The organism is Streptomyces sp. NPDC001787 (assembly GCF_040297465.1).
In the GTDB taxonomy this organism is placed as follows: domain Bacteria; phylum Actinomycetota; class Actinomycetes; order Streptomycetales; family Streptomycetaceae; genus Streptomyces.
Genome location: NZ_JBEOZE010000008.1, coordinates 55,201 through 109,943, shown reverse-complemented (window position 1 = coordinate 109,943; position 54,743 = coordinate 55,201). Strand labels below are relative to the sequence as shown.

The following is a 54,743-nucleotide window of genomic DNA, read 5'->3' as shown; positions in this document are numbered from 1 at the left end:
CGGGTCGAAGGTGATGTAGGTGTAGCGGGTGGGCACGTTCAGCGCGGACAGGGTGCGGATCGCGACCGCGTTCTGCTCGGCGGTGTTCTCCTTGTTGAACCGGTCCAGGATGGAGTCCACGCCCGACTCCACGCCGAAGAGCATCCGGCGCAGCCCCAGGTCCATCAGGGTGCGCCACATGGCGACCCGCTCGATGTGCCAGGTCTCGTCCATGTCGGGGTGGGTGACCTGGTCGATGCGGCAGCTCGACTCCCAGCGGAAGCCTGCCCGGTGGAACGCGGCGGCCAGGGCCAGGATGCGGGGCACGACCTGTTCGCCGCGGCCGATGATCTCCTCGTCGACCAGGTATGCGGTCCGCGAGACCTGGGGGAACTCGTCGAAGACGCGGCGGATCCAGGCCAGGATCCAGCAGCCGGCCAGCGGGTCGGGGCCGTTCCAGATGCCCTTGTGCCCCCGCGGGCAGAAGGAGCAGGTGTTGGTGCAGCCCCGGCTCATCTCCAGCTGGGCCACCCCGTGCATCTGGAGGGTGAGGCGGAGGAGGTCGAGCTCGGGAAGGATGTCGGCGGCGGCGACGGCGGCGCGGAGCTTGGCCGTCCGGCGGGCGGCGATGCCGATTCCGCCTCCGCGGGGGGCGCCGTTGTAGCCGAGCCCGGGTATGTCGGTGAGGGCGATCTCGCCGTGCCAGTAGGCCAGGAGGCCCTGCATGGTGGGCTCGCCGGCCGACCGGGCGATGAGGAGCTTGGGGTACTTCGCCAGGAGCAGGCCCTCGTTGCGGGCCACCAGACTGCCCCCGGCGATCACCAGAGGCGGCTCGGGTAACGCGTAGGCCGCGTCGAGGACTTCTTCGAGGAGGTCGTGCTGGCCGAAGGTGGCGCTGATGCCGAGGATGTCCGGGGGCGCGGTGGTGACCTGCTTGAGGAGGTCCTCCAGGGTGGTGCCCAGCTGCATGTCGAGCAGGGTGACGGTGCCGGTCATGGTGGCCCGCGCGGCTCGGGCCACGTCGCTGATGCCGAGCGGGAAGCGGGGCAGGGGGAAGTTCTCGGGGTGGTAGAGCGCCGCGAGCAGCACGTCGGGCTTGCTGAGGCGTTCCACCGCGCTCTCGTCGAGCACGGCGGCCGAGAGCCAGGAGTCCGGCTCGTCGATCAGGAGCCGGGAGCCGGTCCACTGGGGCCAGGCCCTGCCGGAGTGCGGCTCGCCGGACAGGTCGGCCATCGTCCACCAGCCGCCTCCGGTCTCCAGGAGCACCAGTCGGCGGTCGAGGGTGCCGGTGACACGGACCCGCAGGGCGTGCTCGGCGTAGCGGTCCTCGATGAAGGTGCGGAGGTCGTTGGGGGTCAGGAGCAGGAGCTCCAGAGCACCGATCTCCTGGGTGTCGCCGGGGTCGATCGGCGGCGCCGCGGGGAACGCGTGCTCCAGGGCGGTGGCCAGCCGTACGGCCTGTTCCCGGACCGGGGAGTCTTTCATCAGGAGTGCCCTTCGGAGAGTGCGGATCGTGAGCCGGTGCGCTCAGCTCCAGGTCGGGGGGCTGCTTGTCGCGGCGGACCGGAGGGGCTGGCGTTCCGGCGCGTGCTTGTCGTTGCGGCGCCGTACCGGGCCGTAGCCCACGGCGAAGTCGACGGGCGCCAGGGTGGCGCCGACCGCATGGGTCAGCGGGTGGCTGCCGGATGGCGTCACGGTGACCGGGCAGGCCGGGCGGTTGAACACCGCGGTGGTTGTGACGGCCATGCGCAAGGTCCTTCAGGGTGGGGCCCACCAGCCCCGGGGCCTCAGGCGCTCCCGGGGGTTGGCGGACGCTATGGGGTGTATGGGTCAGGTGGTGCGGGCCTGGCAGTAGGCGGCCAGGTCGCCCGGGGTGGACAGGATCCGGTCCGGTGCGGCGGCGTGGAGGTCCTCGCGACTCGCGTAGCCGTAGGCGACGGCGATCGCCGTGAGGCCGGCGGCGTGGGCGTGGAGGACATCGCTGCCGGTATCGCCGACGTACGCGCTGGCTCCGTGCCTGGTGCGCAGGAGACGGAGCTTGTCGGTCTTGCTGCCCGGTTCGTCCCGGGAGAGCAGTAGGCGGGGCATCGCCTCGGCGTGAAGGTCACGGGCGAGCAGGCCGTGAACGGTGGTGTGGTGGCTTCCGGTGACCACGGCGTACCCGGGCCCGGCGGCCAGTTCGGCCAGCGGGCCGACCATCTCCCCGATGACGCCGTGCGGCTCGTCGTCGGCCGCCCGGGCCGTCAGCTCGGCGTGCCGCTTCCAGAACCGCTCGGCGGTCTCGAAGTCGATCCAGCGGGTCAGCGAGGCGCTCAGCACGCCCTGATACACGACGGGCAGGTCGTCCGGGCCGGCCAGGTCGGGCAGCTTGTGCAGCTCCATCTCCTGTCGGGCTTCCCGGTAACAGCGCCAGGCCCGGGCGCGGGAGTCGTGCAGAACTCCGTCGAAGTCGAAGGTGAGCATCAGCCCACCTCGCTCAGGGCCACCACGGGCACGCCGCACCAGCCCAGCAGCCCAGGACGGGGCAGCAGCCGGGCGAGCTCCACCAGCGCCTCCCCGGCGCGGGGCCAGACCGGCGGTGCGCCCAGCGGGGCGAGCAACAGCGTGTTCCCCTCCCGGACCGGGCGGAAGATGCCGTCTTCGGTCCACCGCGTGACGGCCTTCAGCGTCAACTCCGTCTCCTCACCCGTTGGCCCGGGTTCGAGTGCGGCGGCGGGGGTTCCGCCGAAGGGCAGCCTCGGCTCCACCAGCGCGCCGGGCTGCTGCGCCCACCGGTGGACGACACCCGGGGCGGCCACCGCATGGTCGGCCACGGCGTCGGTCAGCATGTGCTGGACGACGGCGGCTGCCTGGGACATGCCGCGTTGAAGCCGGTACGCCTCCACGGCGGTCTCGGTCGCGCGGTGGGCGTTGTAGGTGCGCGGGAGCTGGCCGCCGCGGGCCGTGCCGTAGCACAGCAGCGCGACCGCGAGCGCCGAGTACCAGAACTGGCCTGGAAGGCGTCGGCCGAGGCTCTGGGCGGCGGCTTCCAGGCCGCCGCCGAACGCGACGGCGAGCGTCGCCAGGTCGACGAGCGGGGTGAGCAGCTCGTTGTCGCGGCGGTAGGGGTGGGCGAGGTGGCCGGTCTTGCGTAGGCGTCCGCCGTGGTCGAGGAACCACTTCTCCGCCTCGCACCGGTTGTCGGGCAGCGCCGGGGCGAGGACGGACAGCAGACGGTGCAGCAGCGCGGCGGAGGCTGCCTCGTCCGATCCGGTCAGGGCCTGGGCCACCGTCCGCACGACCGTGGGGATCGGCCTGCCGGGCCGGGCGGGCTCCACCGGGAGCTGCTGGGCGCGGGCGAGGACGTAGTCCACCGCCTCTTCCAGCAGGTGCGGCGGGGGCTCCGGGCCCAGTGCAGCCGTGGGGACGAGGTCCTCGGTGACCACCAGCGAGGGGGCCACGGCGAGCGTGGCCGGAGGAAGGGGACTGCTCAGTGCGGTGGCCGCAGCGCGGGCCGCGTCGCCGAAGATCCCCGGCGGCACCCACCCGGCGACCGCGTGCCGGATGCCGCCCAAGGTGCGCAGCCGGATGGCGGCCCGGGCAGGCGAGCGGCGCCGGAGACCCGGCCACGGGGTCAGGGCGGAGTTCTCCCGCCCGGGGACGAGGCCGTCCACAACCGGCGCCCCCTCCGCCCTCGGCCAGTCGGCTTCGGCCGTCAGGTAGGCGGAAAGGGCAGCGGGCTCCAGGCGGCGGGTGGACTGCCACTGATCGCGCGGCAGCACGGTGACCGCGATTTCCGCCTGGCGCAGTCCCTCCACGTCTGCGGCGTCGAAGACCGGCACCAGCACCTCGGCCCCTGCTGCTCCCGGGACCTCTCGGGCGAGAGCCAGCAGCGTCCGGCCGGTCAGCGGCGGGTCGTCCACCAGCAGCACCCGCCGGTCGCCGACCTCCAGCTTCTCCCCGGCCCGCACGCTCGCCACCCGCACATCCACGCCCGCGGCCTCCAGGCCGGCGGCGACCAGCGGCGCCAGGTACGCCCCGCCGGTCCGCACACCCGCCACGAGGACCGGGCCGGACCACTCCCGTTCCTCCAGCCACGCCCCGGCCAGCCGGACCGCGTCCTGCCACTCCACTCCCTGGACGGCCAGGGACGCCGGCAGACGCACGAACGACTCGTCCCTGGCCAGCCGGGTGGCGATGCGGTCAACCTCGGGCGCGATGAGGCTGTCCTCGCCGGCCGCGAGCCGTCGGCCCGCGCGCAGGGTCATGTCCCGCAGGACCCCCGCTCCCGACAGGCCGGTGTCGCAGGAGCGGATCCACAGGGCGGCCAGCGACTCGTAGCAGCGCAAAGCCGGCATGGGCTGCCCCGCCCGGGACGCGAGGTCCCGGGCGAGGTGGCCGATCGTCAACGGCGGGATGGCCGATGGCGTGGTCATGCGGTGGCCTCGCGGCGGGCCACGGCGTGCACCAGGCGGCCCAGCTCGCGGTACGGGCTGCGGCTGGAGGCCGCCCACTCCGTCTCGAGCGCCTCCCGGTACTCCTCCTCGGTGGGCTTCCAGTCGGTGCGGTGGTCGTGGAAGATCCGCACGCCCTGCCACGGCAGCGGCGTGAGCCCGTTCACGCGGGCGAGGTCGTCCAGGTGCCCGGGGGTGTCACCCCGGGTGGTGATGCCGAGGTTGCCCACGCTGGCGGCCTGCCCGCTCTCGATCTGCGCACGGGCCGACGCGTAGTCGCCGGACAGGGCCTCGCGCACGCCCACGGCCAGCTGGTTCTTCGTCAGCACGCTGAGGACGCCGCCGTCGGCGACGAGACGGGCGAGGTGGGCGAGCGGGGCGACGGAGTCGGTCAGGTACATCACGACGCCGTGGCAGACCACCGCGTCGAACGCGCCGTCCTCGAACTTGAGGTTGTAGATGTCGCCCTCGGTCAGTGTCACCCGCTCGGCGATCTCCGGGTCGGCTGCGACCCGGTCGGCTGCGGAGGTGAGCATGCCGGACGACTTCTCCACGCCGGTCACGTGGTGGCCGGCGGCCGCGAGGCGCAGCACCATCTCCCCGTCGCCGCAGCCGACGTCCAGCACGCGGGCGGGGCGCTCGCCGAGCTCGGTGAGGACCCGGCGCGCGGTGATGTCGTGGCGCAGCCGGCCGCGGCCGCCGCTGGAGTACGCGGCGTAGCCGGTACCGACGGTCGCGAAGTCGGAGGAGGGCGTGGTGGTCATGGGGTGAACTCCTTCTTGAGGGTGGGCCAGTGTTCGACGAGGAACCGGAACGAGGGGTAACGGCCGCCGGTGGACAAGGCTTCGCCGACTGCTCCGGAAGGGGTGAAGGTGCCTGCGCGCAGGGCCTGGCGGATACGGACCAGGCTCGGGATCCGGGCAGCCAGCTGCGGCACCCGGGCCCGGGCCTCGGCGGCCGGAAGCCAGGCCGTCAGCTGCTGAGGGCGCATCTCCTCCCACACCACGACGTCCGCGAGTCCGTCGCCCAGGCGTACGGCGAGGAAGTGCGGCACCGCGGTCGTCCCGGGCGAGGCGCCGCGGTGGCCGAGCGTGGTGATGGTGCCGGGGTAGTCGGTGCGCAGGGCGGTGAGGTGGTCAGCGAACACGGCGCTGAGGTCGCACCCCAGGCAGCCGCATACCGAACGGGTGCCCGTGAGGTCGTCGAGGGTGAAGATCCGCTCAGCCACGTCCGCCGCCGGCAGCCGGGCCGTAGAGGCGGTAGTAGTCGTCGACGATGCCCGCCTCGGCAAGGATCAGGTTGGTCGCCGCGACGTTGTGGCCCGGCCGCAGCCGTGCATCGCCGCGGGCCAGGGCCACCGCCCCGACCGCGAGCCCGGCCAGGACCAGGTCGACGTACCGGTTGGACAGGGACTCGGCGTAGTGGAAGTTGATCGGCATGCCGTGCCCGAGGACGACGATCTCCGGGCCGTCGCCGGCGAGCTGGTAGCCGGTTCCGAGCACGCCCCGGTCGGTGACCTGGCTGCTGCCGGCGCGCAGTTCGTCGAGGTCGAACTCGAAGTTCCTGCTGGTGGTGCTGACCAGGAACGACCGGTCCGGCAGGAGCCGGGCCTCGCGCGCGCCGAAACTGCGGCTGCCGACGCAGCCGACGACCAGCCGCGGCCGGTGCGTGCGCACGAGCTGGTCCAGCGACCGGCCGGTGAGGAATCCCTCCTCGTGCGCGGCGACCAGGCGGGTGATGTCGGAGTCGAACACCGCGACCCGCATGCGCCGCGTCTCCAGGACGCGGGCGACCTCGTGGCCGATGCGGCCGAAGCCGAGCACGAGCGCGGCCTGGCCTTCGAGCTTCTCGTCCGGCAGCAGCCGCAGTGTATTGCGGACGGCCGCATCCGCGATCCCGTACGACTCGATCATGCCCTTCATGTCGCTCTCGGCGACGCTGAACAGCGGCAGCGGCAGATCGAGCTCCTCCACCTTGCGGATGCCGGAGGTGGTCTGCTCCACCAGCCCGGTGAAATGCCCCGCCTGCTCCGGCAGTTCGCGAAGGACAGTGGGCATGACGTAGCCGCCGTCGTCCATGACTACGCTCTGCTTGCCCGCGGCGGCGACTCGTCCGATGTGGTCCTCGATCCCCGCGCGCAGGTCCCGGTAGCGCCACACCGCGATGCCGTGCCGCTGCACCAGGTGCGCGTCCACGCGGTGGGTGTGCGCGTAGGGGTACTCCTTGTCGATCACGGTCATGTGCGCCGGGTCCACGCCGAGGGCGAGGAGGCTGTCGACCAGGACGAGGAAGTCCCGCATGTGGTGGATCGTCAGCAGCACCCCGGTGCCGGCCAGCGGCTTGTCCGGCCACCGGTCGGCCAGGCGACTCGTCAGCGGCAGCTCGGCCACGGCCGCGGCGACCTCGGTGTCGGTGAACGGCAGATGCCGTGCCGCGGCGAAGAACGCCTCGGCCGCGTCCGGGCTGCCCTGCTCGAACGTCGCGACGATCCGGTGGGTGTTCGCGGCGGCCGCGGCCGGGTCCGCCGGTGCGGCCAGCGTCAGCCGGCCGCGGCCGCCGTCGACGAGCACGCATCGCCACGACGCCGTCGCCTCGTCCCAGTCCATGCTCTGCACGTCCGGGCTGACGGCGAGCCGGGCGGCCAGTTCACCGGCCAGGTGGCGGGCCTCGTCCGGTGTGGCGATGACGTCGACCGCGTGGACGAGCGGCGGTTTCACGGATGCGGGCATCGATGCCCTCCTGTCGGAAAGGGGGTGATGGTTCAACGGAAGCCCGGGGCTCAGCGCTCGCCGGGAAGGGTGAAGGTGTGGCAGCGGCCGGTAACGTGCATGCCGCATTCGACGAAGTCGGCCGGGTCCAGCCGCGTCACTGCCCGCACGGTTGTCACCTGCCGGGCGCCGGCCAGGATGTGCGCCTGGGTGATCAGCCGCCTGCGGGCCTCCTCGTCTGCAGCCCACACCTCAGCCAGCAGCAGCTCACTGCTCGTGGCGTTCTTCTGGGCCAGGGCCAGTAGCAGCGATCCGGTCGGCGGGTCGAGCAGCAGCGTCTCCGGGGCGAACCGCGCGTCGTCCCGCCACCGCGGCCACGTCGAGGCGGCGAACGAGACCTCCCGTCCGGCGAACTGGCGGGCGGCTGTGGCGACGTACGCTTCCGGCTCCCCGATATCGGCGGCGGTGACGGCACCGAACACGCCGTCGGCGGGGGTCCCGTGCAGCACCGTGATGGTGTCCAGTACCTCCCACCCGGACCGGGCGAAGAAGTCGGTCGCACCATCCCGGTCGACGGGCACGTCCGTGGTCACCAGCGGCCACTCCGCCGCCTCCACCACCGTCTGCAGCAGCCTGCGGCCCAGACCCGCCCGGCGCGCCGCCGGATCCACGACCGGACCCCATAGCCGCGCCCTCTGCTCGCCGGGCTCCGGGCGGCGCACGGCGCACCAGCCGACGACCTCGCGTCCGTCCCGGGCCACGGCGAGCACCGGCGGCGCGCCGGTCAGCGCGTTCGTCAGCCGCGAGCGCACCAGGGAGGCACTGACCGGCCGGTCGTCGCTGTGCCCGGCGATGCACCGCTGGGCAAGGCCGGCGAGCTCTTCGCACATGCCGGCGTGCAGGCCGGCGATGAAGTCGATCCCGGCCTCCGGACCGGTCGGAGGAGGCGTGGGGGTGGAGCCCTGACCGTCGCCGGACCTGGGCTCGGTGAGTCTGCTGTCGGTCATGCGTACTCTCCTCCTTGCCGGTCCGCATTGGCGAGGTCCTGGCCGTCCGGCACGTACACCTCGGCCTTCCGGTGCAAGATCGTTCGCAGGTCGGCGGCGTCGAAGGCAGCCATCAGGGGGAGATGGTCGGACATCCGGCGCAAGTCCGGGGTGTCGCAGACCGAGAACTCCGCGAGGGCGGGAGCGAGTTCGGCGCTCAGGTAGCCGCGGTCGATGCAGTACCCGGGGCCGCTGGGGCGGCCGGGGTGGTCGCGGTAGCCGGCCGTCGCGTTCATGGCGTCGGGTCGGCCGAGGTGCTCGGCGGCGTGACGGGCGATCTCGACGTAGCCGGCCGCCAAGAGCTCCCGGTCGGGCCGGACGTCGGTGTGACGGTGGCCGGCTTCCTCGTAGGTCCGGTTGGCGACGAAGGCCTGGTCCGCGTACGGATCCCAGGCGTGCTCGGTGCCGACGCGGTAGCTGTTCCAGTCGCCGAAGCACATGGCCAGCCAGCCGGGCTTGGCGAGAGTGGTGCACCAGCGAGCCTCGGTCAGCCGGTGCTCGGGGGACCAGTAGCAGGTGTGCATGCTGACGCAGCTGATCTGGCGGGGGCTGAGGGTGCCGTCGGCGCCGCGGAGCCGGACGGCGATGTTCGCCGGCGCGTGCCAGGGCGCCCATGCCTGGGGGTACTCCTCGGTGCACACCAGCGGCCCACCACGGCGCACGAAGATCGCGTTGTCGTTGGAGCTGCCCGGCCTGGGAACGGCGATGTGGCCGTCCATGTCGAGCAGTTCCTCCAGCTCGGCGAGCTGGTCCGGCTGGACCTCCTGCTGGAAGAACAGGTCGGGGCGCTGCTCGCGGACCCAGCGGGCACCGGAGCGCAGGTTGATGCCCTTCTCCAGGTTCCAGTTCACGACGGTGATCGGTTTCATGCCGCGGGCCTCTCTACGAGCCGGACGACCGGGCTGGTGGATAAGGAGGCGAGGTGCTGCCGGCGCAGAAGCCGGTCCTGCTCGCTGTGAACGGGAAGGCCGAGCTGGGCGCGGCGGCGGTCGAGCGCGTCCGGCTCGGCGACCGGTAGCAGCTCCAGAAGCCCGCCCGGTCCGTCCGGCCGGTAGACGTACTGCGTGCCGTAGAGCTGTGGCTGACCGCTGGTGACGAGCACCCGGTCCTGCACATGGGCCCACTGGGCGGACGTCGCCTCACCCTGCTGTGCCGCCTCGCGCAAGGCCGCAAGGAGGCGGCTCTGAAGCTGACGGTCTTGGTCGGCGTGGATGGCGATGGCCACCGCGGCCCGGCATCCGTCCTCGCCGATCCGGGATCGCCCCGGCCAGCCGTGCTGGGTAACGATGTCCGCCAGGAAGAGGGCGTTGTCGGCGTCGGATTTCCGGGCCGCCGCGAATACCTCCGCAGGTGCGGCGGCCCGGCGGTGGGCTGGCGTCCGCCACGACTCCCTGGCGGTGTCTGCCCGCGCGGTCAGGTCGCGGCCGATGGCGACCCAGTTGGGTGGGCTCCCGGGCGTAGTCATCGTGATGTGCCTGCCTCTCGATCGGTCCGGCTGTCAGATTTCGGTCCCGGCGCGCACCAGCCACAGCCCGCCCGACAGAGCGGCGATAACGGGTGCGGGGCGCCGACTGCGGGCCCGTGGGAGAAGGCTCCGGACCTCGGCAGGCAGCCGAAGGTACGGAGGCGGGTCGACGGCGGCCGACGGGGTGAGTGCCGGGGTGCTCACCGGGCGCTCACCGCCGGCAGGGGAAGAGCGTCGGGGGAGGCGAAGATCGCCACGGCGGGCGCGGGGCGCCGCTCGGCGCGCAGCCGCAGCGGTGTGACGCGCACACCGTCGACGGCACGCCGGACCGGCGGCAGGTCCTCCCAGCCGAGGTCACGCAGCAATGCCAGGAGCGCGCCGCGCGTGTGGCCGGTGGCCGCAAGCTCCCATCCGACCCACTCCAGGCCGTGCTGCGCCGCGTGATCGGCGAGCCACAGCGCCAGCAGCCGCGCCTCCTGGTCATCGCGCCCCGGCACCGGTGGGACGAGGGACACCCAGATCCCCGGGCCCGGGCTGTCGCCGCTCCTGTGCGGCAGGTCGACGCCGGGGTGCGCGACGAGGCATCCGACGAGCGTGTCGTCGTCGTAGAAGCCGGTGACGGTGGCCTGTGACCGGATGAATTCGACCAGCTCGTCAACAAGATGGTCGATGCCCTGGTCGGCGAGCCCGAGGGCGGCCTCCTGGGCGAGCGCGGCGGCCTCGGCTCTCGCCGCGTCGGTGCGGACCGGGAGCACCGCGTACACCGGGGTGCCGGCGTCGCTCATCACGCCGCTCCCGCCGTGGACGCGGCAAGCGCTGGCGGGCTGAGGGCGCTGGCCGGTGCGGATTCCCCGAAGATCCCCCAGGCGTGGCCCAGACCGACGAGGTGGACCGCGTTGTCGGCGTCCGCCTTGACGGCGACCGCGTCGATCTCCGCCCGCACGTCATCGGCCCGTACCCCGATCGCCTCACCGATAGCGGCGTTGAGGTTGTACTCGGCGACGGCCCGGATGACCTGCCGGTCGCGCGCGGTGAACTCCGGGGTCGGCCCGGTGGTGGCGGGCGGCTGCACTTCCCGGGCGGTGAGCAGGGCGTGGGTGAGGACAGCGCGCGAGGAGCCAGGGCGGTTGAACTTCCGCCGGACAGCGGCGAGGTGGCTGGCCACTGTGAACACGGCCAGGTGCTCCTGGCGGGCGATCAGCTGGTTGGAGGCGCCGTAGACGAGTCGTGCGGCGACGCGGTGCTGATCCGGGGTGAGGACGGTGGGCGGGGTGTCGGTGGTGGGCATCGTCGGTCCTGGGTCGAGGAAGGAGGGGGTGGCGGAAGACGGTCGGCGCGGGCCAGGGCACCGGGGGCTGCCCTGGCCCGCGCTCGGGTGCGGTTACGGCGTGGGCTGCAGTGCGACGGGGAGCGCGGTGACGTCGGTGCCGATGAAGGACCGCTGCGGCTCGAGGTCGTTGACGTCGCCGGTCAGGGCGAGCTGGGGGAAGCGCTGGAACAGGGCGGGAAGGGCCTCTTCGGCTTCGAGCTTGGCGAGGCGGGCGCCCAGGCAGTAGTGGATGCCGTAGCCGAAGGCCAGGTGCTGCTTGTCGTCCCGGTCGATGCGGAAGACCTCGGGGCTCTCGTGGATGTCCGGGTCGCGGCCGTGGGCGCCGAAGCCGATGATGATCGCGTCTCCCTGACGGATGACGACGCCCTCGCCCAGATCGATGTCCGCCGTGGCGTACCGCAGGGGCATGTACATGATCGGAGGGTGCAGGCGGAGAGCTTCATCGATGGCGTCGCTCCAGCGCGCCGGGTCGGCGAGCACGACGGCGAGCTGGTCGGGGTGGGCGAGGAGTTCACGGATGAGGGCGTTGATGAGGGCGACGGCGGTCTCGCTGCCGGCGCCGATCATCAGGATGAGGGTGGAGATGAGCTCGGTGTGGCTGAGGCGGTCGCCGTCCTCTTCGTGGGTGGCCAGCAGCAGGCTGGTCATGTCCTCGCCCGGGTGGCTGCGCTTGGTGTCGATCAGGGCCTGCATGGCCTGTCCGAGATCGCGCTTGATGGCCTCGGCTTCCTCGGGGGTGACGTCCGTGGCGAGCACGGAGTCGATCACACGGAGCATCTCGGGCCGCTGCTCGGCGGGCACGCCGAAGAGGTCGCAGATCACCCGGGTCGGGACGGGGTAGGAGAAGTGCGCGCGAAGGTCGACGCGGCCGGTGGGGGCGAGCGTCTCCAGCTGGTCGAGGAGGTCGGTGACGATCGCGCGGATGGCGGGGCGCATCGCCTCGATGCGGGCGGGCGTGAACGCGCGGTCGACCAGCCGGCGCAGGCGCTGGTGATCACCACCGTCGGAGGTGAACATCGACACCACGTCCACCCACGGGTACAGCCACGGTATGGATCCGGGGGTGTGGGACGGCCAGGACTTGCGGGCGTCCTTGGAGACGTCGTCGTGGGTGAGGAGGACCTTGGCGACGTCGCCGCGGGTGACGGCCCAGGCGGTGATGTCGCCGGGCAGGCGGACGCGGACGGCGGGCCCGGCGGCGCGGAGGGTGTCGGCTTGGGCGAACAGGGCGCGGCCGCCGCTGCTGTCGAGGGTGACGGTCGCGGTGGGGGAGGTGCTGCTGGTCACGGGGTTCCTCCTGCGAGGGCGGGGATGCGGTCGGCGGACTTGGGGCGGAAGGTGACGGGCATCGTCTGCGGGCACTGGTGGAAGGGGCCGTGCCGCAGAAGGGGTTCGGCGCCCTGGCCGGTCAGCGTCATGTCCCACAGCTGGTCGAGGATCGTCTCGACGGCGGTCTGCACGATCGTGGTGGCCTGGGAGATTGCGGGGCAGCGGTGCGGCCCGGCCGACCAGGCGAGGTGGGCCTGGCTGTCGTAGCTGCGGCCGCTCGGCAGTGCGGGGTCGGTGTTCGCGGCGGCGTGGGAGATCAGGACCGGGACACCCCCCGGTACGGGAACGCCGTGGAGGTAGGTGTCATGGCGGGCGAAGTGGACGGAGAAGTTCGCCATGGGGGCGCGCTCCCACAGCGCCTTGTCCAGAGCCCGGCGCACGGTGAGCGTGCCGGAGGCCAGGCTGCCTGCGTATTCGTCGTCCTGCAGCAGCAGGTGCAGGGTCCAGGCGGTGGCGGCGGCCGTGGGGATGAGGCCGGCGCCGGTGACGCAGAACAGCTGGTTGAGGATCTCGTCGTCGCTGAGCTGTGCGGCGTGGTTGATCATCCAGGAGGTGAGGTCCTGGCCGGGCCGTGTCCGGCGCAGTTGGATGAGTTCGTACAGCAGGCCGGCGAAGTCCGCGGCGCCCTGGACGGCTTCGGGGCCGGCGCTGATGAGGTCCTGGCAGGCGCGCACCATCTGGTCGGTCTTCTCGGGCGGGCAGCCGAGGATTTCGGCGAAGTTGAGCATGGGCACCATGTCGGCGAAGTCGGCCATCAGGTCGGCCCGGCCGCGGGTGATGACCCGGGCGATCAGCTTCAGTGCGTTGCGCCGGGTGATGTCCCGAAGCCAGTGGGGGCTGATCCGGGCGATGCAGTCGTCCATGGCCCAGCGCAGGCGGGCGTGCTCGTCGCCGTCGGTGTAGAGGACGGAGGGCCGCCAGGCCATCATGCCGAGCACCGGGCTGTCCTGGGGGACGTGGCCGGCCGCCAGGTCGGCCCACAGGCGCGAGTCCTTGGAGTAGCTGTTCGTGTCGTTGACGAGGGTGACGGCGGCCCGGTGGTTGGTGACGACCAGTGCATGCACGCGGGGGGCGATCTCCGCCCATCCGGCCGGGCCCTGGGCGCGCAGTTGCTCGTAGACGGCGTTCGGTTGGGCGGCGAACGCGTCACCGTGCAGCATGGGGCAGCCGCTGGTGGAGAGCGGGGGCGGCGTGGTCATGAGACGGGCTCCAGGCTGGGGCGGGAAAGCAAGTGGGATATGAGCGCGATCAGCGGCTTCTTCGCCGACTCCCTGCGCCGGACGTCGCACTCGACCAGCGGCGTGGAGGGGGCCAGGTCCAGGGCGCGGCGCAGTTCGCTCTCGCCGTAGCGGGGCGAGCTGTGGAAGGTATTGACGGCGACTACGTAGGGCAGGCCGGCTTCCTCCATGCGGCCCATGGCGTCCCAGGACTCGGTGATCCGCGCGGTGTCGACCAGGACCACGCCGCCCAGCGCGCCCCGCATCAGCTCGTCGACCATGAAGCTGAACCGGGGCTGGCCGGGGCCGCCGAACAGGTAGAGCACGATGTCGTCGGTCAGGGTGAGCCGGCCGAAGTCGAGCGCCACGGTGGTGGTGGTCTTGTCCGACAGGCCGCGCAGAGTGTCGACCGCCTTGCCGGCCTCCGTCAGGCGTTCTTCGGTCGAGGCGGGCCGGATCTCGGACACGGCGCCGACCAGGGTGGTCTTGCCGACGGCGAACGGCCCGAGCACGACGACCTTCACGGACTGCTCGACCCCGGGGGCCAGGTAGTCGCCCTCAGAGCTTTTCAAGCGCATCGAGAATCCTCTCCAGCAGATGACGGTCGGTCTGCTGAGCGGCGGGGACGGGGCTGCGGCTGACGAGGTGGCCGCTGTCGACGAGGGAGGCGACCAAGACCTTCGTCACGGCCGCCGGCAGCTGCAGGTCGGCGCTCACCTCGGCCAGCGACAGCACGCCCGGCAGGCAGTGCTGCATCAGGCGGTGGGAGTGAGCGTCCAGCCCGGCCAGCGGCTTGTTCGGATCGGCGATCAGCAGCGTGGCCACGTCCAGCGTGCGGCGGGTGGGGACGGCCCTTCCCCCGGTAGGGGTGTAGGGCCGCACCATCCCGGCACGCCGGCGGCCGCGGGGCGTCACGAGGTCCGGGCCCTCGCGCGCGCGGACAGCGCGGGGGCCAGGCCCTTGATGGCCTTGATCGTCTCGGCGGACGCGACCGCGACCTCGGCGTCGGTCATCTCCGCGCCGATCGAGACGGCAATCACGGTGTTGTGCCCGGCGGCGAAGACGAGGACGCACGCCCCGAGAAGATCGATGATGATCTTGCGCGGGGTCGGGTCTTCGGCCGACGGCGCGAACTCGCCGACGCCGCGCCCCAGCGAGAACAGGCTGGAGGAGCTGGCGGCGGTCCGGTCGGCCACGTCGCGGTGCAGCCCTTCGGAGTGCGCCAGCACCAGGCCGTCGCTGGTGAACAGAACCACGTGCTCCACGCCCTTCGACTCGGCGAGGCGGTTGAGCACCCAGGTCATGTCGTGGGTGTCGGCGGTCGGCTGCTGCTCAGTCATGAAGCTGGTCTCCTTCAAGGGTGTTCTCGGTGTGGTGGATGGTCCGCCCCAGCTGGGCGAGGCTGGCGGAGAACGCATCGGGGTCGTCCGACGGCGCGGGCTCGCTGTCCCGGACCGGCGCAGGGGCAACCGGCGGGCGCCGCCGCCGCTGAGGCAGACCTCCAGAAGTCAGTTCTCCGGAAGTTGCGTCTGCCGCTCCGGCGGCCGCAGCAGGTCCCAGGGAGAGGGGCGTGTGCCCGCCAAGGGACGCTGCCGCCTGGCGGTCGGCCTCAATCTCCTCGTCGGTCGGGCCGTGCCCGAACAGCTCCTGAGGGATGCGCAGTACGGCCCGCACCCCGCCGAACGGGGAGGTACTGGTGACGTCCGCGGAGAATCCGTACTCGCCGGCGAGGCGGCCGATGACCGCGAATCCGAGCTGGCCGGTGTCCTGCACGGTGGTGACGTCCAGGACTCCACGCTGCCCCAGCTGCCTGGCCGCCGCCTCGCGCTGGAAGTGGTTCATGTTCAGGCCGCCGTCATCGACGACGATGCAGTACCCCGTCTGGAACGCCTGTACCTCGACGAACACCTTGCCGTCGGAGAACGCCGTCGCATTGGACAGCAGCTCCGTGAGCGCGACGGTGACCGGCTCGACGACCCGCCCCTCCAACCAGGTCTCCCCGGTACGCGGCTCGTAGGTGTAGCTGACCCGCAGGTAGTCGCTGATCCGCCCGCGGGCCGACTCCACGACCTCACGAACCGTGCAGTCCGCGCGCTGCAGCCCCGGCCACGACCCGGTCAGGATCCGCATGCGCTGCAACGTGTGCAAGGACTGGGTGACCAGGTGATCGAAGGCCATCAGGCTCTGGTGATACGCCGTGCCGTCGGGATGGCGCTCCATCTCCTCAACGACACGCAACTGGCAGCGGTGCAGACCGGTCTGCGCCTCATCGATGACGTCGCGCACCGAAGACCTGGCCGCGCGCCCGATCTGCTCGCGGGTGACGGTCACAGCCTCCTGCAGCAGCCGTGTCACGGCCTGGTGCGCGTGGTCGACGACGGTGCCGGCCAGCTGCTCCTGGCGGAGGCCGGGGACCGGCACACCGCGGTGCCCGCGCGCCAGGACATCCACCAGAGCGGGCATCACCGCGTCGGCGAAGTGCCGCACCTCGGCCTCGAGCGCGGCTATGTGCGTGCTGTCGGCCTCGTGCTGCTGCTCCAGCTGCGTGCAGCGCGCGGCCAGAGCGCGCTTGGCGCGGGTCTGCGCGAGGAGACCCACGGACGTGACGGCAAACCCCGCGCCGAGCACGGCTGCGGTTACCTGGGGATCGAGCACGACGACTCCTGACACATGGGGATCGGCAGCGGGCGGAGAGCGAGGGAGGAGAGGCGGTGTTCCCGTCCCGCCGCGCGGCCGGGGATGGGGCCGGGACGGAGCCGCCGGTAGCCCGGACCGGCGGCGGTGCTCTCAGGGGCGTCGTTCACGCGGCGATCACCGTCACCGGCGTCACCTTGCGCAGCTCGTACAGCCGGACGGCGCTGTTGGCCAGCCCGAGCATCGAGTACGCCTGCGGGAAGTTCCCCACCTGGCGCCCGGTGGCCGGGTCGTACTCCTCCGCGAGCAGGCCCAGGTCACTGCGCAGAGTCAGCAGCCGCTCGAACAGGGCCTCGGCTTCGTCCAGTCGGCCGGTGAGGGCCAGAGCGTCGACTTGCCAGAACGAGCACAGAAGGAACGCGCCCTCGTCCCCCGAGAAGCCGTCCATGCCCACCTGCTGGCCGTCCGTGCGGTAGCGGTGGACCAGGACGCCGTCGGGGGAGAGCTCCCTGCGGACAGCGTCAACCGTGCCGATCACCCGCGGGTCATCTGCCGGAAGGAACCCGGTCTGCGGCAGGAGCAGGAGCGAGGCGTCCAGCTCCTTGGAGCCGTACGACTGCGTGAAGGTGTTGCGCTCGCGGTCGTAGGCCCGTGCACACACCTCGGCGTGGATCTCTGCACGCAGGGCCACCAGGGCCTCCAGGTCCGCGTCGAGCACGCCCTGCTCGACGAGGCGGACCACGCGGTCCACGGCAACCCAGCACATGATCTTGGAGTAGGTGAAGTGCTGGCGGCCGCCGCGGACCTCCCAGATCGAGTCGTCCGGCATGCGCCAGTGCCTGCGGACGTAGTCGACGAGCCGCAGGAGCAGCCGCTCGGTGTTCTCGCATCGGGCAACGCCGAGCTCGTGCGCCAGGGCCAGCATCTCGATGACCTCGCCGGGCACGTCCAGCTGCAGCTGGTCCACCGCGCCGTTGCCGATCCGGACTGGGCTGGAGTTCTCGTATCCGGGAAGCCAGTCGAGCTCCCGCTCGGGCATCTCGCGGCGGCCGTCGAGGCGGTACATGATCTGCAGGTTCTCCGGGTCGCCGCCGATCGTGCGCAGCAGCCACTGCCGCCACGCGACGGCCTCGTTTCGGTATCCCGTCCGCAGCAGCGCGGACAGCGTGACCGCCGTGTCCCGCAGCCATACGTAGCGGTAGTCGAAGTTGCGTACCCCCCCGAGGTCCTCGGGCAGGGAGGTCGTCGGCGCGGCCACGATCCCGCCGGTGGGGGCATGAGTGAGCGCCTTCAGCGTGATCAGAGACCGGACGACCGCATCACGGTGCGGGCCGTCGTAGACGAGCTGGGCCGCCCACGTCTCCCAGAAGGCGGCGGTCTCCTTCAGCGCCGCCTCGGCGTCGGGGACCTCGGGCGCGGGAGCGTGGGACGGCGCCCAACTCATGGCGAAGGCCACCCGGGCGCCGGCCGCGATGGTGAAGGAGTGGTGGACGGCGCCGTCCTTCTCCTCACCCTGCGCAGACGTGTCGAGCCACAGCGCGTCCCGGCCGGACACCGCGGCCATCCGCCCGTCCTGGTCGTAGATCCACGGCACCCACCGGCCGTAGTCGAAGCGCGGGGCGAGCGCCGAGGTCATGTCCACCGTGCCGGTGACGCCCTCGACGATCCGGATCAGCTGCGGGCCGTGCCCGTCACGGGGCGGCATGAAATCGAGGACGCGGACCGTGCCCGTCTGGGTGTCCCACTCGGACTCGACGAGGAGGCTGTCGCCTACGTAGCGGCACCGGTTCGCGTACGGGGCGGGCACACCGTCCGGGACGGCGGGAGCTATCCGCCAGAACCCGTGCTCGTCGGTGCCGAGAAGGCCGGCGAAGACCGCGGCCGAGTCGAAGCGCGGCAGGCAGTTCCAGTCGACGCTTCCGTCCCGGCAGACCAGAGCAGCGGTCTGCATGTCGCCGATGAGCGCGTAGTCCTCGATGCGCGGCGCGCGAACGGCAGGGGTGTGAGTGCGAGGCGGCGAGGTGGTCATGAGGTGCGGTCTCCAGGCGAAGCGATGATGGCGTAGGCGTGCGAGTGGTCGAAGCGCGAGTGCACGTGCGTGGGGCGGCGCCAGGCGGCGGTGGTTCGCAGCTCGCCCGCCTCCAACGACGCCCAGGAGGTGAGCAGGTCGCGGATCTGCTGCCCGGACCGGGGCCGGAAGCCGATGCCCGCCCCTTCGTAGAGACGGGTCAGGGCAGTCATCGCCTCGGGAGCCATGTCCGTGGTGGCGTGGGTGACGGACAGCACCGAGCCGGTCGGAAGCCAGGACCTCAACTCCGCCAGGACGGTGTGCACCGTCTCGTCGCCGATCCACGGCAGGACGTGGTGCAGCAGCACCCCGATCGGACGGCCGCGGTCGAGCTGCACGATCGGTCCGGCGGCCAGGAGGGCCGGCATGTCCCCGAGGTCTGCCCGAAGTGATGCCGTGCCGTGCCGCTCGGCCAGAACCATCCGCGCGTGGGCCTCCACCCCGGGGTCGGCGTCGACGTACACCATGCGGCGCACCTCGTCGGGCAGGTAGCGGTTGTCGTCGTGCGGCAGGCCGCATCCCAGGTCGATGACCTGGTCGATGCCGTACTCCCGTGCGAGGCAGGCCAGGACTCGTGGGCCGTGTGCGCGGTTGACGCGCACGCTGGCCGGCAGCCACGGCGCCACCGTGATCAGGTCGCGAGCGAAGTCCCGGTCGGGGCGGTAGTTGTCGGTGCCGCCGGCGAGGTGGTCCTGCAGGCGCGCGACGGTGGGTCTCGCGAAGTAGTCGTCGGGGAATCCGGAGGTCATGCGCTCACCCCCACACGGGCAAGGGCGTGCCCGACGCCCGGGACGTTGCGACCCGCGCCATGGGGGTGCCGGGCCTGGATACGGCTCGCGAAGGCGGCTTCGTCGAGAAGGAGCAGCCTGCTCATGGGCTCCTCCGGCGGTGGGGTGCCGAGCAGGACTGTGAGGAGCCGAATGATGGCGATCATGAGGCGGCCCTCCGCTCCATGTCCTCGGCCGCGCTCATGAGCGCCCTGTGTGTCGCTTCACGGCCCCACGCGGCGTCGGCGGCCTCGCGTAGTCCGGCGCCGATGATCCGCGCGGTGCCGGAGCCGGTCTCGTAGGTGGGGGACAGACCGAAGGTCACCACCATCCGGTGCTCATGGAGGGTCACCTCGGCGGTCGCACCCACCGTGTGGATGAAAAGCACCTGTTCCGCAGGCAGGACGCGGATGGCCAGGCCCTGCCCCTCGCGCTCTCGGCTCACGAGCTGGGCCAGGTGCCGCAACTGGTCGGCCACCATCGCGGGGCGATCGCCACGTCCCTGGGCCAGCACGGTCTCGTCCAGCAGCACGGTCCGCCGCTGTCCCTCGGCCCAGTCCACGCCGTGCACCCACGACGGCAGCCCGAGCACCGGCTCATCAGGGGCGATGCACACCTCCGGGTCCAGCACGAACCGCTGGTAGCCCTCGGTGCGCAGACCGGCGGGCACCTGCCGGCAGTACTGGATGACCTTGCTCGCCAAGCGCATCACCGCGATGTGACGAGCCGTCGCCTCGTCGAGGGCCACGTCCACCCAGCAGTCGTGCGGGGCGCGTCGGCCCCCACCCTGCTCCTGGTGCATCCCGCGGTTGTAGCCCTGAGGCGGAAGACTCCTCACCAGGAATCTCGCGTGCTCCCCCGCCACCCCGTAGAGCCGCAGCAGCGTGCCGAGCGCGTCCGACGGAATGGAGGACTTGGCCCGCTCCCACCGGCTGACCGACGGCACGGACACCCCGACAACGCGGGCGGCTTGCTCCAGCCTGATGTGCTGCGCTTCGCGCCGGCACCGCAGGTAGAGGCCCGTCATGATCCGGGCGGGCGCCTGCGGCACCTCAGCCGGCGGCGACGGAACAGCGTGAAGCATGTCGAAAGGTCCTTGCCTGGGTGTTCGGGTGGTCAGGGAAGGTCGAGGGGCGGGATCGGAGCAGGGTCATCCGTTTCCGGCGGGGGCCGCCGAGCGGTCAGCCGGGGGCCGAGGAGCACCAGGGCGGCTATGGCCAGCACGATCAGGACGGTGATGACCAGTCCGGTGGCGGTCACCGCTGCCTCGGCACGGATTCGGCGAGGGTGAACGGCAGGACGCGGAGGTGATCGCGGCCGGGTCTCCACGGCCACCAAGCGCTGCTCTCGGACACGGGTCTACGCACAGCGGGCCCCCTGGTGACGGGGGTAGCGCGTGCCGGGTGCCGTGCGCAGGCGGGCGCGGGTGAGGCTGAGCGCCTCGTGCAGCGCGCCGGCCGGGGTAACCGCGTTCCGGACCGGGCCGGGGCGGGTCACCCACAGGCCCATGCAGCCGCGGTAGCCGCCCGCACCACAGCTCCGGGATCCCGCTGCGGGAACGCAGTCGGAGTGCGCGGCCCTCCACCGGTGCACCGTCTCGGCCTCCACCGGCACCACGAGCTGGCGATGGGCCAGGCAGTACTTCACCGGCCCGACGCCCGTGCCCTCCCCGACGAGGGCGTCGAGCGCGGGCAGGCCGAGCGCCAGGCCTACCCGCACCGAGGCCAGGTCCGAAGGAAGCCCCATCGGCGGTTGCTCACCGAGAGCGATATGCCACAGGTGGTCACTGCGTAACGTCATGAGGTTGTGTTCTCCAGCGAGTGATCGGGGCTCCGGTGCCGCGCCGTGGCGGGGGCGGCCGGCGCGGCACCAGAGCGGGGACAGGGCGCCGCGGCTGTCAGGCGTACGCGGCGCCGGCCGCGACGACAGCCCGGGGAGGGGTGGGCTGTCGTTCGGGCGGTGACTCGGGCAAGAGAGGCCAGCGCCTCGTGCCTTCGTCACGCCCCCCGTGTCCGGCGGGGGGCCGCATGTAGGGCCCGTACCTGGGCTCCTCCCGTAGTCCCTGGAAGCGGCGGCGGGCATCCGGGGCGAGGTCTTCCGGCATCGGCTCGCCCCAGCGCACGACCTGCCCGGAGGCCGTGACCTGGTCGAAGCCCGGGCGTCCCCTCAGGGCGTCGGCGAGTGCTTCAGCGAAGACCGGGTGGCCCATGTCCATGAGCCCGCTGCGGCGATCCGTGCCCACCGGGACCGCCAGGAGCGGAAGCCGGTACAGAGCCACGGCCACCGCGTCGAGCAGGAGGCCGGGGTTCGCGAGCCGGCTCTTCCAGTACTCGTAGTCGTGGGCGGCCGTCGCGGCGAGAAGCTGCACGCCCAGGAGCTGCTTGGCAGGCGGGTGGAAGGGGTTCACGTCGTCACCGCCTCGCGCGGCAGCGGCTGCTGAGGTTCGATGGCACCGGCTGGCAGGAGGTACCCGGTGTGCTTGAACACGGCGGTACAGCCGTTGAGGGACAGCACCTGACGGGTGGCTACAAGCCAGTGGCGGGCGGGATCGCCGTAGGCGACCTTCGTGAGGTCGTCGCCGGGGACGGGCGAGAGGGTGTCCCTGTCGTACAGGATCCCGGCGACGCCCCACGGCAGCGGCCGTTCGACCCAGGCCGCGACGTGCCCGCGCAGGTGCGGGCAGTGCTCGACCGCGATCAGCGCACACGGGGGGCAGACCGGGGCTGCGGTGGTCAGCTCTCCCTCTTCGATCGGCCGCCCCACGTCCTTGAGGACGAACAGCTGTCGCTCCGGATCGTGCTTGAGGGTGTCGGCGCCGCAGACCTGGCACAGCATCCGGCTGACGGTTCGACGCTGGCGCAAGGCGTGGACGGTGGGGAACAGGGGGCGGCCGGATCCCCGGGCGATGGCCTGACGGATCCACAGCACTCCGTCCGCATCGCGGTCGTACGGCCCCTCGTCCGTGAAGCCGATCCCGCGCCCGGTTCGGTGACGAACCACGGCCGGCGCATGTGCCGTCTCCACGCTCCACGCGGTCACGTACGGCACCGGGAGGCCAGCATGTGTGTACCGACGAGCGGTCATGCGGCTGCACTCGCCATCGCGGCCGGCCGATGCGGGGCAATGATCGTGCCGTCGGGGAGCAGCTCACCGGTGTCGTCGAACGTCAGTACCCCGTTGCAGCGGAGCGCCCAGCCCTGATCGGGATGCGCCGCGACCAGGACGGCGGCCTCGTGGTCGGGGGCCTCGGCGGAGGGGCAGGCGGGCGCGTGCTGACACATGGCGATTCCTTGAGGGAAGCGGCGCTTGAGAGGCATGAGCTCGAGCGGCGATGAAAGGGATGACCGGCTGCCGCGGGGGAGTCCCTCGCCGCGGCAGCCGGGAGGCATGGGCGGCGTGCCCGTGTGCCTCGCTCCGGCCTTGCGGGAGCCGCGGTGCTGGGGCAGCACCGGACAACTCCCGGTTGAGGAACGGAGCCTGAGGGCAAGGCAGCGCAGGGCGTGCACGGGGAGCCTGTGCCGTGCGCTGGCGCTCGCCCCGTTCTTGGGGTGGTTGACGGTGGCCTCTGCGGTGACCAAGACCTTGATCGTGCGGCGTTCGGCGGCGGGGCGGGCCATCATCAACTACTCCCTTCTGGGGTGTGCAAGGCGGGTTACGGCAGTGGCCGGCGCTGCCCCTTCTCAACGGTGGGTCACTGACCGCAGGGCGGGGTTCACCTCTGTGAACCTGCGGGTCGCCCATGGGCTGCGCAGCCGAAGTGCGTGTTCCTGGTATCGCGTGAAGCTGTGAATAGCGTTGCCCTTGGCGAGCCTTGCGGGTAGCAAAAAGCCACCCCCACTTCTCCCCACTTCGGGACCGGCAAGTGCTCTCTGCTTGCCGACTCCCCCTTGCCGACTACATCGGCGAACTGGGCAAAAGCGGTCATTCTTCAGCGTGTCGAGACGCGCGCGACGGGTTCGGCAGCCGTCGCCGCCTACGCCACCCCACTTCACCCCACTTCATCGGATCCGCTTGACTCGGATCCACGGGCTGCAGTAAAGCGCCCGCTTGGTGGGTTTGTGGGGGCATGGAGAAGCCGTTCTCCGTGTTCTGCCAGGTAGGAGCCGGTTTCGGCACCTTTCTTCGAACGGTCCCTTCGGCTGGGACGGGCTTTGGGAGACGTTGCGCTGGTGCTCGTCGTGCCGGATTGGCCATGTGGAGCTCGACCTCGTGAGCGAATTCGACCCTCCGCGGTCCGTGCTGGTATCCGGAAGTTCGCCTTCACCGCGATGAAGTGGGGAGAAGTGGGGTCGGCTTTCCCTGTCGCCAGCGCCGCGTCATCAGCGACCGTATTCACCAGGACTTGCCAGTCCGTCCCCCCGGGCATCGTGAATGCAGCGAGGAGTGACCCCCGTGCTTGGTCCCAGTACCGCCTTGCAAGAAGACCAGGAATGCAGCCTCGGTCGTCCGCTGACGCACGCCGTGCTCGACCTCCGTGGCCTCGACGCGCCGCAGAGCGCTGCTCGCGGCATAGTCCGTCGTGCGCTCACCCAGGCCCCGGCGGAGTTCATGGACGACGTGGTCCTGGTGGCCGACGAACTGGTGGGCAACGCGGTTACGCACGCCGGGGAGGCTGTCGACGTCTCCCTCGACCTATACCCGTGGGGAACGGTGGTCCAGGTCCGCGACAGCGATGGCGACACGGCCGCAGTGCCCCGAAAGCCGGCACCGGCCGGCGATGAGGAAGTGAACGGGAGAGGCCTGTTTCTGGTGAACGAATTGGCCAGTGCTTGGCGCGTGCAGAGCGATGAGGCAGGGAAACGAGTCGTCGCGATCTTCCTCTACCGAGCGGGTGGCACGCACTGATGCTGCCCCACGATCTTCCCCGCCGTCCCGTGGCCCCGGGCTTGCTCCTGAAACCCCTGTGCGTCGGGACGGGCACCTCACGGTGGTCCACGAGCACCAGCCGGCCGGACGATGAGAAGCTCCTCGACGGCCTGCGCTGCGCAGTGGAGTCAGGCGTGGAACTCGTCGACACGGCGGACAGTCACCTCCACGGGCACGCCGAGCGGCTCGTCGGCAAGATCCTCAAAGAGAACCGGGGCCACAGGGTGCAGGTGTCCAGCACCGTGGGCCGTGTCCTGGGCTCTGCTCCTCACCCGTACGCCGGCCCGCGTGTGCGCCATCAGCTCGAACAGACGCTGGAGAATCTCTACCTCGCCGAACTCGCCGTCTACACACTGGAGTCGTACGACTTCGGCAACGGCGATCGCTACCTCGCCCCCGTCGTTGAGCAAATGCGGACCCTTCGGGATCTCGGCCAGATACGAGCCATCGGCCTGCGAGGCCCGGACGGCTGCTCCTCCCCCCGCGACGTTCGCCGCTTCCGGGAACTCTTCGACGAGATCCGCCCCGACGTCGTCTGGACACGGGCGAACGGGCTGCTCCCCCTGCCGGACATCGGTGACGGCGAGGACCTGGGAACCTTCACCGACCGCCACGGCGTCGGCTTGTTGATCGCCTCTCCGCTGGCCAACGGCGTCCTCGCCGGCAGGCGCCCACGCATGGAATCCCGGGCGGCGGACCAGGCGGCGAAGGAGATCGCGGCAATCGACCACGGCCTGGCCGTCTTGGCCGACCGGTTCGGCCCCTCGGCCGATGCCCGCCTCCGAGTCGCCCTACGGTTCATCCTCCACCAGGCGCAGAACGCGGTGGTGGCCGTCGGCGTGGGCGACCGGACAGAGGTCAGCCGGTACTTCGAATGTCTCGACGGGCCTCTGTGCGCCACGGACCTGGCGGTGATCGAGGAGGTCTTCCAGCTCATCCGGAATGCGATGCGCCTTCCCGAAACTGGCGCGATGATCGTAGAGACGACCGACCCGGCTGAACGCGAGGTACTTCCGGCTCAGCCGGAGAAGCCGTTGCGGAGGTAGCGCGGGATCCCGTCGTTCAGGGCCTGCAGAGCCTGTTCCGCCCTGGCCCGCTGCCGAGCCGGCAGTAGTTGCAGCGCCTTGGGAACGTCGAAGAAACCGTGCTCGGAGATCTCCTCGTCGCAGGGCTTCAGCTCTGCGGCCTGTCCGGCCGGAAGTACCCCGGCGTCGAAGACGAAGCCGAGGTAGTCGTCCCACGGGCCATGCGGTTCGACCCAGTCGACGCACAGGAAATGCAGGCTGGTGACGCTCAGGCCGAGCTCTTCACGGAGCTCGCGGCGAAGTGCTTCATCGGGGGGTTCGTTCGCCTCGGCCATGCCCCCGGGCAGGTCCCAGCCTTCCTTGTAGGTCGGGTTCACCAAGAGCAGCCGGCCCTCCTCGTCGCGCACCAGGGCATCGGCGGCCGCCCGCTTCCGGGCCTGCTTGGCGTTTCCTTCGGCCAGGTAGGCGTCGCGGCCCGGCTCTCCTGGCCTGGGTACATCGTTCACTGGGGACCTTCCGGGAGCGCGAGACTGCCGAGCAGCAATCTACGGTGCCGAGCAGCTGCGGCCATGCGCGAGAGGAGGTCACGGACTTCCGGAACCTGGCGATGGTGATCGAAATCGCTCTGCAGAACCGCAAGTTGGCTGCTCAGTCGCAACGACATCACGGACTGGCCGGCGCTCAGCAACTCCACGCCGACCTGGCAGGCTGCATCGACCTGCTCTTGAGCCAACAAGACCCGCGCGAGCGTGACCTGCCCGAACGCCCGGCTCCGCACCCGGCTCGCGTCACGCAGTGCCAGTGCACGCGCCGCTTCCGCAGCCGCGGCGTCAAGCGCGCCGAGATCCAGCAATGCGGAGGCCGCCTCACTGGCCAGGGCCGCATCGTCGAACGGGGCGACCCACGGCGACATCGGAACGGAGGCCGCGAGGGATAAGGCATCGCGTGCGGAGTCGAGAGCCTGACGCGCACCGCGTCCCTCGTCGCGCCGGGCGAGTGCCCGGGCCTCCATGGCGTGGAGGCGTGCCGAGAGGGCCGGGACCCGTGGGCCGACGGACAGCCGCGCCAAACCGCTGCGCGCCAGGTCGGCGGCGATGTCCACCTGCTGGGTCTGCAGGGCCAGGTGGCTCATGCCTGCCAGTACGTTCGCGCCCGCGGTCACGTCGGTGAGGCTCTGAGCCAGCCGGAGTGCGCGGTCGAAGTGCCCGGAGGCCAGGTCGTCCCGACCGGCATCGTGAGCCATCCACGCCGCCATCTCCGTGAGTACGACCGCGGCCCCGAAAACTCCCTCGCCGTCCTCGCCGGACTCCGTCGAGCCGAAGAGGCCAGGGGCGACGACGGTGGTGAGGTAGTGCACCACGGATCGGTAGACATGGCCTCCACCGAGCTGACGGTCGGCAAGCCTGAACGACTCCAGAGCAGCAACGTGCGGCCCCTCCTCGCCGCTTCCTGGCGGGCGCTCGCCTCTCGCCGCCGGTTCGGGTTCGGTCCGACCGCCGGCGTCCGGTTCGGCCGGACCGAACAGCCGCTCGGCCGACTCGTCGAGCAGGTGCTCCAGGACCCGGCAGGTCGAGTGGCGAGGGAGCCCTTTGATGTCCCCGGCCATCCACCGGTCCCAGGTGGACCGGGAGACGTACACCGAGGCGAGAGAAGGGTCACCGTCCAGCTGAGCCACCTCCTTGGCCGCCCGCTGGAAGTGCACCGTGAACGTCTCGTAGACGCGCATGCGCCGCTCCGCGACCGCCTTCGGGAAGAGGATCGCCCTGCGCATCGCCACCCCCCTCTCAGAGGCCGGTGCCGGGGCCGAAGCCGAGGAGCGGGACGTTATACAGGGACGGGTCCCGGCGCCGCGTCAGGACCGGGCCCGCCGCGTCGCCGAGGACTTCGATGATCGGGATCTCGGAGATGAACTGCACGGTCGCGCCGAGCAGGTGAGAGACCCGTCCCTCGGCCCCCGCACCCTTGATGCCAGCCGCGACATGGATGTGGGGCGCCAGGCAGTCCTTGTCCAGGTCCCAGGCGAGCGTCCCGCCGCCGAGCGCCTCGAGCGTCTCGACCGTGACTTCCTCCCACAGCGGGGCCTCGGGGTCGGCGAGCGGCTCACAGGTGCCCACGAGCCGCGCCGAGCTGAACCCGCCGACGAAGGTGGGGATGTAGCCGGACCGGATGTCCTGCTCCTCGCAGAATCTCGTGAGCCCGTCGAGGAAGTCCTCTCCGTGGTCGAGGGCGAGTACGAACTGCCGGCCGGGACGGACCTGGGAGAAGCGCATGGGCAAGGACGTCCTTCGTGATCGTTGCTGGGGGATCAGGCGTAGTCGAGGAAGGCCTTGGCGATCGCCTCGCGGGGAGTTCCCGCGGCCAGGTGGGCGGCCAGGACGAGGCGGGCCTTGTACGGGTCGAGCGGGCCTGCGGCGATCAGGCCGTGGGCCAGCAGGTCGCTCTCGGAGCCGGGGAAGGCGTAGGTCGAGGTGAGTACGGGCCCCGTTCCGATGCGCGATGCGAGGACGACAGGCATGGCCTCGGCCAGAGAAGCCAGCCGGGGGACCCACGTCTGGGGTACGTGGCCGACGCCGAAGGCGGCCACGACCAAGCCGGTGACCCGGCCCTCCAGCCCCTCCAGCAGGATCCCGCTGCTGCCGAGGGACGCGGTGACGACCTCCACCTCGACCGGGGTGGACTCGGGAGTGAGGGGCAGCGCCACGGGGGCGGTGCGCTTCAGCAGATGCCAGAGCCGGACCGTTCCCTCCACCAAGTTGCCGACAGGGCCCGTTGCGGGCGAGGTGAAGGCGGCCGGGCTGGTCGTGTGCATCTTCCGGACGTACCGGGCGGCATGGATCTCGTCGCCCATGACGACGAAGACGCCGGTATCACGCACCCCAGCACTGGTGGCGGCCTGCACGGCGGCAAGGATGTTCGCCGGCCCGTCAGCGCCCGCTGCCGCGGCACTTCGCATGGCGCCGGTGAAGACCACCGGCGTGCTGCCCCGGTAGTAGAGGTCAGTCAGGAACGCGGTCTCTTCCAGGGTGTCGGTGCCCTGGGTGACCACGATCCCGTCGACGCCCTCCCCATCGGCCTGCTCCAGCCTGTGCACCAGGTCGACGATGTCGCCGATCGTCAGGGACGCGCCGGGCAGCTTGCGGAAGTCCTCCGTGCTGACCTCGAAGCCACGGAGACCGGGTACTGCGGCAACCAGATCGGAACCGGTCAGCGTGGGCGCGACGCCCGGCCCCGAGGCGGTGGGGGTCATGGCGATGGTGCCACCGAGGGCCAGGACGAGGACGGAACGGTGCTGCTCAGCGGGAGACACGAAGGGCCTTTCATCTCTGGGGACAGCGTGGACAGGACTCATCAGTCGGAGGTGAGCTTGCCGAGGAAGAGCAGGGTCTCGTCCAGGGCCTCCACCGTCAGCAGGCGACTGCGCGGGCGTACGAGGCCTGCGACACCGTACTCGCCGAGCGAGCGGCACCGGGAGGTCAACCAGCTCCAGTCCAGGCCCAGGTAGCCGGAGAGGATCCGCAGCCGGCCCGCCGGGTCCGAGGCGCCAGCGAGGACATCGTTTCTCTGGGCGTCGGCGAACGCCGAGGCGTAGGTACGCAGGTCGCCCCGGGCCGATGTGCTCCCGGCGGCCCAGAGTGCACCGCCGGGAGCTCGCACCCAGTTCGCCACAACGGCTCGTTGGCCGGGTACGAGGGCCACGCCGTCCACCTCGGCGTACTCCGGCTTCGGTATCACCCGTACCCGGATTCCGAGGCGCTCCATGAGAGCGATCGCCAACAGCAGCAGTACCCTCTCGTACCGCTCTGATCGGGCGATCTCGTTCTCCGGCAGGCAGAAGACCCGCACTGTCTGCGTTGAGCCGCTGTGGAAGCGCGTGAGCGTCTGGAGGTAGTCGAGCTTGTGCTTGAAGAACAGCCAAGGGGCCGCTTCCTCGCCGCTCTGTTCGCGCGTCCAGAACATCGGCACCACTGAAGCCTCGGCCAGTTCCTGTTCGATGTGCTGGGCGCAGAACGCAGACCCCATCCAGCTGCTGCCCGCGGCGCTCAGGTCGACGAGGAACTGGCTGGGGGCCGATCTCGGCAAGGAGAGGTAGGTGCTGATGATGTGGCGCTCGCTGTCGAGGACCTGGTCGTCGGCCAGGAGACCGTCGTCGAGTTGTGTGAGTGCCCAGAGGATGCCGTAGGTGAGGTCGTCCAGGAGATAGGCCGAGGGAATCGACAGGGCCCCGGTTGACTGCGGCCCGGGGCGGCCCGCCCGGCGGGCGGATGCAGCTTCGCGGACGTACAGCTCCAAGTTGCCGAGACGCTCCTCCACCCCTACGAGGAACCCGCGGCGCGCCGGACGTAAGAACCCCTCCAGGTCACGCTGGGCATCCTGGTGCAGCGCCTCAGGGTTCACCTCGTCGCCGTGCTTGGTGACGGACAGAAGATGTACTGCGGCACTCGTCCCGTCCAGACGGTGGCGCCCGCTGATCTCCCAGGTCCCGGCCGGGCCGCCGGCCGGGATCAGCAGGCTGGAGGTGGGCCAGCGGGATCCGACCTGTTCCGCCACAGACCCCATGGCCACCAGGGGCTCGTCCGCGTCGGGCGCGGGAGCAAACAGCACGTCCACTGGGTGTCCGAACATCCGCTCCAGGATCTGTGCTGCCTCACCGCGGGGCCGGCCGAACCAGGTACCGGATGACCACCGGTCGAAGGTGGTGCGCCCCAGGCCAACCGTGGCGAGACGACGGTTGTTGGTCTCCTGGGCGAGGCTTCGCCCGGTTGCGGTGTAGGGCACGCAGAACACTTCCCAGGTGGTCAGGTTCTGTTCCTTCAGCAGGAGGCTGAACAGCGTCGGACTCATCGCGACAGCCCTTCCCCTGGGTGTGTACGGGCAGCAGAGCAGCGACCCTACGTCCACGCATGGCGACAGGGACTGCACACTTCGTGACCCTGGCAAGGATGCGCCCAAAGGCAAGCCGTTAGCAATATGGTCGAGCAAATTGCTCGGCCATATTGCTTGTAGGCGACGTGGCGAGCCGTCAGACTGGCCACCATGCCAGAAGCGAAGACGCCGTGGTCGCTGACCCTCAGTGAAGTCGGCCTGCGGCTGGAACAGTTGCGCGAGCGCCGGGGCCTCACGCAAGGCGACGTCGCTCGCCACGAGGTGCTGCGCCAACGCGGCGTCAAGATCGACACGAGCGCCATCAGCCGCCTCGAGCGCGGTCAGCGCCGCCGCGTGGCCCGCGATCTCGTCGCGGCGCTTCTCGAGGTCTACAGGGCCAGCGAGTCCGAGAGCTCAGAAATCCTGGCGCTGCTGGGAGCCGACACCACGCCAGCCGGCCGACCGCGCCCTGCCCTGTGGCGGCGCAACGCGCACCTGCTCGGGCCCATGCAGTTCGAGAGCTACCTGCTCATGGAACGCCGGGCCGCCGGGCTGAAGAACTATGAAGGCGAACTCTGGCCAGGTCTCTGTCAGACCGAGGACTACGCCTACCTCGTCATCGCCCGGATGCGGCCCGATCTTCGGCACTCAGAGGTCAAAGCACTCGTCGACGTGCGCATGGACCGCCAGCAGAACGTCCGAGCCGGCGCTCTCACCGACTTTCGCGCACTCGTGGACGAGCGCGCGCTCCGCGTCGTTGGCGACGACCCGGCAGTGTCGAGACTGCAGATGGAGCGAGTCCTGGAGGAGTCCGAGGACCCTCGCACCACCATCCGGATCCTGCCGGACACCATCGGCCTGCATCCGGGGTCAGCGGGCCCCTTCGTACTCATGTCCTTTCCGGAGGCCGCTCGCCAAGTCGTGTGGGTCGAGACGATGGTCAGCTCGCTGTACTTCGACGGCGACGACGACATGCAGCGCTACTCCGCGACCTTCACGGATCTGTGGGAGCGAGCGCTGGACCCCGATGAGACGCGCTCGCGTCTCAAGAAAAGGATCAAGGAGCTAGAACAGTGACAGCGAAGCCGGACCCTTCCTCGTTCGACCTGACGTCGGTCGAATGGACGGTGTCCTCCCACAGCGGCGGCGGCGGCAACTGCGTTCGCGTCGGCGTGCAGAACGGCCACGTACTGATCGGAGACTCGCAGAATCCCGATCGGCTGCCCCATGTGTACACACCGGGAGAGGCCAAGGCGTGGCTGGAGGGCGCGAAGGGCGGCGAGTTCGACTTCCTGCTCGAGCTGTGACGCGAGCAGAGTAGGGGTAAGTTCCGTGGGCCGACCTTGGTAGATCTGGGGTCGGCCCTAGGTATTTCTCGAACGTGGCTTCTTCCTACGGGCGTGCCGCAGCGCCAGCCAGGGCTCCGATGGCGGTGGTCAGGGCAACAGCGACGGCGGACAATAGGACTCCTCGTTCACGGCTGGCCTCCCTGTGACGGGCCGGTCGGCTTCGACCCAAGACCCCGGCGTGACCTTCCTTCTCCGCCGTCGCCCCGGGGGGCCGTGGTCGTGGTGCGGTGGCCGGTCAGGCACCTCGTGCTCCGGCGTCGAGGGTCTCCGCCGCGCTGAGTGCCGCGAGAACCTGGGCCTGGCCCTCGGCCAGGGGCAGGGTGCCTGCGGTGATCGCCTCGGCGATCCGCGCCGCGTGTCCCAGCGCGATCGCCACCCCGGTCGGTTCCCGGTCTGCGGTCAGCAGCTCGTATCCCGCGCGCAGCGCGGCCGCGAGGTCGCCGTCATAGTCCTCGGGGCCGTTCGCGGTCAGCGGCCGTAGCCACAGGGCGGCATGGGACTCCACGATTCGGGCGTAGGGGCGGTGGTCCGTGACGATGCCGCATCGTCCGCCGGCACCGTCGGCGCTGCGGCGCCCGGTCCAGTTCTCCGCCAGCCATCGGTGGCGTCGGCAGACCTCCAGCCGGTAGTCCACAGACCGGTCGCGTGCGCGGGCGCGCCGTTCGATGACGACGGTCGACGGCTCGGTGCACGTGGTGATCTGGCGCAGGACCGGCACAGCGGGACCCCCTCCTGGTCGCGGGTGAAGGTCTAATCATGGCGAGTGAAGGGAAGGGCTATCGTCCACGATCGAACGCTACGACCGTGGCCTAGGACTCACTTTGAGGCTGGGGTGTGGAGCTGCGGTTCCGTGGGGTCGTCTCCGGGGGTCGAACGTGGCTCGTCGGAGTCCACCCAGACCCCCTCAGCGATCTGGTAACTCCCGGTCAGCGTCTCTCCCTCAGGGAGCCCGCTCGGGAAGATCCAGAAGCCGTTCTCACTCCGGTAGGCGCCTGCGGCCTCCCGGGCCCTCTCGGTCTCGAGGGCTTGGCGGACAACGCCGCACAGCGTGCACGGGCATTCAGCCGGCTGCACATCTGCGAGCCAGGCCTCGTAAAGCTCCTTCCCTCTGTGCATGGGTAGCCCGCGGCTGATGGCGACCGCTTCGAGCATGGCATCCCATCGGACGGTCTCGGTCGCGGGCGGTTCGACGGTGCCTCCGAGGGTCCGGTGGCTGCGCTCTTGGTGGACGTGGCGGAAGACGCGTACGGACATGCCGCGAGCCTGACAGGCCCAGGCACGGCGGGACCAGGGACTTGCGGAAACATGCGCGTCAGGGTCTCCTGCGGCACGACCAGTCGGCGCGGACATGGCCATGGCCCTGACGTCGGTCAGGGCCATGGCGTCCCAAGTTGCAAGCAACGCGACGACGTCGGCGCAAGGCAGCGGGATCTGTTGCAGGGCTACGAGGTAGTGAGGATCCGACCCAGCTCGGCGTCCAGCGCCACTCGCACACTGGGCACAGAGCTCTCCCTGCCGTACGGAACCACTTTGGTCGTACGGCGGAGGAAGTCTTCGATCGGCGGCCGAGGGGCCGTCAGAAGCGCGCTGGCGTCGGCCACACGGAGGCGGAAGACGACGTCGTCTGCGTTGCGCGGATCAGGACCGATCTGTACATCCCCTTCTCCCACCTGCCGGACCAGACCGTCTCGGATGAGGTCGCGGTTCACGTGCCAGACGACAGGCTCGTCACCCATGCTCATGCGGAAGACGATCCGTACGGCGTATGGGTCTTCCAGCGTGTAGTGCAGAAACGCTGTGATGACGAAGCAGGGGTGCGGCTGCGGCATGTGGAGCCTCATCGCAAAGGCGGTGCTGACCGGCTCCTGCACATCAGTGCTCATCGAAACTGATCTCCTCGGTAGTGAATGGCAGGAGTTTCTGGCTGAGGCCGTTGCAGCGTGGTCCCGTCGCGAATCTCTTGCCATCCATGAGCAGGTGTCGACGTTGGTCCCTTCGGGGACTGAGCACGCAACCTACGAGGCGAGGCGGACAACCACCCGGAGCTCACGTCTGTGATCACCGCCGCTAACAGGCCGTGTCCGGTTGACCGGTGAGCATGCGGCGGGGCCACCACCGCGGTGGCCCGCAAGGAGGTCACGACATTGCCCGCCGACTACATCCCTTCGCCGGCCGAGACCGCGGAGGCCGCGCCTGCAGAGACCGAAGATCAGGTGCACGCTGACTACGCCGACTGGAGTGTGGTGACCAGTGCGGACGAGAACCATCCCTTCCCCATCCTGGTGCTGGGGAACGACAGGGCCGAGTTGCATCTCGAGCTGGGCCCGGAGCGACTGGACGAGCTTCTTGGCGCGCTTGCTGCACAGATCCAGGAGAACGGCGACGGCGATCTTGACTATCTGGAGCCCGACGACGCTGAACGGAAGCCCCTGACGAGGCGGATCGGTTCCAAGGCAGTGGCCGCCTCTGGCTGGCCGACCGCGGACCACTGGTGGCGGTCGGCCGATTCGAGTACGCGCATCATCGTCGTCGGCGTCATCGTGGCGGTCATGGTGCTCGGGCTGCTGGTGACGTTCTGAACCCAACGTGACGAGGCGCCGTCCTCTCCAGCCCACGGGTGTGCTGTCAGGCAGTGCGGTCGCTGCTTCCTCGAATGAGAGCGAGTTGCTGTTCATCGGGCAGCTGGTCGAGAAAGGTCGCCTCGCCGTACTGCTCCGTCTTGGCGGCCAGGGCCTCTTCCTCTGTTGCGCCTGGAAGGAGAGCCCAGGTGGCAGTGCACCACGGCTCGCCGTCGAAGTGGTGCAGTCGACCGTGGGAGAAGCACCAGGTGAAGACGGTGGGGTCACTCAATGGTTGTCCTGAGGTGCTGGTAGGGAAAGGTGGTGATGGGCAACGTATCTGGCGGTACCGACAGTCACGCTGTTTCCGCGGAGCGCTCCGCTTCATCGTTCGTCGAGCAGGGTCCCGGGGTCGTGAGGGCGTCGGCCGTGCGGATGCTGGAGTGCAGGGGCCAGCACAGGACAGCCCCGAGTACTCCAGCGCCGCAGATGGTCCACGTTGCAGTCACTCCTCCGCCGTGGCTGAGGGACCAAGCGGCAAGGAGAGGCGCGGCGATGACCGCCAGGGCGAGGTTGCTGCCCCACACGCCGGCGTACCGTCCGTGTGCTCCAGGCGGGGCAAGACGGGCGACGAGGTCTCCTGCTGCGATGAACAGGATGATCTCGCCTGGGACGGCGGCGGCTGCGGCAAGGCAATATCCGGCGGTGGAATCCGCCAGACCGGCCAGGCCCATGCCGGCGCCCAGGAGGAGGGCGCTGGTTGCCAGCAGACCGGTCATGGGCCCGCCGTGCGCCGCGCGTCTGCTGAGCCATGGGGTCATGAACGGGGACAGGATCAGTACGGCGGCCGCGTTCGCTACCTGCGTCCAGCCGTATGCGGTGGCGTCCAAGTTGTCGTAGCTCATCATCATCGGAAGGGCCGTGAAGACGCTGCCGGCGCAGATGAGTGCGCAGAGGCTGGCGAGGGAGAGCAGCCACAGACGGGCGTCGCGCACCGCGTGGGTGTAGCCCGTCTTGGTCTCCTCGGGGTCGGTGCGGCGGGTGTACGGAGGGAGCAGGAGTACGGCGGCCACTCCGAACATTGCGCAGGCGAGCGCGTTGACCCAGAACAGCGTCGGCAGTCCTGCTGTGGCGGCAAGATAGCCGCCCAGTGATCCGGTGAGGGCGGCTCCGATGTTGACGCTGAAGTGTCGCCAGCCGTTCACCAGGACCTGCTGCGCCTTGGTGGGGAAGGTGTCGTCGATGAGCGTGGTGATCACCGGCCGGGCGGCGTCATAGACCACGCCGGTGAGGAGGGCGGCGGTGATGAGCCCCGTCGAGGAGCGCACTTCCGCCAGGATCGGCAGGATGACCGCGGCTGTGGCCATGGCGTAGGCAAGTGTTGCGCGCGGGCCGATCCGGTCGGACAGCCAGCCACCGCCCACCTGTCCTATGAGCCAGCCGGCACCGAAACTTGCCACGATCCAGCCGGTCGTCTGTGCGGAGAAGCCGAGGCTGTCGGCGTGGTAGGGCAGGAAGGGGTAGGCGAAGCCGAGGGCACGGATGGCGAAGGTTCCGATCAGGGCTGCCCAGATGATCGGGGGCCATCGGCGGTTCCCCGCTGATCTTGTGGTGGTGGCCTGCGGCGAAACGACGGCAGAAGGCACGGCTGCTCCAGGGGTCAGGTTCCTTGTGCGGGGGGTGTTCGCGCCGAGGCCTGGTCGGTCAGGTAAGCGCGGGGGTGCGAATGGAGTCCGCGAACAGGGCGGCGGTATCTGCGGCAGCTGCTGCGCCGGTGCTGTCGGGGCGCCGAAGGAGACAGCGAACGATGGGGGAGCCGACTACGACGCCGGCGACGTGAGGGGCGACCTGCTCGGCAAGCTCGGGGGTGGAGATGCCGACCCCGGTGACGATGGGGACGTCGGACAGTCGCTTCAGCCGGTCGGTGAAGGCCTTCAGGGCGGCTATGTCGAGGTGTCCTTGGTAGCCGGTGCGGCCCGTCACGGCTGGGGCGTACAGCCAGCCGCTCGCAGTTGCGGTGACCTGGCCGAGTTCGGTGTCGGTGGCCTGTCGGGGGGTGAACTGCAGGTTGTGGAGTCCTGCCGCCCGGGCGGCTACGGCCCACTCGGCAGCTGCAGCCGCGGGGAGGTCCGGGATCAACGCTCCTGCGGCGCCGGCGTCGGCGAGTTCACACGCAAATCGACGCGGATCGTGCGCTCGGACGGGCTCCCAGTACGTCATTACGAGAACGGAGGCTTGGGTGGTTTCGGCTGTGCGCCGGACCGTGGTGAAGACGTCCTGGATCTGTGTCCCGTGTTCGATGGAGCGCTGGTTCGCCGCGGTGATGGCCGGTCCGTCGAGGGGGGCATGCGGGTGGGGCAGGCCGATTTCGAGAACGTCCGCTCCGGCCACGGAGAGCATCTGCAGGGTCTCGATGTCCAGGCCGGGGGCCGGGAATCCGGCCGGCAGGTAGGCACCGAATACGGGTACGGGCTGGGCCAGCCTGGCGGTGAGACGGGCCGCAGCGGGGGTGATGTCGTGCACGGAAGGTCCTTGGGGGAGCGATCGGCCGGGCCCGGGAGGCCCGGACTACGGGGCGGGGGTGGGAAGCGGATGTGTTTGTTCCTGCTGCGCGTCTCGGAGTGCCCTGGCCAGGGGGCGGCACGCGGCGACGGCGACGAGTGCGCTGCCGACCAGGAGGGCGGCGACCAGGGGGCGGCCACCGGTGTTCAGCGCCAGGGCTATGCCAAGCGGCGGAAGAGAGGCGACGGCGGTTGCTCCGCTGAGGACTGCCTGGTAGCGGCCGGTGGCGTTGCGAGGGGCGTGGGTGGAGATGTAGGCACCGAGCGCGACGGAGAAGGCGATCTCACCGGGGACCAGGAGCGCGGCCGCGGCGGCGTACCCGATGGTGGTGTGCTGCAAAGCGGCGAGGCTGATGCCAAGCCCGAGAATGGCGCAGCCGCAGGCGAGGATGGGGACGAGCGGGTATCTGGGGGTGTCCCCGGAGCCGACGAGCAGCCGGGTGAGGGGTGGAGTGAGCGCCAGGACCGTGATCGTGTTGGCGAGCATCGCCAGGCCGTAGCTGGTGGGCGGGAGTCCGTCGTCGGTCATGAGTAGCGGCAGGACAGAGACCAGTCCCCAGGCGCAGGTCATGCCGCAGACTGCCGCGACGGCGATCCAGCGCAGTGAGGGGTCGGCGAAGACCTGGCGGTAGGTGACGGCCGGGACGTCGGCGCTGTCAGTCGCGGTCCGTGGTGTCAGGACTCGGTAGGCCACGGCCGCGAATCCCAGGCACGCGAGTCCGTTGACGACGAAAAGGGCTTTGTAGCCGTAGTGATGGGCCAGGTATCCGCCGGCTGCCGCGCAGATGGCTATGCCGACGTTGGAAGCCCAGTACAGCCAGGACTGCGCACGGGTGCGGCCGGCTTCACTGTCGATGGTGGCGTTGATCTGCGCGCTGACCGCCGGCCGGTGGATCTCCATCGTCATGCCGAGGAAGAACGAGACCAGGAGCAGGGCGGGAAACGACTCGGCGATCGCGAGGGCGAAGCAGGCGAGGGAGGACAGCGCCATGACGAGCGAGAGGCCGACCCGTTGTCCCAGCCGGTCTGTGAGGGCCCCGGCTGAAGCGAGGCCAGCGCACCAGCCGAGTCCGAATGCGGTCAGTGCTGCGCCTGCGGCCGTGGTGCCGTATCCGAGCCCGTCAGCGACGTAGTAGCCCAGGAAGTCCCATGCGAAGCCGGCGGCCTTGATGAGCAGCGAGGAGGCAAGCAAGGTCCAGACGACGGATCGCGCCGCTCGCATCGCTGGGCTGACGGGCGGGGTGATGACGGTGGGGGCGGTGGTCATGCAGCTGCTCCGGATACTTAAGGGGCGAACGCCCAGTTGTGCTGGTGGGAGAGGGGTGGGTGGCCCGGATTGAGCCCGGACCTGTCGGCCGTCTCTGGAACCCGACGGACAAGTTCGAGCGCCGCGATGCTCAGCCCCGACCGCTTCGTCTTCGTGGAGGTGCGATCTCTTGTTCCAGCTCGAGGTCGGCGTCGATCTCCTGCTGAATCGCCGGGTCGTACCGCGGTTCGAGGAAGACGTCTTGCCAAACCGGTCGAGGTGACAGCGGCTGCCGACGGGCTCGCCCGGGAAGGGTGGTGCGTGCGCCCGGGACCTGTTGGGACCGGTGCGCTGGCTGAGCGGGTGACACTGCGTCTCCTCTTCGTGGCATGACCAAGTGGGCCGCAGAGGGCATCAGCGGTCTGGAGGGGTGGGCGGTGCCCCGGCACTGGGGCCGGGGCACCACCTGTACGTGCGCAGGGAGCCCGCGTTGCGGGCATCGCGTATACGGAGGGCCCAGCGGTGACAGCTCGCACCGCCTGGCAGGTTCGGCTAGCCGGCGAGGCTGAGGAGCATGTCCTTGCGTATCCAGCCGTACGTGTTCGCGGCCATGCCGCTCTTGGACCGGTAGATCAACTTGCCGTAGTACCAGTCACCCTTGCCGCAGTAGATGCGCAGGTCGTCGCCGTCGTAGAGGAATCCCTTGGAGGCGTACGACGTCCCCGGGCCCGATCGGTAGTTGATTCCGTTCCCGTCGACCTGGGCGTTGTGGTCCGCCAGGTTGTAGGTGCAGCTGGAGGCGGTGGCCGCTGACGCTGCCGGTGCCAGGGCGGCCGCCCCGCCGGCCAAGAGGGCCGCGGACAGGGCGACGGTGGTGAAACGGCGGATGGACTTCATGAGTGCTGCTCCTTCGATCGCTGGCGCTTCCTGAACAAAAGCCATAAATGCGACTCGCCTGAGCAGGCGGGGGTAAGGGGTGTTCTCACCCCCGCCTGATCGGTTACGACGTGGCGTTACGCGGCGTCGGGCTTGCCGGCGCCTCGAGCGGCGCGGCGCTTGTTGATGCCGGCGACTCCGAGGGCGGCAACGCCGGCCGCGAGCAACCCACCTGCCGCCAGGCCGAGCTGGGTGTTGCCGTCCGCTCCGGTATGGGCGAGCGATCCGCTCGGCTTGCTGCCTGCCACGTTCTGCGTGGTGTCGGACACCTTGCTCGCTTCGGACTTGCCGTTGCCAGCTGCCTCACCCGCCGGCCCGCCCGACCCGGACCCCGGCGTCGACTCGTCGCCACCCCCAGGGTTTGAGGTCGGGTCCGGGGTGGGGTCGACGCTCGGGTCGGGCTTCGGGTCCGGCTTCGGGTCGGGCTTCGGGTCGGGCTTCGGGTCGGGCTTCGGGTCCGGCTTCGGGTCCGGCTTCGGGTCCGGCTTCGGGTCCGTACCGGGATCGGTGCCCGGGTCGGTGCCCGGGTCCGTGCCGGGGTCCGTACCGGGGTCCGTACCGGGGTCGGTGCCCGGGTCGGTGCCCGGGTCCGTGCCCGGGTCCGTGCCCGGGTCCGTGCCCGGGTCGGTGCCCGGGTCCGTGCCCGGGTCCGTGCCCGGGTCGGTGCCCGGGTCGGTCGGGTCGTCTGCGGGCGTCACGACCGTCTTCGCGTCCGCCTTGGCCCCTTCGTCCCCGGCCGCATCGGCCTTCACCTGCGCCGTGGCGCTCACCTCTGCGGCCGAGGCACCGGTGGTGGCGACGCCCAGCACACCGACTGCCATGACGGCGGCCGAGGCCACCCGCATCATGCGCCGGCGCGGCGTCGTACTCCTTTTACTCATGCGTCTCGCTGCCCTTCATCGCACGTTGGCAGGCCGCCGCGGATCGACGATCTCCAACGAGACGCACAGTAGGAACGGAAGCGGACACCTCCCTCGAAGCGCATTACCGGCGGCCTCGACCACGCGCCGAGGTGGTGACCACTGTCCTGTTGGGCCCCCGTCGTCAGCGCCTCGGCACAGCATTCGGCCGCAGACGAGCCTGTCCGCTCTGCTTCATACGTTCAGGACATGAGTAGTTCACAGCTTCCGACCCACCCAGCGGGGCTCGCAGTGCCGGCACAGGTCCCACCGGTGCCTCTTCGACGCCGTCCAGAGGCTCGCGCACCGCCGAGGGCGCCTCGCGCCGCCAACCGAACGCCGTCTCTCGACAACGAAGGAAGTAATCCATGCGACCTCTGACCCGCCGGGCCGCGACCGCCACCGCGGTCACAGCCCTCATGCTCGGTGGAGCCACCGCCCTCGCCGCTCCCGCATCCGCAGTCGGCTCCACCGCGTGCACCAAGAACGTGGCCGACTACACCGCCTGGACCTCAACCACCGTCCACCTCCGCAACGGCCCGAGCACCAGCTACACGTCCCTGGGCCTGCTGCGCACCGACACCAAGATCACGGTGGCCTGCTACGCAAAGAGCGGCACCTGGGCCCACATCAAGGTCCGCAGCGGGGCCAACTCGGGCAAGACCGGATGGATCAGCGCCTACTACATCTCGGTGCCGATGCAACTGGACTGACCGCACCACCGGGCGCGGCAACTGCCCCTGAAGGTGCCGTTCCGGCCGTCACGCCATGGGTGGCCCTGACGCTCTCGCGTCAGGGCCACCCAGACCAACACGGCCATGTCCCACCGATTCCCTTGAAACGCCACCTGAGCCCTCCACGCCCTCCCTGCGGAGCCTCGGAAGGAGACACATTCCGTGAACCGACCGCCCTTGGCCGCCCACTACGGCCTCGGTGTGATCTTCCCCGTTGTCGTATTGGACAGCAGCGGATGGAAGCAGGCGGCGCCCTGGGCCCGCCCCCAGCGGACCACAGATCGCGATGACCTCCTGGTCCTGCGCTGGTCCGGTTCGGACCAAGACGAGGACGAGTCGGTACAGCTGCTGGTCGCCCTCGCCCGACTCGCACCCGACCCGCTCGACGACGAATCAGCGCTGGCGGCGTATGCCGAGCAGTTGCCCCGCTCCGCACGTCTGATCGCGCTACGACCTTCCGCACTGATTGGCAGCTGGGCAGAGCGCCCCGGACAGCAGCAGCCGGCCCGCCGCGTCGCATAGCCCCTCTCTTACCGCCCGACCTGCATCACATCGGAGTCGCACATGCCCTACACCGACGAACCGGCTGTCGCCGTCATCACCCCGACCGGCCTGAGCAACCGCCGTCTCGCCTACCTGGAGGAGCTCTATGAGAGTCTCCGCCTGCAGAAAGAGGTGACGTGGGAATGGATCATCGCGCCGAATGGCCCGCACGCGGATCCGGATCGTATCCCCGAGCTGATCGCCAAGGACCATCGAGTGAGGGTTTGCGCCCGGCCCGATCCGGGTCCCGCGCCGGCTCGGAATACGGCCCTGAACTACGTGTCCGCACGCTTCGTCGCCTTCGCCGACGATGACGATCGGCTGCCTGAGCGTTCGCTCGCTGTGCGGTACGACCGCGCCATGGACAGTGGGCTCCGGTGGGTCGCCGGCTGGTCCGCCGACTGGCGGTCCGACGGAAGTCTGGAGACGTGGATGTGCCCGACCCCGGTCGGAAGGCACGAGCCCGGAGACGTCTGGACGTACTGGCCGACGGCCACTGGTAGCAAGCCCCCGGTGGGGCACTGCATGCTCCTCACCGACACCCAGCTCGCTCGGGCCGTAGGCCATGGCGGGCTGCACAAGGGTGAGGACTACACCTACGTCATGGGGGTCACGGGCCGCAGTGCCGGGGAACTGCTGCCCGCGGTCGTCTACCATCGGCGCGATCATGAGGACCAGTGGACAGCCGACGCAAGTTACCGCGATCAGGCGGAGTTCGATGCGCGTACGCACGCCTGGAACCAAGGTCGTGCCGAACGCGCTCTCTACCGGGCGCTGCATTCGCCAGACGGCCTGAACGAGGCGAGGTCATTGGTCTGACCTGCAAGCCCGGGCGGTGGCGCCTGCTGAATCATTCCGCAGGCCAAGGGGCTGGCAGCGTTAGGTCACCACGTTCCTCGCGCTGCCGGTCGATCGCTCCGGCCTCATGAAGCCGGCCGACGTGTGGGTCTGCATCATGTCCGCTCGGTCTGCGGCATCGCTGGGACGGCTGGGCGTGGCACAGAGGGCAGCTCAGGCTCAGCGGACACGTGAAGCCGTCGGTGAGACCACCGCACGCCCAGTCGCACTCCGCGGCGCCCAGGGCGAGACCGCGGCGGTCGATGAGGATGCCAGCGCCGAGCAGCTTCAGGTAGTCAGCCTGGTAGAGAGGAGCTGGCACCGGTTGAGTGATCCCATCAGCGCCGAGTCGAGCTCGGTCTTGAAGCACAGTCCCTCTTCTGGTTCGGATCTCGCCGGTTCGGCCTTGCCGTAGGTGCCGTCATGCGGCTGTGAGCTCCGCTTCATCGAGCAGCAGCATGGCCTGATCGAGCACGGTGGGCCTGACGTTGCGGTAGAAGAGGGCGGGCGGCCAGAACAGCTCAATCGGCTCCTGCATCCGCATGGTGAACCACAGCGCCTCACGCATGCTCTCCAGCACGTCGCGCGTCTGGCGCCGTCGCCACGCTCGGCCCGCCCACGTTCGCGCTCCGGCAACGTAAGCGTCCACCAACTGCTGGAACCGCAACAGCGCCCGGCGCAGGTGGTCCTCTGCTACCCAGCCAGCGCTGCTTCGGCTCAGGCCGTATGCCTCGTAGCGGTACACCAGGCCCGTGGCCGCCTGGATCTCCCGCACGACGTCGCTCGACGCCAGAGCGTGGGTGAACTGCTGAGCCGTGATGCGGCGGGGGCGAGCGTGGCGGGCCGTGAACACGAGGTCCTCCGAGGCTGAGGCGGGGTGAGGGCCACAGCTTCGGGCGGTAGCTGGCAGAAGCGAATCTCCCGCGAAATCCGCCTCGGCGCCTGTCACCGTCCGCGGGGTCTGGTGCTCGCCCTCGGTCACAGGGCGCTGAGTGCTTCCTCCGTAGCTGCGGCGACCCCGCCCACCTTCTGCGCCAGCTCCATCAGCTCCTTCTCCTCAGGCTCATCGGCGTTGTCGAGGATGCCGGGGAGCTCGCCGCCCGTCGCGGCGATCACACGCATCGCGCGCAAGAACTCCTCGTAGCGGTCAGCCTCCGCCAGAGCCGCCTTGCTCGGGGGCGCGACGGCAGGCTGGACAGGCTCCTGCGGCTCGTCTCCGAAGCCGTCAGCGTCGAAGTCGGTATCAGCGCCCCAGCCCTCGCTGTCGTCGCGGCGCGAGGCGGGGGCTGCACCGCCCTTCCGGGCCTGGGGCTCGTCCTCGCCGGCCCACATGTCCTCCTCCGGCGGCGCGTTTCGAGAGTGCGCACGGAGCGTCTCGTTCACCGCCTCATCCATTTCCTCCGGGCTGTCGGCATCGGACAGGCGGCTCTCGAGGGCATTGATCACTTCGGCGTCACGGCTCGGAGCGACCTGGCGCAGGGCGCGCTCGGTCAGCTGCAGCTCCAAGGCGTCGTCGCCGAGCCGTTCGGTCAGCTGGTGAGCGAAGGCGGCGAAGCGCGCCAGCCGGTAGCGGTGCGCTCGGGAGGAGTTGGTGAACTCCTTGAGTACGTACTCGCGCGGGTCTCGGTAGCCCAAGGGCTCCCATGCCCTCACACGGACGATCTCCGTCATCGTGCCGTCCAGCTCGTCGGCCAAATGCAGGGCGCGTTCCGTCAGAGTCCGTGCGTACTCCGGAGTGCAGGGTGTTCCCGGGTCGTCGACGACGACGCCGGTGATGACGCCCGTCTCAGGCTCGGTCGCCTTCTCAAGGCTGGTGTCGGAAGTGTGGTCCATGATGATCTCCGGAGGTCCGCCGCTGAAGCCGATGCAGCTAGCACTCTGCCGAGGAAAGCGGACACCTGCGCCCGAGCCCGGAAGGTGGGCTCGGGCGCCCAGGCCGAGATAGGGGTGTGGGCGAGGTCCCGGCAGGAAACCGGCTCCTTGGTGACGCCGGACGCTCGCGTACGGCGCGGCCAGTCGTACGGCTCCGCCTCTGCCTCCCCTGCCGGCAGAGCTCTCGCGTTCGCGCACCTGGCGGCCCTGGTCTGTTCACCGCAGGTTGTGGGACACCGGTTCGCGGCTACGCAGAGGCGGCGACGGGTACCCCTTGCTCAGGGACGGTCGCTGGCACGTCGGTCGGCGTGGGCGGGTTGGGCTCGGGCTCGCCGGCCGGGGCGAGGCGGGGCTCGAACATGGTGCCGCGGCCTTTGGACATTTCCAGCAGGACCTCGCGGGCGGCCTGTGCGTCGCCTAGGGCGCGGTGATTCCCGCCCAGAGCGGTCCACCGGTTGGAGCCAAGCCACACCGCGTAGGACTCCATGAGGCACCACCAGTTGTCGGGATCGGCCAGGTGCATCGGCCGCTTCCCGACGCGATGGGCGTCGTTGGTGACCACGGTGCGGTCGAATTCCTCCTTGTACGCGCAGATCACCCTGCCCCGTGTCACCTTCCGCAGTCGAGGGAGGATCCTGTCGAAGGTCCGGGCATTGGCAGCCAACAGGTCCTCGTCGCTGATGCCGTGCACCCCATACGCCTCGGGCGCGATGGGCGCCTCGGGCTGCACCAGGGTGTTCATCAGCTTCTTACCGCTCGCGGCATCGATGACGGCCACCTCCACGGTGCGCCCGTACAGGTCCGTGGTCTCGGTGTCCAGGACGACGGCCGCGCCCGGCTCCAGCAGCGCCCGGGCCCTGCGGGTGATCCGGCCCCACTTCGGGCACAGGGTGATCTCGCCGGCGTACGGCCCGGCCGCCGGGTCCTTGGCGAGCTCGGCAGCGACGTCCTTCTTCGTCGGAGCACCGTCGCGGCGCACCCAGTCCAGCTCCCAGCTGCCGGTGTACGGGGAGCACCAGGCCCACACAGTCACGCCGTGCCGGTCGGCGAGGGCCTGCGCGAAGCCGCGGACAACGTCGCCCCGGGTGGGGGCCTTCCGCGCGTATGTGCGCAGCGGACTCGGCGCACCCTTGGGCAGGCCTCGTACGGAGTTCCAGTCCACGCCGGGGACCTCCTCTACCGCGCGGACGTCGGCGAGCCGATACAGCGGCACGGTGACCGTTCGGTACCGGCTCGTGCCGGCGGGCATCTCCATAGTGGTCACCGGGGCGAGCCACCCGGCCGCTTCGACGTACCGCAGGTCCGTGGGGTACCGGATCCCCAGCTCCTTGGCGGCGGCCTGACCGGTGATGTGCTGTTCACCCTCGGCCTCGCGGGGAAGGCGGTCGACGTCTGCGGTCAGGTAGCGGCCGAACCGGCCGACCTTCACCCGGCCCTCGTCTCCCATGCGGGCGATGTCCCGCCAGTGCCATCCGATGCGTTCCACGGCCTCGTCGCGGGTAATGCTGACCTCCAGCCAGGCGGTGCGCTCGGCAACAAGCTGCTTCACCAGGTCCGCGTCGAGGGCGAGTGCGTCCTTGGTGCTGTAGAGCGGCCAGCGCTTGTACCAGTCGTAGATCTCGAGGTGCTTCAGCTCGATGAGCTGGTCGATGTCGTCGGCCACGACCGGCACACCAAGTCGCTCGGCGAGCAACGCTGCGGTGCGATGCACGCCCAAGGCTTCGGGCAGTGTCTCCTCGGGCGCCGTGGTCTCCCTCGACGCGGTCTCCACGGCGGTGTCCGTCATCGGTATCCCTCCTGGCAGTTCGTCGTCCTTGCTTGTGTTGTCCAACAGCATGGCGGCCCCCACTGTCACTGCCCGCTGTGTTCGGCCAGCCGCGTGCCAGTCCGAGACCGCTCGTGCCCTGAACGGAGGCATGCGACCCCGCGGGCCTGGACTGCTCACCAGAGCGTGAGCGTCCTGCTGGTGTAGTCGACGACCGGGTCTCCGGCATGTAGGTGACCGGGGGTTGGAGACGGCCGAGCGCCCATACGGTCACGGCGTACTCGTATCCCGCCCTGTGGCGGACGCTCTTCCCGGGCGGTCACCGCTGTCCCTCCTGGGGTGATACGTCGGCCGGTCCCTGCTGAGCGGCGAGTTCGCGGAGCGCCGCGGCGGTGAGCGCGATGACGCCGGCGATCGCCCGCGGGTCGTCCCGGAGCTCCCAGACAATGTCGAGCATCCGCTGCCGGCCGCCCGCGCCGTAGGGCACCTGGTCGAGCAGACGTTGCACCACGGCCTGGGCACGGCGGGTGGCGGCCACCTGGTCCTCGACGTTTCTCAGTTCGGTGGCCAGGCCGCGGCCGAACAGGGCCCGCTGCTCCTCGGCGGCGGTCAGAACGGTCAGGGCATCCGTGTCGGCGGGCACCAGCCGGGTCATGTCCGGGATGCCGGCCGGGGTACGCAGGTGGTCGGGGCAATCCTCGGAGACGATGACTGCCAGGCACATCTGCGCGACGTGGAGTGTGTGGAAGGGCGAGAAGTCCGCAGCGTGCGCGGCCAGGACGGGCAGGCCAGCCGTCAGGGGGGCGTCGGGCCGGGAGTGGGCGAGTGAGTACTCGGCCGCGCGCTGCTGCACGAGGCTCCAGTAGGGGTTCACCAGCGATCTCCGTCCAAGTCGTCGCCGTCCTCGTATTCGTCGGCGCCGTCCTCGTCCTCGCCGTGCTCTCCCTGCGGCCCGTAGCCGCCCTCGTGCATGGACGCCTCGTCCTCGTACTCCTCGAACCGGTACTTGTCCTCGTACGGGTCGTACGGCTCGGCGGCGTCCGCGGCCATCTGCGCCCAGTGGTCCTCCTCGGCCTGGCGCTCGTACTCCTCCCTTTCGGCCGGGGTGAGCCCGGCGAGCCATGCCTCATGCTCGACCTGGCTTGCTGCCGAACGGGCCTCGAAGTAGCCGTTCCAGATGTGCGCGGGGTAGTGCGGGTCCGTTTCGCACTGGGAGTGGCGCGTGAGCAGGTCGAGTGTGTGGTGCCCGGCCGGGCGAGCGCATCGTCCGGCCTCGCCGAAGGGAGCAGCGAGGCCGGAGCAGATGGGGACGAGCTCCGTCGACGGGGTGAGGGGCGAGGCAGGACGGCGGCCGCGCAGCTCGGCAAGAACGTCGGGGAAGCGGCGGTTCGTGTCCCGGGCGATCTGCCGGGCCCGGCGCTTGAGATGGTCGCTGCCTGTCTTGGTCACGGTCGTCTCCACAGCGGGACCCCACGCCTCCCGCCGGACGTTGCGTGAATGGGCGCAGCCGGACGGACAGGTATTCCATGGTGGTGCTGCGCGGGACCCAGTCTCGGTCCTTGTCCGTCGACGCCGCCCCTGTGCGGCGTGGGCGCGGGGCGGCAGCGGAAACGGCGGTTCGCGTCATGCCGTGCCGACACGATACCGGCTGCCGCCGACACCTGGGGAAGACCGCCTGCCATTGGGATGGCCTTCGCTGCATCTGTGGCTGGTGGTGTCCTGCGATAAGAGCTGCTCCGTCCCCTACCCCGGCTTTCCGCCTGCGGGTACCGCCGCGGTGCTCACAGTCGAACTGTGCGAAGAACCGGCGACGCCGGATGGGAGAGCGGCAAGGGGGGAAGTGCCGGGCTGAGTTTCGGACAGTTCGGTAGCGATCCGCCGTTCAGATGCTGGCGAGCGAAGTACGGTGGGCTCATGGCTGAGGCGGGATGTTCCCCCGTCGTCCCGCCTCAGCCGTTATGCCCCCTCGCGTGGCGCAGGGTCTGGGGGTGAGGCGCTCCGTCACCCCTGCGCATGCTGCGGGCGGCCGTCGCTGCAGGACGTCTCGGCACATGGGACCTCTCGGACGCGCCAGTTGCCGTTCCTCGGGATGTGGTCGCACAGGCGGCGCTTGACCTCGCCATGGATGCACTCCTCGCTGATATGGAAGTGGCGGGTGCGCTTCCGTTCCGGCGCTGCCGGTGCGGTGGCGCGTCCGGCTGCCGCTGCTGTTCGGACCTGTTCGGGGTGTGCCGTTCGCAGCAGCTCGGTGATCGGCGACTCGGGCCCAGCAAGATCAGGGGTGGGGATTGTGTGGGGGCGCAGCAGCCGGTTCGCGTTGAGGGGGTCTTCGTCATCCGGCCGGGCGTCAGGCGCCAGGAGGATGCAAGGGATGTCTCGGCGGCCGGGCCCGTGGGGCAGGTCGGCAGGGAGGAGATCAGGCTCCATTCCGTCGTTGAGCAACTCGATGATGCGGAACAGGAGCTGCTGCGGGCTGGTGGGGTCGGCATCCGCCACCTGCCAGGCGGATTGGTGCGGAGAACCGGCCGGCAGAGACGGAAGGCGTTCCGGCCGGGGGTGGCCGATGGTGTGCAGCCGACGGCCGTCGGCTGCGAGGACTGCTTCCAGCCACCACAGGTCGCCCTCCTGGCCGAAGGTGAGATAGGCGGCTCCTGGGATCTGCTCCCGGAGGGTGGAGGCGATCAACGTGATGACGTCGCGGGCGGCGTCGCGCCGCAGAGCGGCGATGTGCTCGTAGGTGAGCAGCGGGGAGATCATCAGAGGGGCGGGCACGGAGCGGGGTCCTCTCGGTCTGTGAGTTCTTGGGTGATCTCTCGGTGCCATTCACGGTGTTCACGAGCGCGCTCGGTGCCGTGGTCGAGAGACTTGAGGCTGTGTCCCGGGCAGCACCAGTCGCGACGCTTACCCAGGCGGGTCATCAAGGCCGCCACGTGTTTTCTCCCTGTCCTGTCCCCTACGTACCTCCGGCGGGCCAGGCGGAGTTCGCCTGGCCCGCCGGTCGGTCGGATTCACCCGTGCTAGAACGGCGGCTCGTCGCTCGGGGGCGCCGAGTTGGTGGCCCACGGGTCATCGGCGGGCGGGCCTCCCGCCGCCTTGGTCGCCTGGCGGGCGTTGCCGAATTCCTCGCGGCCCGTGCCGTTGCCGGTGGTCTTGGCGATCTTGGCCGTGGCGTTCTTGAGGCTCGGCCCGACCTCGTCAACGTCCAGTTCGTAGACCGTGCGCTTGGTGCCGTCCCGGTCCTCGTACGACCGCTGCTTCAGTCGGCCCTGCACGATGACGCGCGTGCCGCGCTGGAGCGATTCCGCGGCGTTCTCCGCCGCCTGCCGCCAGACCGAGCAGGTCAGGAACAGGCTCTCCCCGTCCTTCCACTCGTTGGTCTGCCGGTCGAAGGTGCGCGGGGTGGAAGCCACACGGAACTTCGCGACCGCCGCGCCGGAGGGAGTGAAGCGCAGCTCCGGGTCGTCGACGAGGTTTCCGATGACGGTGATAACGGTCTCTCCTGCCATGCAGCTTCTCCTGGTGTGAGTGGGTGGCGGCCGACGTGCACGTGCCGGGGGGGGTGGCTCGGTGTGTGCCGGCCGCCGTGGGGTGGTGACGAACGAATGGTGTCGGGAGAGGGCGGCGGCTGCGAGATCTCGCGAATCTCAGGCCGCCTGCACTTCGTGGGTGTTACGTCGATGGGTGGCGGCCGCTGCCTGCGCACGCAGGTAGTCGGCCATCTCCTGCGGGTCGTCGCGGAGGTCGAGGAGTTCGTCGGCGAGGCGCCGCGCCAGGTCTGGCTGATGCCAGGACAGAGCCTCCAGCAGCCGTGTGCTGATGCCGGCCAGGGTGGTGGTCATGGCGGTGTAGGCCAGTAGCTGGACGTCAGGGTCGAGGTACTGGCGTTCTGTCTCGGTGCGGCGCAACGCGGCCAGTCCTTGGTCGAGGATGTGGTGGCGCAGCTCGGTGGTGGACACGACGGGCGGTCCCCTTCATGTGCGGATGGGGTGAAAGCATCATCGCCCGCAATCCGGACACCCCCTGCTGGCCGTGTCAGTCACGGATGGCACGGCCAGCAGGGGCGGATCAGACGCTGTGCACGACCTCGGGCCGCTGGTCGGCTCGGGCCACGTACCGCTCTCCGAGTACCCGAGGTGCGCGGCCGGAGGCGCGGTCGAGCATCTCAGCGCGCCATCCATTGCCGGGAGGGACGGGAACGCCGTGCGGGGAGACGGCGTCGATGGGGAGCTTCAGCGCTGCTGCCAGCTCACGCCGCTCGGCGGTGGTGATCTCCTTGCTTCCGGTCCGGCGCTGAAGCGCGGTGGTGATGTGCAGCCACCCGTCGGGCTTCCGCGTCACCGACCAGTGCTTGCCGGTCTGCTTGCGCAGACCCGCGCGGAGCCCGTCCTGGACGTCCTTCTCACGGTCGAGCCTTACCGAGTCCCGCCCGGCGGCGTCCGCCGGGTCCACGCTGATGCCGCCTTCCGACCACACCTTCGGCGTCTTGACCGGCTTGCCGGTCTGCCCGTCGACGGCGCCGGCCGCGTACAGCCAGCGGCCGTCCTGCGCCTTCGCGAACTGGTCCGCTCGGCTGCGCTCGCTGCCGCGCCATGCTGCCCGGACCTCCCTGATCTGCGCGTACGACTTGCGGGTGAACCCTTCCTCCGGGGCGTCCTTGGCCGTCTCCTCCCGAACCGGGGCGGCCGCGGGCAGCGGCGCGCTACGCAGCGGCGAGCCGACGGCCGGGTGGTCGGCGGCATACCGCTTGGCCATGGCCAGACCGACCACCCGAACGTGCCGGCAGGTGTGGTTCTTCTTGAAGTCCCGGCAGGTGCACTGCAGGGTGGCGCCGTCATCGCGGTCCGTGGACAGCTTCATCTGCCCGTCCGCGTCGTTCCAGGCGACCGCCTGACCGGTCACGCTCGCGTCCAGGAACTTCGCTCGCGCCTGTGCGACCGCGACCTTCCCCGAGGAGAGCTCCGTGTCGATCCGTCGACGGTCGGCGTAGAGGAGCGACCCTTCGTTGCCGAAGCGCAGTGCCGCGCTCGGCGGGACCGTTGCGACCGCCGGAGGCATCTGGACCGGCCGGCCGGCGGCACGGGCGGCCTGCTTCTCCGCCTTGATCCGGGCACGGCGAGCGGTGTCGTCCTGCCCGGCCCGGGAGCCGGACACAGGGCAGGAGTGCGCGGAGGTCATGGAGGCCCACTGACCGCAGGTGGCGCACTTGCGCTGCACCGACGCCTCGGTCGCTTCGGCCACGTTCTCGAACTGGTAGGCGACGTTGTTACCGTTCTTCGCCCAGACCGACTGGCTGACGTAGCTGGTCAGGGACGAGGCCGCCATCATCTGCTGGTACTGGCCGGGTGACATCCGGTAGGCGTACGTCTTGGCCGGCATCACCTGTCCGTCGCGCTTGCGCGTGTACGGCCGGGTCGTGACCTCGAGGTAGCCGGTGTCCGGGTTGTAGCCAACCTGCTGGATGCGTGCAGAAGCCGGAGCGTTCGACGTGCGGGCCTTCGACAGAGCTGTGGCCGTGGATATCTGCGCAGGGTCGATCCCCGCGTCCAGGAGCCGCTTGTCGATATCGATGCTCTTGGCGTACCAGTCGTCGTACAGGGCGTTGTCGGCGTCGGTGAGCGGCGCGGTGTCGGGGTTCTGCCCGCGGAGCTCGGCGCGGCTGCGGATCTTCTCCCGGATTCGGTCGGCCTCGCGAGCGTGCTCTTCGACCTCGTCGAACAGGGCCGCGTTCGGGCATTCGTCGCGTGCGTGCCCGAACTGGCCGCAGCCACCGATGCAGCGGATTGCCGCACCCGCGATCTCGGCCTTCTTGTCCTTGAACTGGATGCCGGCGTGATCGCGGTAGGCCTCCTCCGTCTTGGCCTGGCTGCGGAGCTTCTCGAATTCCTCCTCGTCGTAGCTGCCCTGAGCCTCCAGATCGTCCATCTTGGAGTAGATCTTCTCCATCGCCCTCTGGCGCTCGTTGACCCGCTGGCGCAGGTCTTCCAGCTCCTCGACGCGACGGGCGTTCGGGCACTCGTCCTTCAGGTGCCCGAACTGTGCGCACTGCTCGCACTTCACGGTGCCCTGGCCGACACCGCCGACGAGGGAGTTCGTGATCTGCTGATCATGCTGCAGAGCCGTGTCACGTTCCCTGCGCATCTCCTCCATCTTGGTGAGCCCCGGGCCGATGTGCGCCCAGTTGTTGCGGGCGGCTTCATCCGCCCGCTCCTGGTGGCCACGGATCTCCTTGTCCAGCTTCTTCCACCGCGCCCGGGCATCGTCCCGCTGTGTGACGAGGAACTGGTTGGGGCAGGCGCTCCGCTCGTGACCGAACTGGCCGCAGCCGCCCTCTCCGGTGCACTGCACGTTGCCGGTGCCCGGCTCGGCAAGCCGTACCCGCTGCGCCGAGGTCAGGGCCGGGCGGGTGGGAAGCGAGGCCAGCTGAGCGCGCCGTTCCTCCTCCATGATGCGCAGAGCCTCACGGGAGACGTTGCTCTGACCGATGTCGGCCTGCTGCCGGGCGGTAAAGCCTGAGACGGCCAGCTGGTCCCGCCACTTGTCCGTCAGGGAGATACGCGTGTTCTCCCGCTCCGACTTCTGCCGGCGGACGAGCGACTTCCAGCGGCTTCGGGCCGCTGCGGCCGAGATGCCCATCGTGCGGGCGTAGACGTCGAAGTACCCGTCCTTCGCCTCCTGGTTGCGCTGAAGAAGCACACCGAGGCGCTGCATCGCCGCCAGGTCCTGGCCGCGCATCTTGTGCTTGGGCTGCAGCGGCCGGCCGTGCTCGTCCTTGCCCGTCTTCAGCCGGGCGATCTCCTGATCGATCCGGGTGACCATCCCCGGCTGCCGGTCGCTGTCCCGGTACTTGTCGGCCTGCGAGATCCGCGGGTCGCTCTCGATCTGCTGCTTGAGGCCCTTGAGGAAGGCCAGCTGCTCCTTCTCGGTGGGAGCCGGGAAGCCCTCGTACTGGTGACCGAACTCGTGCACGCCCGACTGCAGCTCGAAGTCGTCGTAATCCGTGTACCCGAGCTGCCTGAGCAGGTGCTTCTGATAGCCGATGACCGCCGAGCGGCCCTTGTTCTCGCGGCAAACCACGTTGTGCCCCTCCAGTGGATGTCTTACTGAAGGGCGATCTTGCGACTCAAAGCGGACAGCCCCCGTTCGGGCTGCCTGGGGGCCGAACGGGGGCTGTCACTGGTTGTCGTCGCGGAAGTCACGGCGCATGGCGATGACCGGGGGGCACAGCAGCAGCAGACCGATGAGACCGAGTCCCGGCTTGTCGAGCAGCAGGCCAAGGCCAGCGGTCACTGAGCCGGCGAAGGTGAGCACCAGCATGGCCCGGCGCCGTTTTCGGTACTCGTTCCAGGCGGCGAAGGCGGCGGTCGGCGGCAGCAGGTGCATGGTGATGAAGGCGATCAGCTCCCTCACCGCTGGAGGCCTCCTTCTTCACGTGTAGGCGCCGTCGGAACTCGCGCCGCCGGCGCGGCCGTCACCTCAGGCGTCCGCGGCCGCGCTGCTCTCCAGGACGGAGGTGTACAGGTCGTCCATCGGCACGTACTCGCGCTCCTGCAGCTCGATGACGCCGGCGCGTCCGAGAGAGGACAGGTACGTGAAGGGGTCGATCGGATCGAGGATGACGAGGTTCTCCGGGTGCTCGACCACCACGACGACCTTGCGGCCGTCGGGCATCTCGGTCTCCAGGCCTGAGGAGGGCTCGTTGACGTCCCCGTCGACGTACTCGCCGCGGTTGAGGACGAGGGGCACGGTCGCCGACCACTCGCCGAGCTCTTCCTCCGCCGGGTTGCCCAGGTCGTCCTCGGCCGGCGCCAGGTAGATCACTCCGGTGGGCACCGTGCCGGCGGCCGCGGCGGCCAGCAGCTGCTGCTCCTCCTCGTCGAGGGTGTTCCAGCTTCCGTCGTCGTGGGCGGTGGCGTTGATGCGCTGCTGCAGCGTGTGCCGGATCGTGGTGGCGTGCGCCGACCGGGCGTCGAACGCTGCGAGCTCGGCCTGGTCGATCGCGTCCTGGTTGCCGCTGGTTATGGCCTGCTCGAGGGCGGACTCCAGTCCGGCGTAGTCCGGGATGAGCTGGGCGAGGATGTCGGCCGGCCGGTCGGCGAACACGCGCAGGGCCTGGTCCCGCAGGACGGCTTCGAAGGTGTGCGGCCGCTCCCGGCCGATGAGGGGGAGGGTGTAGCCGTGCCCGGGGGACTTCATGTCGGCGGTGTTGGTGACGACGACGGCCGGCGCGGGCCGGGCGGGGTCGCACTGCTCGACGCCGAAGTCGGGGATCTCGGGGTTGCTGATGGCGTTCATGTGGTGGCTCCTGGTCTGGGACGAATGTTCGGGGTGTGTCGTCCAGGTCGTCATCGACGACCTGGACGTGGTCGCGGAGGTTGCGTCGAGGCTTCCCGACGGGCGAGAGGTGGTCGTGGTGTGGGACTTCAGGCAGTTGCTCGTTCCTCGGTTCCCGCAGGGCTAGGCGGCCAGCTCGTGGCTGGGTTGTGAGCGGGACGGTAGACGAAGGGGCGGACACCCGGGCTCGACCGCCTCCTCGCCCTCGGCGAGGAGTTCGTGCGCACGCTGGCTGCGCAGGCCGAGGCGGGCCAGGGACTCGGTCCAGTTGAGGCCCTCGTCCCGCAGGAATTCGAGTTCGAGGCGAAGCAGGTCAGGTGTCCACTCGCCGGAGCGCCCTGCCGTGCGTGTACCGAGGGGCTCGGCGGCCGGCTGGTCGATGGTTTCCTCTTCCCAAGCCAGCGGCGGGTCCCATCGTTTGGCCAGGGCTCGCTGGCGGGCGAGTTCGGAGGGGCCTGGCAGATGCGACAGTTGCCCCCAGGCCGCCAGTACGGCGGCTTTGGCCGACGGGGTGGCGCTGCCGGTCTGGTTGAAGTCGGTGAGGGACTTGACGGTGGTGCCGCCCGCGTGGGCGATGGCGTTCAGCGTCCAGCCAAGCGCACACAGTCCCCGGAGGCGGCGGATCAGGCCGACATCCGTGACCCCGGGACGACGCTGGAACGCAGGAGCAGGCAGCTCGGTCAGCGCGAGAACCTGGCGCGCCATCGTCGGGTGGATTCCTCTGCGAAGTCCTGCGGCGTGGTCGTCGATGACGCTCGTGAGCGTGGACGAATTCACCCCGGCCGTCTTCGCGATGAAGGCGATGCTGGCCAGTTCGTACGCCTCCTGAAGTTGCCGGACGTGCTCGACGACCGGGGTGGCGTCAACGGCGTCTTTCCGGAAGGCCGGCGCCAGGTCGGTGGCGTTCAAGGCGAGCAGCCGTTCGGCGAAGCGGACCTTGATGGTTCGTGGCCGGCCCGCCCGCACGTCCTTGAGGGTGGCAGCCAGCGTGCTCACCGTCATCGTCGCGGCGCGCGCGACGGTGGCTACTGAGACCTCGGGATGTTCCACGAGGATGCGGTCCACATGCTCCACCACTGGGGCAGCGTCAGTCGACTGCCCGCCGTAGCCGCGAGCTTCGTTGGGAAGGTCTGCGGCGTTGAGCAGAAGCAGGCGGTGGGCCACGTCGGCGTTCACATTGCGCTGCTGACCTCGGTCAGCAGCACGCAGAAGGTCTTTCAGGGTCGTGGGCGGCACATGCGCATACCGGGCCATGGCCGTGACGGGCAGGTGCGGACGCTGGACGATCAGGTCCTGCACATGTCTGGCGGCCGGCAGCGAGTCGATCACGCCGGTGTCGAGAACGTAGCCGGTACGCCTCCGGGCCCCTGCGGCGGTGGTCG

The 54,743-nt window shown here is 70.2% G+C and carries 62 protein-coding genes (2 of these 62 only partly in view); 9 read left to right on the top strand and 53 right to left on the bottom strand.

Annotated elements, in window-relative coordinates:
* The 27 genes from ABT170_RS14000 to ABT170_RS13870 form a co-directional block, all read right to left on the bottom strand.
* Window positions 1-1,464 carry the 5' portion of a B12-binding domain-containing radical SAM protein gene (locus tag ABT170_RS14000; protein WP_351866995.1) on the bottom strand. 702 nt of this gene lie to the left of the window's left edge, so only the first 1,464 of its 2,166 coding nucleotides appear in the window; the start codon lies at window positions 1,462-1,464; its stop codon lies beyond the left edge, outside the window.
* 42 nt (window positions 1,465-1,506) lie between these two features.
* On the bottom strand, window positions 1,507-1,725 hold the full coding sequence (locus ABT170_RS13995) for a hypothetical protein (protein ID WP_351866992.1): 219 nt from the start codon (window positions 1,723-1,725) through the stop codon (window positions 1,507-1,509).
* Between the two features lie 84 nt (window positions 1,726-1,809).
* Window positions 1,810-2,442, bottom strand: coding sequence for an HAD family hydrolase (locus tag ABT170_RS13990; RefSeq protein WP_351866989.1), 633 nt, complete (start codon window positions 2,440-2,442; stop codon window positions 1,810-1,812).
* The gene (locus ABT170_RS13985) at window positions 2,442-4,394 is read right to left on the bottom strand and encodes a phosphoribosyltransferase (RefSeq protein WP_351866987.1); all 1,953 of its coding nucleotides are present in this window, start codon (window positions 4,392-4,394) and stop codon (window positions 2,442-2,444) included. Before ABT170_RS13985 ends, ABT170_RS13990 begins: the two co-directional genes overlap by 1 nt.
* A complete protein-coding gene (locus tag ABT170_RS13980) occupies window positions 4,391-5,176 on the bottom strand; it encodes a methyltransferase domain-containing protein (RefSeq protein ID WP_351866984.1) in 786 nt (261 codons plus the stop codon). Before ABT170_RS13980 ends, ABT170_RS13985 begins: the two co-directional genes overlap by 4 nt.
* Entirely contained in the window at window positions 5,173-5,640 is a 468-nt protein-coding gene (locus tag ABT170_RS13975; protein WP_351866981.1) for a hypothetical protein, read from the bottom strand. Before ABT170_RS13975 ends, ABT170_RS13980 begins: the two co-directional genes overlap by 4 nt.
* Window positions 5,633-7,141, bottom strand: a complete 1,509-nt coding sequence (locus ABT170_RS13970) for an NAD(P)-dependent oxidoreductase (RefSeq protein WP_351866978.1) — start codon at window positions 7,139-7,141, stop codon at window positions 5,633-5,635. The genes ABT170_RS13975 and ABT170_RS13970 overlap by 8 nt, the downstream gene beginning before the upstream one ends.
* A 50-nt stretch (window positions 7,142-7,191) precedes the next feature.
* Window positions 7,192-8,127 (bottom strand): GNAT family N-acetyltransferase, encoded by a 936-nt coding sequence (locus ABT170_RS13965; RefSeq protein WP_351866975.1) that lies wholly within the window; start codon window positions 8,125-8,127, stop codon window positions 7,192-7,194.
* Window positions 8,124-9,035: an endonuclease/exonuclease/phosphatase family protein gene (locus ABT170_RS13960; protein ID WP_351866972.1), complete on the bottom strand. Its 912-nt coding sequence runs from the start codon at window positions 9,033-9,035 to the stop codon at window positions 8,124-8,126. Before ABT170_RS13960 ends, ABT170_RS13965 begins: the two co-directional genes overlap by 4 nt.
* The gene (locus tag ABT170_RS13955; protein ID WP_351866970.1) at window positions 9,032-9,631 is read right to left on the bottom strand and encodes a DUF6624 domain-containing protein; all 600 of its coding nucleotides are present in this window, start codon (window positions 9,629-9,631) and stop codon (window positions 9,032-9,034) included. The genes ABT170_RS13960 and ABT170_RS13955 overlap by 4 nt, the downstream gene beginning before the upstream one ends.
* Window positions 9,632-9,831: 200 nt before the next feature.
* The gene (locus tag ABT170_RS13950; protein WP_351866967.1) at window positions 9,832-10,416 is read right to left on the bottom strand and encodes a hypothetical protein; all 585 of its coding nucleotides are present in this window, start codon (window positions 10,414-10,416) and stop codon (window positions 9,832-9,834) included.
* Window positions 10,416-10,919, bottom strand: a complete 504-nt coding sequence (locus ABT170_RS13945) for a LuxR C-terminal-related transcriptional regulator (RefSeq protein WP_351866964.1) — start codon at window positions 10,917-10,919, stop codon at window positions 10,416-10,418. Before ABT170_RS13945 ends, ABT170_RS13950 begins: the two co-directional genes overlap by 1 nt.
* Window positions 10,920-11,012: 93 nt before the next feature.
* The gene (locus ABT170_RS13940; protein WP_351866961.1) at window positions 11,013-12,248 is read right to left on the bottom strand and encodes a cytochrome P450 family protein; all 1,236 of its coding nucleotides are present in this window, start codon (window positions 12,246-12,248) and stop codon (window positions 11,013-11,015) included.
* Entirely contained in the window at window positions 12,245-13,489 is a 1,245-nt protein-coding gene (locus ABT170_RS13935) for a cytochrome P450 family protein (protein ID WP_351866958.1), read from the bottom strand. Before ABT170_RS13935 ends, ABT170_RS13940 begins: the two co-directional genes overlap by 4 nt.
* A complete protein-coding gene (locus ABT170_RS13930) occupies window positions 13,486-14,085 on the bottom strand; it encodes a GTP-binding protein (protein WP_351866955.1) in 600 nt (199 codons plus the stop codon). The genes ABT170_RS13935 and ABT170_RS13930 overlap by 4 nt, the downstream gene beginning before the upstream one ends.
* Complete coding sequence (locus tag ABT170_RS13925) at window positions 14,066-14,392, bottom strand: DUF742 domain-containing protein (protein WP_351866952.1); 327 nt, start codon at window positions 14,390-14,392, stop codon at window positions 14,066-14,068. Before ABT170_RS13925 ends, ABT170_RS13930 begins: the two co-directional genes overlap by 20 nt.
* A 26-nt stretch (window positions 14,393-14,418) precedes the next feature.
* Complete coding sequence (locus ABT170_RS13920; protein WP_351866949.1) at window positions 14,419-14,847, bottom strand: roadblock/LC7 domain-containing protein; 429 nt, start codon at window positions 14,845-14,847, stop codon at window positions 14,419-14,421.
* A complete protein-coding gene (locus ABT170_RS13915; protein ID WP_351866946.1) occupies window positions 14,840-16,162 on the bottom strand; it encodes a histidine kinase in 1,323 nt (440 codons plus the stop codon). Before ABT170_RS13915 ends, ABT170_RS13920 begins: the two co-directional genes overlap by 8 nt.
* Window positions 16,163-16,307: 145 nt before the next feature.
* On the bottom strand, window positions 16,308-18,170 hold the full coding sequence (locus tag ABT170_RS13910) for a glycoside hydrolase family 15 protein (RefSeq protein WP_351866943.1): 1,863 nt from the start codon (window positions 18,168-18,170) through the stop codon (window positions 16,308-16,310).
* The gene (locus ABT170_RS13905; RefSeq protein ID WP_351866940.1) at window positions 18,167-18,958 is read right to left on the bottom strand and encodes an SAM-dependent methyltransferase; all 792 of its coding nucleotides are present in this window, start codon (window positions 18,956-18,958) and stop codon (window positions 18,167-18,169) included. Before ABT170_RS13905 ends, ABT170_RS13910 begins: the two co-directional genes overlap by 4 nt.
* Entirely contained in the window at window positions 18,955-19,143 is a 189-nt protein-coding gene (locus ABT170_RS13900; protein WP_351866938.1) for a hypothetical protein, read from the bottom strand. Before ABT170_RS13900 ends, ABT170_RS13905 begins: the two co-directional genes overlap by 4 nt.
* Window positions 19,140-20,060, bottom strand: coding sequence for a Scr1 family TA system antitoxin-like transcriptional regulator (locus tag ABT170_RS13895; protein WP_351866935.1), 921 nt, complete (start codon window positions 20,058-20,060; stop codon window positions 19,140-19,142). Before ABT170_RS13895 ends, ABT170_RS13900 begins: the two co-directional genes overlap by 4 nt.
* A gap of 32 nt (window positions 20,061-20,092) precedes the next feature.
* On the bottom strand, window positions 20,093-20,236 hold the full coding sequence (locus ABT170_RS13890) for a hypothetical protein (protein ID WP_351866932.1): 144 nt from the start codon (window positions 20,234-20,236) through the stop codon (window positions 20,093-20,095).
* 99 nt (window positions 20,237-20,335) lie between these two features.
* Window positions 20,336-20,776: a hypothetical protein gene (locus ABT170_RS13885; RefSeq protein WP_351866929.1), complete on the bottom strand. Its 441-nt coding sequence runs from the start codon at window positions 20,774-20,776 to the stop codon at window positions 20,336-20,338.
* Window positions 20,777-20,873: 97 nt separating this feature from the next.
* Window positions 20,874-21,383: a DUF6302 family protein gene (locus ABT170_RS13880; RefSeq protein WP_351866926.1), complete on the bottom strand. Its 510-nt coding sequence runs from the start codon at window positions 21,381-21,383 to the stop codon at window positions 20,874-20,876.
* Window positions 21,380-21,976 carry a hypothetical protein gene (locus ABT170_RS13875; RefSeq protein ID WP_351866924.1) on the bottom strand — a complete coding sequence of 199 codons (597 nt, stop codon included), beginning with the start codon at window positions 21,974-21,976 and terminating at the stop codon, window positions 21,380-21,382. The genes ABT170_RS13880 and ABT170_RS13875 overlap by 4 nt, the downstream gene beginning before the upstream one ends.
* A gap of 80 nt (window positions 21,977-22,056) precedes the next feature.
* Window positions 22,057-22,257 carry a DUF5999 family protein gene (locus tag ABT170_RS13870; protein ID WP_351866921.1) on the bottom strand — a complete coding sequence of 67 codons (201 nt, stop codon included), beginning with the start codon at window positions 22,255-22,257 and terminating at the stop codon, window positions 22,057-22,059.
* A gap of 1,111 nt (window positions 22,258-23,368) precedes the next feature.
* On the opposite strand from ABT170_RS13870, the gene ABT170_RS13865 reads away from it, so the two are divergent.
* On the top strand, window positions 23,369-23,821 hold the full coding sequence (locus ABT170_RS13865) for an ATP-binding protein (RefSeq protein WP_351866918.1): 453 nt from the start codon (window positions 23,369-23,371) through the stop codon (window positions 23,819-23,821).
* Window positions 23,821-24,888, top strand: coding sequence for an aldo/keto reductase (locus tag ABT170_RS13860; RefSeq protein ID WP_351866916.1), 1,068 nt, complete (start codon window positions 23,821-23,823; stop codon window positions 24,886-24,888). The genes ABT170_RS13865 and ABT170_RS13860 overlap by 1 nt, the downstream gene beginning before the upstream one ends.
* Here ABT170_RS13860 and ABT170_RS13855 read toward each other — a convergent pair.
* Genes ABT170_RS13855 through ABT170_RS13835 form a run of 5 tightly spaced genes read right to left on the bottom strand, consistent with a single transcriptional unit; the run spans window position 24,861 to window position 29,709 of the window.
* Entirely contained in the window at window positions 24,861-25,373 is a 513-nt protein-coding gene (locus tag ABT170_RS13855) for an NUDIX domain-containing protein (RefSeq protein WP_351866914.1), read from the bottom strand. The two genes, ABT170_RS13860 and ABT170_RS13855, sit on opposite strands and share 28 nt — an antisense overlap.
* Window positions 25,370-26,593: an NsdA family TPR-like regulatory protein gene (locus ABT170_RS13850; protein ID WP_351866912.1), complete on the bottom strand. Its 1,224-nt coding sequence runs from the start codon at window positions 26,591-26,593 to the stop codon at window positions 25,370-25,372. Before ABT170_RS13850 ends, ABT170_RS13855 begins: the two co-directional genes overlap by 4 nt.
* Before the next feature lie 58 nt (window positions 26,594-26,651).
* A complete protein-coding gene (locus tag ABT170_RS13845) occupies window positions 26,652-27,137 on the bottom strand; it encodes a PPC domain-containing DNA-binding protein (protein ID WP_351866909.1) in 486 nt (161 codons plus the stop codon).
* 35 nt (window positions 27,138-27,172) lie between these two features.
* Window positions 27,173-28,174, bottom strand: coding sequence for an asparaginase (locus ABT170_RS13840; RefSeq protein ID WP_351866906.1), 1,002 nt, complete (start codon window positions 28,172-28,174; stop codon window positions 27,173-27,175).
* A gap of 41 nt (window positions 28,175-28,215) precedes the next feature.
* Complete coding sequence (locus ABT170_RS13835) at window positions 28,216-29,709, bottom strand: hypothetical protein (protein ID WP_351866903.1); 1,494 nt, start codon at window positions 29,707-29,709, stop codon at window positions 28,216-28,218.
* 192 nt (window positions 29,710-29,901) lie between these two features.
* Here ABT170_RS13835 and ABT170_RS13830 point away from each other — a divergent pair, with 192 nt between their 5' ends.
* Together ABT170_RS13830 and ABT170_RS13825 are read left to right on the top strand one after the other, a co-directional pair.
* Window positions 29,902-30,807 carry a helix-turn-helix domain-containing protein gene (locus ABT170_RS13830; RefSeq protein WP_351866900.1) on the top strand — a complete coding sequence of 302 codons (906 nt, stop codon included), beginning with the start codon at window positions 29,902-29,904 and terminating at the stop codon, window positions 30,805-30,807.
* Window positions 30,804-31,037 (top strand): DUF397 domain-containing protein, encoded by a 234-nt coding sequence (locus tag ABT170_RS13825; RefSeq protein WP_351866898.1) that lies wholly within the window; start codon window positions 30,804-30,806, stop codon window positions 31,035-31,037. Before ABT170_RS13830 ends, ABT170_RS13825 begins: the two co-directional genes overlap by 4 nt.
* A 277-nt stretch (window positions 31,038-31,314) precedes the next feature.
* Here ABT170_RS13825 and ABT170_RS13820 read toward each other — a convergent pair whose 3' ends face one another.
* The 3 genes from ABT170_RS13820 to ABT170_RS13810 all read right to left on the bottom strand — a co-directional run bounded on the left by ABT170_RS13820 (window position 31,315) and on the right by ABT170_RS13810 (window position 32,962).
* The gene (locus ABT170_RS13820) at window positions 31,315-31,797 is read right to left on the bottom strand and encodes a hypothetical protein (protein WP_351866895.1); all 483 of its coding nucleotides are present in this window, start codon (window positions 31,795-31,797) and stop codon (window positions 31,315-31,317) included.
* 98 nt (window positions 31,798-31,895) lie between these two features.
* Window positions 31,896-32,333, bottom strand: a complete 438-nt coding sequence (locus ABT170_RS13815; protein WP_351866893.1) for a hypothetical protein — start codon at window positions 32,331-32,333, stop codon at window positions 31,896-31,898.
* Window positions 32,334-32,521: 188 nt separating this feature from the next.
* Window positions 32,522-32,962 (bottom strand): SsgA family sporulation/cell division regulator, encoded by a 441-nt coding sequence (locus ABT170_RS13810; RefSeq protein WP_351866890.1) that lies wholly within the window; start codon window positions 32,960-32,962, stop codon window positions 32,522-32,524.
* A 237-nt stretch (window positions 32,963-33,199) separates the two neighbouring features.
* Here ABT170_RS13810 and ABT170_RS13805 point away from each other — a divergent pair, with 237 nt between their 5' ends.
* The gene (locus ABT170_RS13805) at window positions 33,200-33,658 is read left to right on the top strand and encodes a hypothetical protein (protein ID WP_351866887.1); all 459 of its coding nucleotides are present in this window, start codon (window positions 33,200-33,202) and stop codon (window positions 33,656-33,658) included.
* 46 nt (window positions 33,659-33,704) lie between these two features.
* On the opposite strand, the gene ABT170_RS13800 is transcribed toward ABT170_RS13805, so the two are convergent.
* The 6 genes from ABT170_RS13800 to ABT170_RS13775 all read right to left on the bottom strand — a co-directional run bounded on the left by ABT170_RS13800 (window position 33,705) and on the right by ABT170_RS13775 (window position 39,261).
* Window positions 33,705-33,929, bottom strand: a complete 225-nt coding sequence (locus ABT170_RS13800; protein WP_351866884.1) for a hypothetical protein — start codon at window positions 33,927-33,929, stop codon at window positions 33,705-33,707.
* Window positions 33,930-33,993: 64 nt separating this feature from the next.
* Complete coding sequence (locus ABT170_RS13795; protein WP_351866882.1) at window positions 33,994-35,283, bottom strand: MFS transporter; 1,290 nt, start codon at window positions 35,281-35,283, stop codon at window positions 33,994-33,996.
* A gap of 58 nt (window positions 35,284-35,341) precedes the next feature.
* Window positions 35,342-36,160, bottom strand: a complete 819-nt coding sequence (gene trpA, locus ABT170_RS13790; protein WP_351866879.1) for a tryptophan synthase subunit alpha — start codon at window positions 36,158-36,160, stop codon at window positions 35,342-35,344.
* A 45-nt stretch (window positions 36,161-36,205) separates the two neighbouring features.
* Window positions 36,206-37,465 (bottom strand): MFS transporter, encoded by a 1,260-nt coding sequence (locus ABT170_RS13785; RefSeq protein ID WP_351866876.1) that lies wholly within the window; start codon window positions 37,463-37,465, stop codon window positions 36,206-36,208.
* 531 nt (window positions 37,466-37,996) lie between these two features.
* Window positions 37,997-38,341, bottom strand: coding sequence for an SH3 domain-containing protein (locus tag ABT170_RS13780; RefSeq protein ID WP_351866873.1), 345 nt, complete (start codon window positions 38,339-38,341; stop codon window positions 37,997-37,999).
* A gap of 116 nt (window positions 38,342-38,457) precedes the next feature.
* Entirely contained in the window at window positions 38,458-39,261 is an 804-nt protein-coding gene (locus ABT170_RS13775; protein ID WP_351866871.1) for a hypothetical protein, read from the bottom strand.
* Window positions 39,262-39,647: 386 nt separating this feature from the next.
* Here ABT170_RS13775 and ABT170_RS13770 point away from each other — a divergent pair, with 386 nt between their 5' ends.
* The 3 genes from ABT170_RS13770 (at window position 39,648) to ABT170_RS13760 (ending at window position 41,375) form a co-directional block, all read left to right on the top strand.
* Entirely contained in the window at window positions 39,648-39,992 is a 345-nt protein-coding gene (locus ABT170_RS13770) for an SH3 domain-containing protein (protein WP_351866868.1), read from the top strand.
* Window positions 39,993-40,175: 183 nt separating this feature from the next.
* A complete protein-coding gene (locus ABT170_RS13765; protein ID WP_351866865.1) occupies window positions 40,176-40,535 on the top strand; it encodes a hypothetical protein in 360 nt (119 codons plus the stop codon).
* Window positions 40,536-40,577: 42 nt separating this feature from the next.
* Window positions 40,578-41,375: a glycosyltransferase family 2 protein gene (locus ABT170_RS13760; RefSeq protein ID WP_351866862.1), complete on the top strand. Its 798-nt coding sequence runs from the start codon at window positions 40,578-40,580 to the stop codon at window positions 41,373-41,375.
* 439 nt (window positions 41,376-41,814) lie between these two features.
* Here ABT170_RS13760 and ABT170_RS13755 read toward each other — a convergent pair whose 3' ends face one another.
* The 11 genes from ABT170_RS13755 to ABT170_RS13705 form a co-directional block, all read right to left on the bottom strand.
* Window positions 41,815-42,246, bottom strand: a complete 432-nt coding sequence (locus tag ABT170_RS13755; protein WP_351866859.1) for a hypothetical protein — start codon at window positions 42,244-42,246, stop codon at window positions 41,815-41,817.
* Between the two features lie 125 nt (window positions 42,247-42,371).
* Window positions 42,372-43,226 carry a hypothetical protein gene (locus tag ABT170_RS13750; RefSeq protein ID WP_351866856.1) on the bottom strand — a complete coding sequence of 285 codons (855 nt, stop codon included), beginning with the start codon at window positions 43,224-43,226 and terminating at the stop codon, window positions 42,372-42,374.
* 286 nt (window positions 43,227-43,512) lie between these two features.
* Window positions 43,513-45,051: a 3'-5' exonuclease gene (locus ABT170_RS13745; RefSeq protein WP_351866853.1), complete on the bottom strand. Its 1,539-nt coding sequence runs from the start codon at window positions 45,049-45,051 to the stop codon at window positions 43,513-43,515.
* Between the two features lie 298 nt (window positions 45,052-45,349).
* A complete protein-coding gene (locus tag ABT170_RS13740) occupies window positions 45,350-45,904 on the bottom strand; it encodes a hypothetical protein (RefSeq protein ID WP_351866850.1) in 555 nt (184 codons plus the stop codon).
* Window positions 45,901-46,479 (bottom strand): hypothetical protein, encoded by a 579-nt coding sequence (locus ABT170_RS13735; protein WP_351866847.1) that lies wholly within the window; start codon window positions 46,477-46,479, stop codon window positions 45,901-45,903. Before ABT170_RS13735 ends, ABT170_RS13740 begins: the two co-directional genes overlap by 4 nt.
* A gap of 552 nt (window positions 46,480-47,031) precedes the next feature.
* The gene (locus ABT170_RS13730) at window positions 47,032-47,802 is read right to left on the bottom strand and encodes a hypothetical protein (RefSeq protein WP_351866844.1); all 771 of its coding nucleotides are present in this window, start codon (window positions 47,800-47,802) and stop codon (window positions 47,032-47,034) included.
* A gap of 245 nt (window positions 47,803-48,047) precedes the next feature.
* On the bottom strand, window positions 48,048-48,536 hold the full coding sequence (locus ABT170_RS13725) for a single-stranded DNA-binding protein (RefSeq protein ID WP_332757075.1): 489 nt from the start codon (window positions 48,534-48,536) through the stop codon (window positions 48,048-48,050).
* A gap of 138 nt (window positions 48,537-48,674) precedes the next feature.
* Window positions 48,675-48,986, bottom strand: coding sequence for a hypothetical protein (locus tag ABT170_RS13720; RefSeq protein ID WP_351866841.1), 312 nt, complete (start codon window positions 48,984-48,986; stop codon window positions 48,675-48,677).
* Window positions 48,987-49,095: 109 nt separating this feature from the next.
* A complete protein-coding gene (locus tag ABT170_RS13715) occupies window positions 49,096-52,104 on the bottom strand; it encodes a hypothetical protein (protein ID WP_351866838.1) in 3,009 nt (1,002 codons plus the stop codon).
* Window positions 52,105-52,200: 96 nt separating this feature from the next.
* Complete coding sequence (locus ABT170_RS13710) at window positions 52,201-52,437, bottom strand: hypothetical protein (RefSeq protein ID WP_351866835.1); 237 nt, start codon at window positions 52,435-52,437, stop codon at window positions 52,201-52,203.
* 66 nt (window positions 52,438-52,503) lie between these two features.
* Window positions 52,504-53,322, bottom strand: a complete 819-nt coding sequence (locus ABT170_RS13705) for a hypothetical protein (RefSeq protein WP_351866832.1) — start codon at window positions 53,320-53,322, stop codon at window positions 52,504-52,506.
* Between ABT170_RS13705 and ABT170_RS13700 the strand changes: the two genes are divergently transcribed.
* A complete protein-coding gene (locus ABT170_RS13700; protein ID WP_351866830.1) occupies window positions 53,312-53,488 on the top strand; it encodes a hypothetical protein in 177 nt (58 codons plus the stop codon). The genes ABT170_RS13705 and ABT170_RS13700 overlap by 11 nt on opposite strands.
* On the opposite strand, the gene ABT170_RS13695 is transcribed toward ABT170_RS13700, so the two are convergent.
* Window positions 53,485-54,743: the 3' portion of a hypothetical protein gene (locus ABT170_RS13695; protein ID WP_351866827.1), read on the bottom strand. Its footprint extends 169 nt past the window's final position; 1,259 of the gene's 1,428 nt are visible here — the last part of the coding sequence; its start codon lies off the right edge, out of view — the gene reads right to left on this strand; its stop codon occupies window positions 53,485-53,487. The two genes, ABT170_RS13700 and ABT170_RS13695, sit on opposite strands and share 4 nt — an antisense overlap.

Coding starts and splice junctions, on each gene's coding strand:
- ABT170_RS13995 (WP_351866992.1), bottom strand. CDS start 1,725: ATGGCCGTCACAACCACCGCGGTGTTCAACCGCCCGGCCTGCCCGGTC.
- ABT170_RS13990 (WP_351866989.1), bottom strand. CDS start 2,442: ATGCTCACCTTCGACTTCGACGGAGTTCTGCACGACTCCCGCGCCCGG.
- ABT170_RS13985 (WP_351866987.1), bottom strand. CDS start 4,394: ATGACCACGCCATCGGCCATCCCGCCGTTGACGATCGGCCACCTCGCC.
- ABT170_RS13980 (WP_351866984.1), bottom strand. CDS start 5,176: ATGACCACCACGCCCTCCTCCGACTTCGCGACCGTCGGTACCGGCTAC.
- ABT170_RS13970 (WP_351866978.1), bottom strand. CDS start 7,141: ATGCCCGCATCCGTGAAACCGCCGCTCGTCCACGCGGTCGACGTCATC.
- ABT170_RS13965 (WP_351866975.1), bottom strand. CDS start 8,127: ATGACCGACAGCAGACTCACCGAGCCCAGGTCCGGCGACGGTCAGGGC.
- ABT170_RS13960 (WP_351866972.1), bottom strand. CDS start 9,035: ATGAAACCGATCACCGTCGTGAACTGGAACCTGGAGAAGGGCATCAAC.
- ABT170_RS13955 (WP_351866970.1), bottom strand. CDS start 9,631: ATGACTACGCCCGGGAGCCCACCCAACTGGGTCGCCATCGGCCGCGAC.
- ABT170_RS13950 (WP_351866967.1), bottom strand. CDS start 10,416: ATGAGCGACGCCGGCACCCCGGTGTACGCGGTGCTCCCGGTCCGCACC.
- ABT170_RS13945 (WP_351866964.1), bottom strand. CDS start 10,919: ATGCCCACCACCGACACCCCGCCCACCGTCCTCACCCCGGATCAGCAC.
- ABT170_RS13935 (WP_351866958.1), bottom strand. CDS start 13,489: ATGACCACGCCGCCCCCGCTCTCCACCAGCGGCTGCCCCATGCTGCAC.
- ABT170_RS13930 (WP_351866955.1), bottom strand. CDS start 14,085: ATGCGCTTGAAAAGCTCTGAGGGCGACTACCTGGCCCCCGGGGTCGAG.
- ABT170_RS13925 (WP_351866952.1), bottom strand. CDS start 14,392: ATGGTGCGGCCCTACACCCCTACCGGGGGAAGGGCCGTCCCCACCCGC.
- ABT170_RS13920 (WP_351866949.1), bottom strand. CDS start 14,847: ATGACTGAGCAGCAGCCGACCGCCGACACCCACGACATGACCTGGGTG.
- ABT170_RS13910 (WP_351866943.1), bottom strand. CDS start 18,170: ATGACCACCTCGCCGCCTCGCACTCACACCCCTGCCGTTCGCGCGCCG.
- ABT170_RS13905 (WP_351866940.1), bottom strand. CDS start 18,958: ATGACCTCCGGATTCCCCGACGACTACTTCGCGAGACCCACCGTCGCG.
- ABT170_RS13900 (WP_351866938.1), bottom strand. CDS start 19,143: ATGATCGCCATCATTCGGCTCCTCACAGTCCTGCTCGGCACCCCACCG.
- ABT170_RS13895 (WP_351866935.1), bottom strand. CDS start 20,060: ATGCTTCACGCTGTTCCGTCGCCGCCGGCTGAGGTGCCGCAGGCGCCC.
- ABT170_RS13885 (WP_351866929.1), bottom strand. CDS start 20,776: ATGACGTTACGCAGTGACCACCTGTGGCATATCGCTCTCGGTGAGCAA.
- ABT170_RS13870 (WP_351866921.1), bottom strand. CDS start 22,257: ATGTGTCAGCACGCGCCCGCCTGCCCCTCCGCCGAGGCCCCCGACCAC.
- ABT170_RS13860 (WP_351866916.1), top strand. CDS start 23,821: ATGCTGCCCCACGATCTTCCCCGCCGTCCCGTGGCCCCGGGCTTGCTC.
- ABT170_RS13850 (WP_351866912.1), bottom strand. CDS start 26,593: ATGCGCGTCTACGAGACGTTCACGGTGCACTTCCAGCGGGCGGCCAAG.
- ABT170_RS13845 (WP_351866909.1), bottom strand. CDS start 27,137: ATGCGCTTCTCCCAGGTCCGTCCCGGCCGGCAGTTCGTACTCGCCCTC.
- ABT170_RS13835 (WP_351866903.1), bottom strand. CDS start 29,709: ATGAGTCCGACGCTGTTCAGCCTCCTGCTGAAGGAACAGAACCTGACC.
- ABT170_RS13830 (WP_351866900.1), top strand. CDS start 29,902: ATGCCAGAAGCGAAGACGCCGTGGTCGCTGACCCTCAGTGAAGTCGGC.
- ABT170_RS13815 (WP_351866893.1), bottom strand. CDS start 32,333: ATGTCCGTACGCGTCTTCCGCCACGTCCACCAAGAGCGCAGCCACCGG.
- ABT170_RS13810 (WP_351866890.1), bottom strand. CDS start 32,962: ATGAGCACTGATGTGCAGGAGCCGGTCAGCACCGCCTTTGCGATGAGG.
- ABT170_RS13785 (WP_351866876.1), bottom strand. CDS start 37,465: ATGACCACCGCCCCCACCGTCATCACCCCGCCCGTCAGCCCAGCGATG.
- ABT170_RS13780 (WP_351866873.1), bottom strand. CDS start 38,341: ATGAAGTCCATCCGCCGTTTCACCACCGTCGCCCTGTCCGCGGCCCTC.
- ABT170_RS13775 (WP_351866871.1), bottom strand. CDS start 39,261: ATGAGTAAAAGGAGTACGACGCCGCGCCGGCGCATGATGCGGGTGGCC.
- ABT170_RS13770 (WP_351866868.1), top strand. CDS start 39,648: ATGCGACCTCTGACCCGCCGGGCCGCGACCGCCACCGCGGTCACAGCC.
- ABT170_RS13760 (WP_351866862.1), top strand. CDS start 40,578: ATGCCCTACACCGACGAACCGGCTGTCGCCGTCATCACCCCGACCGGC.
- ABT170_RS13750 (WP_351866856.1), bottom strand. CDS start 43,226: ATGGACCACACTTCCGACACCAGCCTTGAGAAGGCGACCGAGCCTGAG.
- ABT170_RS13745 (WP_351866853.1), bottom strand. CDS start 45,051: ATGACGGACACCGCCGTGGAGACCGCGTCGAGGGAGACCACGGCGCCC.
- ABT170_RS13725 (WP_332757075.1), bottom strand. CDS start 48,536: ATGGCAGGAGAGACCGTTATCACCGTCATCGGAAACCTCGTCGACGAC.
- ABT170_RS13700 (WP_351866830.1), top strand. CDS start 53,312: ATGGCGTTCATGTGGTGGCTCCTGGTCTGGGACGAATGTTCGGGGTGT.
- ABT170_RS13705 (WP_351866832.1), bottom strand. CDS start 53,322: ATGAACGCCATCAGCAACCCCGAGATCCCCGACTTCGGCGTCGAGCAG.